This window comes from Pseudomonas sp. W3I7, assembly GCF_030816095.1.
Classification (GTDB): domain Bacteria; phylum Pseudomonadota; class Gammaproteobacteria; order Pseudomonadales; family Pseudomonadaceae; genus Aquipseudomonas; species Aquipseudomonas salomonii.
Genome location: NZ_JAUSXP010000001.1, coordinates 2,579,524 through 2,635,583, shown reverse-complemented (window position 1 = coordinate 2,635,583; position 56,060 = coordinate 2,579,524). Strand labels below are relative to the sequence as shown.

At 60.9% G+C, this 56,060-nt stretch carries 56 protein-coding genes and 1 pseudogene (2 of these 57 only partly in view); 36 read left to right on the top strand and 21 right to left on the bottom strand.

The window, feature by feature from the left end:
• The 5 genes from QF043_RS12120 to QF043_RS12100 form a co-directional block, all read left to right on the top strand.
• Positions 1–716 carry the 3' portion of a PIG-L deacetylase family protein gene (locus QF043_RS12120; protein WP_307418652.1) on the top strand. Its footprint begins 46 nt before the window's first position, so only the last 716 of its 762 coding nucleotides appear in the window; its start codon lies off the left edge, out of view; the stop codon is at positions 714–716.
• A 245-nt stretch (positions 717–961) separates the two neighbouring features.
• Positions 962–3,508 carry an autotransporter outer membrane beta-barrel domain-containing protein gene (locus QF043_RS12115; RefSeq protein WP_307418651.1) on the top strand — a complete coding sequence of 849 codons (2,547 nt, stop codon included), beginning with the start codon at positions 962–964 and terminating at the stop codon, positions 3,506–3,508.
• 139 nt (positions 3,509–3,647) lie between these two features.
• Positions 3,648–4,667: an alpha/beta fold hydrolase gene (locus QF043_RS12110; RefSeq protein ID WP_307418650.1), complete on the top strand. Its 1,020-nt coding sequence runs from the start codon at positions 3,648–3,650 to the stop codon at positions 4,665–4,667.
• A gap of 158 nt (positions 4,668–4,825) precedes the next feature.
• Positions 4,826–6,988, top strand: a complete 2,163-nt coding sequence (locus QF043_RS12105) for a TonB-dependent siderophore receptor (protein ID WP_307418649.1) — start codon at positions 4,826–4,828, stop codon at positions 6,986–6,988.
• Positions 6,989–7,171: 183 nt separating this feature from the next.
• A complete protein-coding gene (locus QF043_RS12100; protein ID WP_307418648.1) occupies positions 7,172–8,665 on the top strand; it encodes a methyl-accepting chemotaxis protein in 1,494 nt (497 codons plus the stop codon).
• A 154-nt stretch (positions 8,666–8,819) separates the two neighbouring features.
• Here QF043_RS12100 and QF043_RS12095 read toward each other — a convergent pair whose 3' ends face one another.
• Complete coding sequence (locus QF043_RS12095) at positions 8,820–9,308, bottom strand: DUF2867 domain-containing protein (protein WP_307418647.1); 489 nt, start codon at positions 9,306–9,308, stop codon at positions 8,820–8,822.
• A gap of 250 nt (positions 9,309–9,558) precedes the next feature.
• On the opposite strand from QF043_RS12095, the gene QF043_RS12090 reads away from it, so the two are divergent.
• The 7 genes from QF043_RS12090 (at position 9,559) to QF043_RS12060 (ending at position 15,758) form a co-directional block, all read left to right on the top strand.
• On the top strand, positions 9,559–10,179 hold the full coding sequence (locus QF043_RS12090; protein ID WP_307418646.1) for a LysE family translocator: 621 nt from the start codon (positions 9,559–9,561) through the stop codon (positions 10,177–10,179).
• A 30-nt stretch (positions 10,180–10,209) separates the two neighbouring features.
• A complete protein-coding gene (locus QF043_RS12085; RefSeq protein WP_307418645.1) occupies positions 10,210–10,929 on the top strand; it encodes an SDR family oxidoreductase in 720 nt (239 codons plus the stop codon).
• 16 nt (positions 10,930–10,945) lie between these two features.
• A complete protein-coding gene (locus QF043_RS12080; protein ID WP_307418644.1) occupies positions 10,946–11,347 on the top strand; it encodes an ester cyclase in 402 nt (133 codons plus the stop codon).
• Between the two features lie 50 nt (positions 11,348–11,397).
• Positions 11,398–11,877, top strand: a complete 480-nt coding sequence (locus tag QF043_RS12075) for a VOC family protein (RefSeq protein WP_307418643.1) — start codon at positions 11,398–11,400, stop codon at positions 11,875–11,877.
• A gap of 194 nt (positions 11,878–12,071) precedes the next feature.
• Complete coding sequence (locus tag QF043_RS12070) at positions 12,072–13,046, top strand: alpha/beta hydrolase (RefSeq protein ID WP_307418642.1); 975 nt, start codon at positions 12,072–12,074, stop codon at positions 13,044–13,046.
• Between the two features lie 172 nt (positions 13,047–13,218).
• Positions 13,219–14,595 (top strand): cystathionine beta-synthase, encoded by a 1,377-nt coding sequence (locus QF043_RS12065; RefSeq protein ID WP_307418641.1) that lies wholly within the window; start codon positions 13,219–13,221, stop codon positions 14,593–14,595.
• Positions 14,592–15,758, top strand: coding sequence for a cystathionine gamma-synthase (locus tag QF043_RS12060; protein ID WP_058420436.1), 1,167 nt, complete (start codon positions 14,592–14,594; stop codon positions 15,756–15,758). The genes QF043_RS12065 and QF043_RS12060 overlap by 4 nt, the downstream gene beginning before the upstream one ends.
• A gap of 120 nt (positions 15,759–15,878) precedes the next feature.
• On the opposite strand, the gene QF043_RS12055 is transcribed toward QF043_RS12060, so the two are convergent.
• Both QF043_RS12055 and QF043_RS12050 read right to left on the bottom strand, forming a co-directional pair.
• Positions 15,879–18,077: an OsmC domain/YcaO domain-containing protein gene (locus tag QF043_RS12055; protein WP_307418640.1), complete on the bottom strand. Its 2,199-nt coding sequence runs from the start codon at positions 18,075–18,077 to the stop codon at positions 15,879–15,881.
• Between the two features lie 103 nt (positions 18,078–18,180).
• On the bottom strand, positions 18,181–18,837 hold the full coding sequence (locus QF043_RS12050) for an O-methyltransferase (protein ID WP_307421368.1): 657 nt from the start codon (positions 18,835–18,837) through the stop codon (positions 18,181–18,183).
• A gap of 120 nt (positions 18,838–18,957) precedes the next feature.
• Here QF043_RS12050 and QF043_RS12045 point away from each other — a divergent pair, with 120 nt between their 5' ends.
• Together QF043_RS12045 and QF043_RS12040 are read left to right on the top strand one after the other, a co-directional pair.
• The gene (locus QF043_RS12045) at positions 18,958–19,590 is read left to right on the top strand and encodes a TetR family transcriptional regulator (RefSeq protein ID WP_307418639.1); all 633 of its coding nucleotides are present in this window, start codon (positions 18,958–18,960) and stop codon (positions 19,588–19,590) included.
• Positions 19,591–19,837: 247 nt separating this feature from the next.
• On the top strand, positions 19,838–20,398 hold the full coding sequence (locus QF043_RS12040) for a cysteine hydrolase family protein (protein ID WP_307418638.1): 561 nt from the start codon (positions 19,838–19,840) through the stop codon (positions 20,396–20,398).
• Here QF043_RS12040 and QF043_RS12035 read toward each other — a convergent pair.
• The 3 genes from QF043_RS12035 to QF043_RS12025 are packed head-to-tail and all read right to left on the bottom strand — an operon-like array spanning position 20,395 to position 21,711.
• On the bottom strand, positions 20,395–20,844 hold the full coding sequence (locus tag QF043_RS12035) for an NUDIX hydrolase (RefSeq protein WP_307418637.1): 450 nt from the start codon (positions 20,842–20,844) through the stop codon (positions 20,395–20,397). The two genes, QF043_RS12040 and QF043_RS12035, sit on opposite strands and share 4 nt — an antisense overlap.
• A complete protein-coding gene (locus QF043_RS12030; RefSeq protein WP_307418636.1) occupies positions 20,837–21,268 on the bottom strand; it encodes a VOC family protein in 432 nt (143 codons plus the stop codon). The genes QF043_RS12035 and QF043_RS12030 overlap by 8 nt, the downstream gene beginning before the upstream one ends.
• Positions 21,265–21,711, bottom strand: coding sequence for an HIT family protein (locus QF043_RS12025; RefSeq protein ID WP_307418635.1), 447 nt, complete (start codon positions 21,709–21,711; stop codon positions 21,265–21,267). The genes QF043_RS12030 and QF043_RS12025 overlap by 4 nt, the downstream gene beginning before the upstream one ends.
• A gap of 86 nt (positions 21,712–21,797) precedes the next feature.
• Here QF043_RS12025 and QF043_RS12020 point away from each other — a divergent pair, with 86 nt between their 5' ends.
• From QF043_RS12020 to QF043_RS30760, 3 genes and pseudogenes are all read left to right on the top strand, one after another.
• Positions 21,798–22,442 carry an aspartate/glutamate racemase family protein gene (locus QF043_RS12020; RefSeq protein ID WP_307418634.1) on the top strand — a complete coding sequence of 215 codons (645 nt, stop codon included), beginning with the start codon at positions 21,798–21,800 and terminating at the stop codon, positions 22,440–22,442.
• Positions 22,443–22,570: 128 nt separating this feature from the next.
• Positions 22,571–23,668: pseudogene (locus QF043_RS30765) on the top strand (cache domain-containing protein); the annotation flags it as partial.
• Positions 23,669–23,755: 87 nt separating this feature from the next.
• On the top strand, positions 23,756–24,523 hold the full coding sequence (locus QF043_RS30760) for a methyl-accepting chemotaxis protein (RefSeq protein WP_371919082.1): 768 nt from the start codon (positions 23,756–23,758) through the stop codon (positions 24,521–24,523).
• A 58-nt stretch (positions 24,524–24,581) separates the two neighbouring features.
• Here the strand turns inward: QF043_RS30760 and QF043_RS12010 are convergent, their stop codons facing one another.
• Both QF043_RS12010 and QF043_RS12005 read right to left on the bottom strand, forming a co-directional pair.
• Entirely contained in the window at positions 24,582–25,343 is a 762-nt protein-coding gene (locus QF043_RS12010) for a nucleotidyltransferase domain-containing protein (RefSeq protein ID WP_307418632.1), read from the bottom strand.
• Positions 25,340–25,819: an ATP-binding protein gene (locus QF043_RS12005; RefSeq protein ID WP_307418631.1), complete on the bottom strand. Its 480-nt coding sequence runs from the start codon at positions 25,817–25,819 to the stop codon at positions 25,340–25,342. Before QF043_RS12005 ends, QF043_RS12010 begins: the two co-directional genes overlap by 4 nt.
• A 123-nt stretch (positions 25,820–25,942) precedes the next feature.
• On the opposite strand from QF043_RS12005, the gene QF043_RS12000 reads away from it, so the two are divergent.
• The 3 genes from QF043_RS12000 (at position 25,943) to QF043_RS11990 (ending at position 28,296) form a co-directional block, all read left to right on the top strand.
• A complete protein-coding gene (locus tag QF043_RS12000; protein WP_307418630.1) occupies positions 25,943–26,455 on the top strand; it encodes a GNAT family N-acetyltransferase in 513 nt (170 codons plus the stop codon).
• A gap of 126 nt (positions 26,456–26,581) precedes the next feature.
• Positions 26,582–27,007 (top strand): DUF2231 domain-containing protein, encoded by a 426-nt coding sequence (locus QF043_RS11995; protein WP_058420446.1) that lies wholly within the window; start codon positions 26,582–26,584, stop codon positions 27,005–27,007.
• A complete protein-coding gene (locus QF043_RS11990; protein WP_307418629.1) occupies positions 27,004–28,296 on the top strand; it encodes a sorbosone dehydrogenase family protein in 1,293 nt (430 codons plus the stop codon). The genes QF043_RS11995 and QF043_RS11990 overlap by 4 nt, the downstream gene beginning before the upstream one ends.
• Before the next feature lie 137 nt (positions 28,297–28,433).
• Here QF043_RS11990 and QF043_RS11985 read toward each other — a convergent pair whose 3' ends face one another.
• Together QF043_RS11985 and QF043_RS11980 are read right to left on the bottom strand one after the other, a co-directional pair.
• Positions 28,434–29,837 (bottom strand): MFS transporter, encoded by a 1,404-nt coding sequence (locus tag QF043_RS11985; protein ID WP_305453698.1) that lies wholly within the window; start codon positions 29,835–29,837, stop codon positions 28,434–28,436.
• A 143-nt stretch (positions 29,838–29,980) separates the two neighbouring features.
• Entirely contained in the window at positions 29,981–30,511 is a 531-nt protein-coding gene (locus tag QF043_RS11980) for a GNAT family N-acetyltransferase (RefSeq protein WP_307418628.1), read from the bottom strand.
• Positions 30,512–30,664: 153 nt separating this feature from the next.
• On the opposite strand from QF043_RS11980, the gene proP reads away from it, so the two are divergent.
• Both proP and QF043_RS11970 read left to right on the top strand, forming a co-directional pair.
• Positions 30,665–32,167: a glycine betaine/L-proline transporter ProP gene (gene proP, locus QF043_RS11975; protein ID WP_307418627.1), complete on the top strand. Its 1,503-nt coding sequence runs from the start codon at positions 30,665–30,667 to the stop codon at positions 32,165–32,167.
• Positions 32,168–32,219: 52 nt separating this feature from the next.
• Positions 32,220–32,726 (top strand): GAF domain-containing protein, encoded by a 507-nt coding sequence (locus tag QF043_RS11970; protein WP_017138954.1) that lies wholly within the window; start codon positions 32,220–32,222, stop codon positions 32,724–32,726.
• On the opposite strand, the gene QF043_RS11965 is transcribed toward QF043_RS11970, so the two are convergent.
• The gene (locus tag QF043_RS11965) at positions 32,701–33,618 is read right to left on the bottom strand and encodes an AraC family transcriptional regulator (protein WP_307418626.1); all 918 of its coding nucleotides are present in this window, start codon (positions 33,616–33,618) and stop codon (positions 32,701–32,703) included. The genes QF043_RS11970 and QF043_RS11965 overlap by 26 nt on opposite strands.
• Before the next feature lie 166 nt (positions 33,619–33,784).
• On the opposite strand from QF043_RS11965, the gene QF043_RS11960 reads away from it, so the two are divergent.
• Positions 33,785–34,807: an alpha/beta hydrolase gene (locus QF043_RS11960; protein ID WP_307418625.1), complete on the top strand. Its 1,023-nt coding sequence runs from the start codon at positions 33,785–33,787 to the stop codon at positions 34,805–34,807.
• On the top strand, positions 34,807–35,994 hold the full coding sequence (locus QF043_RS11955; protein WP_307418624.1) for an MFS transporter: 1,188 nt from the start codon (positions 34,807–34,809) through the stop codon (positions 35,992–35,994). The genes QF043_RS11960 and QF043_RS11955 overlap by 1 nt, the downstream gene beginning before the upstream one ends.
• Here the strand turns inward: QF043_RS11955 and QF043_RS11950 are convergent.
• On the bottom strand, positions 35,987–36,808 hold the full coding sequence (locus QF043_RS11950; protein ID WP_307418623.1) for a helix-turn-helix domain-containing protein: 822 nt from the start codon (positions 36,806–36,808) through the stop codon (positions 35,987–35,989). The two genes, QF043_RS11955 and QF043_RS11950, sit on opposite strands and share 8 nt — an antisense overlap.
• A 97-nt stretch (positions 36,809–36,905) precedes the next feature.
• On the opposite strand from QF043_RS11950, the gene QF043_RS11945 reads away from it, so the two are divergent.
• Positions 36,906–38,117, top strand: coding sequence for an MFS transporter (locus QF043_RS11945; protein WP_017138958.1), 1,212 nt, complete (start codon positions 36,906–36,908; stop codon positions 38,115–38,117).
• A gap of 161 nt (positions 38,118–38,278) precedes the next feature.
• A complete protein-coding gene (locus tag QF043_RS11940) occupies positions 38,279–39,055 on the top strand; it encodes a M12 family metallopeptidase (protein ID WP_307418622.1) in 777 nt (258 codons plus the stop codon).
• A 129-nt stretch (positions 39,056–39,184) separates the two neighbouring features.
• On the opposite strand, the gene iolG is transcribed toward QF043_RS11940, so the two are convergent.
• Entirely contained in the window at positions 39,185–40,189 is a 1,005-nt protein-coding gene (gene iolG / locus QF043_RS11935) for an inositol 2-dehydrogenase (RefSeq protein ID WP_307418621.1), read from the bottom strand.
• Positions 40,190–40,222: 33 nt separating this feature from the next.
• Positions 40,223–41,248 (bottom strand): LacI family DNA-binding transcriptional regulator, encoded by a 1,026-nt coding sequence (locus QF043_RS11930; RefSeq protein ID WP_307418620.1) that lies wholly within the window; start codon positions 41,246–41,248, stop codon positions 40,223–40,225.
• Positions 41,249–41,370: 122 nt separating this feature from the next.
• On the opposite strand from QF043_RS11930, the gene QF043_RS11925 reads away from it, so the two are divergent.
• Genes QF043_RS11925 through QF043_RS11915 form a run of 3 tightly spaced genes read left to right on the top strand, consistent with a single transcriptional unit; the run spans position 41,371 to position 44,306 of the window.
• Positions 41,371–42,216, top strand: a complete 846-nt coding sequence (locus tag QF043_RS11925) for an SDR family oxidoreductase (RefSeq protein ID WP_307418619.1) — start codon at positions 41,371–41,373, stop codon at positions 42,214–42,216.
• A complete protein-coding gene (locus QF043_RS11920; protein ID WP_307418618.1) occupies positions 42,216–43,340 on the top strand; it encodes a phytanoyl-CoA dioxygenase family protein in 1,125 nt (374 codons plus the stop codon). The genes QF043_RS11925 and QF043_RS11920 overlap by 1 nt, the downstream gene beginning before the upstream one ends.
• Positions 43,341–43,382: 42 nt before the next feature.
• Positions 43,383–44,306: a sugar ABC transporter substrate-binding protein gene (locus QF043_RS11915; protein WP_056860194.1), complete on the top strand. Its 924-nt coding sequence runs from the start codon at positions 43,383–43,385 to the stop codon at positions 44,304–44,306.
• A gap of 245 nt (positions 44,307–44,551) precedes the next feature.
• Here QF043_RS11915 and QF043_RS11910 read toward each other — a convergent pair whose 3' ends face one another.
• The gene (locus QF043_RS11910) at positions 44,552–44,857 is read right to left on the bottom strand and encodes a DUF2834 domain-containing protein (protein ID WP_307418617.1); all 306 of its coding nucleotides are present in this window, start codon (positions 44,855–44,857) and stop codon (positions 44,552–44,554) included.
• 83 nt (positions 44,858–44,940) lie between these two features.
• Here QF043_RS11910 and QF043_RS11905 point away from each other — a divergent pair, with 83 nt between their 5' ends.
• On the top strand, positions 44,941–45,723 hold the full coding sequence (locus QF043_RS11905) for a helix-turn-helix domain-containing protein (protein ID WP_307418616.1): 783 nt from the start codon (positions 44,941–44,943) through the stop codon (positions 45,721–45,723).
• Between the two features lie 55 nt (positions 45,724–45,778).
• On the top strand, positions 45,779–47,479 hold the full coding sequence (locus tag QF043_RS11900; protein ID WP_307418615.1) for an amidase: 1,701 nt from the start codon (positions 45,779–45,781) through the stop codon (positions 47,477–47,479).
• Positions 47,480–48,634: 1,155 nt separating this feature from the next.
• Here the strand turns inward: QF043_RS11900 and QF043_RS11895 are convergent.
• Genes QF043_RS11895 through QF043_RS11885 form a run of 3 tightly spaced genes read right to left on the bottom strand, consistent with a single transcriptional unit; the run spans position 48,635 to position 50,065 of the window.
• Entirely contained in the window at positions 48,635–49,372 is a 738-nt protein-coding gene (locus QF043_RS11895) for a CPBP family intramembrane glutamic endopeptidase (protein ID WP_307421366.1), read from the bottom strand.
• Between the two features lie 7 nt (positions 49,373–49,379).
• Positions 49,380–49,850: a RidA family protein gene (locus tag QF043_RS11890; protein WP_307418614.1), complete on the bottom strand. Its 471-nt coding sequence runs from the start codon at positions 49,848–49,850 to the stop codon at positions 49,380–49,382.
• A complete protein-coding gene (locus QF043_RS11885; protein ID WP_305453713.1) occupies positions 49,847–50,065 on the bottom strand; it encodes a DUF6434 domain-containing protein in 219 nt (72 codons plus the stop codon). Before QF043_RS11885 ends, QF043_RS11890 begins: the two co-directional genes overlap by 4 nt.
• A 258-nt stretch (positions 50,066–50,323) precedes the next feature.
• On the opposite strand from QF043_RS11885, the gene QF043_RS11880 reads away from it, so the two are divergent.
• A complete protein-coding gene (locus tag QF043_RS11880) occupies positions 50,324–50,755 on the top strand; it encodes a nuclear transport factor 2 family protein (RefSeq protein WP_017138971.1) in 432 nt (143 codons plus the stop codon).
• 16 nt (positions 50,756–50,771) lie between these two features.
• Here the strand turns inward: QF043_RS11880 and QF043_RS11875 are convergent, their stop codons facing one another.
• Positions 50,772–52,097 carry a PLP-dependent aminotransferase family protein gene (locus QF043_RS11875; RefSeq protein ID WP_307418613.1) on the bottom strand — a complete coding sequence of 442 codons (1,326 nt, stop codon included), beginning with the start codon at positions 52,095–52,097 and terminating at the stop codon, positions 50,772–50,774.
• Between the two features lie 88 nt (positions 52,098–52,185).
• On the opposite strand from QF043_RS11875, the gene QF043_RS11870 reads away from it, so the two are divergent.
• Positions 52,186–53,076: a DMT family transporter gene (locus tag QF043_RS11870; RefSeq protein WP_307418612.1), complete on the top strand. Its 891-nt coding sequence runs from the start codon at positions 52,186–52,188 to the stop codon at positions 53,074–53,076.
• Here the strand turns inward: QF043_RS11870 and QF043_RS11865 are convergent.
• Positions 53,073–53,642 carry a YceI family protein gene (locus QF043_RS11865; protein ID WP_099488961.1) on the bottom strand — a complete coding sequence of 190 codons (570 nt, stop codon included), beginning with the start codon at positions 53,640–53,642 and terminating at the stop codon, positions 53,073–53,075. The genes QF043_RS11870 and QF043_RS11865 overlap by 4 nt on opposite strands.
• 124 nt (positions 53,643–53,766) lie before the next feature.
• Here QF043_RS11865 and QF043_RS11860 point away from each other — a divergent pair, with 124 nt between their 5' ends.
• From QF043_RS11860 to QF043_RS11850, 3 genes are all read left to right on the top strand, one after another.
• Positions 53,767–54,261 carry a PaaI family thioesterase gene (locus tag QF043_RS11860; RefSeq protein WP_305453719.1) on the top strand — a complete coding sequence of 165 codons (495 nt, stop codon included), beginning with the start codon at positions 53,767–53,769 and terminating at the stop codon, positions 54,259–54,261.
• Positions 54,262–54,305: 44 nt separating this feature from the next.
• Positions 54,306–55,193, top strand: a complete 888-nt coding sequence (yghX, locus tag QF043_RS11855) for a YghX family hydrolase (RefSeq protein WP_307418611.1) — start codon at positions 54,306–54,308, stop codon at positions 55,191–55,193.
• A gap of 378 nt (positions 55,194–55,571) precedes the next feature.
• On the top strand, positions 55,572–55,865 hold the full coding sequence (locus tag QF043_RS11850; RefSeq protein ID WP_307418610.1) for a DUF6124 family protein: 294 nt from the start codon (positions 55,572–55,574) through the stop codon (positions 55,863–55,865).
• A 187-nt stretch (positions 55,866–56,052) separates the two neighbouring features.
• Here the strand turns inward: QF043_RS11850 and QF043_RS11845 are convergent, their stop codons facing one another.
• Positions 56,053–56,060, bottom strand: partial view of a DUF2252 family protein gene (locus tag QF043_RS11845; RefSeq protein WP_307418609.1) — the final stretch only. It continues 1,177 nt past the right edge of the window; the window shows 8 of its 1,185 coding nt (coding positions 1,178–1,185); its start codon lies beyond the right edge, outside the window; it ends in the stop codon at positions 56,053–56,055.

Sequence of the window (56,060 nt, the reverse complement as noted above, 5' to 3'; positions counted from 1 at the left end):
TATGGAACAGTGCGCCGCAATTGGCGCACATCCCCTTTATCAAGCCCTCCTCCCTGGTGCCACGCGGTGCGCGCGTGGTGGTCATCGCGCCTCATCCCGGCGACGAGGTGTTGGCCTGTGGCGGTTTATTGCAACTGCTCAGCACCCTCAACCACCCGCTGCAGTTGATTTCGATCACCGACGGCAGCGCCAGCCACCCTGGCTCAAACGCCTGGCCGGCAAGCCGCCTGAGTGTGATCCGGCCGCAGGAAAGCGCCGAGGCGTTGCGGCGCCTGGGCATGCCGCTGCACAGCCTGAAGTGGATTCGTGGCGGGTTTTGTGACAACGCCCTCGCCGCCCGCGAGCAACCCATGAGCCAGTTCATTGCGCGCTACCTGCAACCGGGTGACGTGGTGTTCACCACCTGGCGCCACGACGGCAATGACGACCATGACGCCGTCGGCCGCGCCAGCGCCAAAGCTTGCATGCTCACCGGCGCGCGCCTGTATGAGCTGCCGATATGGGCCTGGCACTGGCCGCTGCGCGAAGGCTCGGTGATCCCCTGGCAACGCGCGCGCAAAGTGCGCCTGGACAGTTGGAGCGTTGCGCGCAAACTTCACGCCGCCCACGCGTATGCCAGCCAATTGGTCGGCGACCCGGAGATCGGCCTGGCGCCGATGCTTGCCCAGGAATTGCTGGAGCGCATGCGTGAGCCCTATGAGATCGTGTTCGCCTAGGGCAGCGCTCGTCTGTACCTGTTAATTCTCACAGTAGCGGCCGGCGCAATGTGCGACTAGGGTGCAAAAAGTCCTGCACGGGTTGACGTGCAGTCGAGAAAGCCATGCCAACCCCTTGCATTCGCCGGTGTTTTCGCCGAACAGGTAACCTGTAGTCCCTGCTCCGTATCGCGCACTTCCTTGCCATGGCTATAAGTGCACCTGATTGTCCAGGTGCAGGAACTGCCATCGGACAAGGAGCAGTCATGCGCACACTGCCAGTTTCTCTCACGTATTTGGCTATCACGTTGATGGCTGCTTGGCCACTGCCGTCGCCAGGCGCCTGCACGATCAACACCACCGCCGGTGATGACACCTCGACCTGCGACAGCGGCACCGCACCGGGCTTTACCGACACCGGCGGCAGCAACACGCTGAACATCAGCGGCAGCGGCACTGTCAACGGCACTGTCACCTTCGGTGCCGGCAACGACCAGGTAGACATCAACGGTGCGACCGCGGCAATCAATGGGGCGTTGGACCAGGGCGACGGCGCGAACACCTTTCGCCTGACGTTGGGCACCGTCGGGGCCGTCACCCAAAGGGATGGCGCGGACCTGGTACAGATTAGCGGCGGGCAGGCCGGGGCGATCATCCAGGGCGCGGGCATCGACAGTTTTGTAATGCGCGGTGGCACTGTCGAGTCTCTGGCCCAGGGTGACGGCCATGACATATTCGACATGAGTGGTGGCACCATCACCGGCGCGTTTGAAGACGGCGATCAAGCGGTGATGACGGGCGGGCAAATCGGACGCGTCGATATGAAACTGGATAACAACGTCTTCGATATGCGCGGCGGGACCATCGTCGGCAACCTTGTCACAGGGCTTGGCAGGGACACCATTCTGGTGTCGGGGACCAGCATCATCGGCGGCAATATCAGTACCAGCGCCGGCGTGGATCTGATTCGGTTCAGTGGTGGCAGGGTCAACGGCCAAATCCTCACCAGCTTCGGCGCCGATCAGTTCATCTGGATCGACGGGGGAATCATCATTGGGGCAATCCTCCTGGGTGCCGATGATGATACTGCTCTGCTGAAAAACCTCAGCGAGACCTTGCTGGCCTCCAACCCCCAACTGGACGGCGGCCCGGGTAACGACACGCTGACCTTTGACGCCACACAAACCAATGCCCCGAGCCGCTATACCGGCTGGGAACGGGTGTTTTTAGTCAATGGCTCAGCCCTGACACTGGGCGGCGTATTCGTGTTGGGAGGCAGTGATACCGGGACTGGCGCGATGAGCATCGATGCAACGAGCCGATTGAGCGTTACCACCGGCACCCTCTCACCCTTCACGGCCGGGCAATTGGCGAGTTTGAACAACGCCGGCCTGATCGACATGACCAGCGACAGTTCCAGCGCCACCGACAGTTTGACAATCAACGGCAATTACCTGGGCACGGGTGGCCGACTTGCACTGCAAACGGTGCTGGGCGCGGATAACTCAGCCAGCGACAAACTGGTGGTCAGCCAAGGCACACTGCAGGGCACCACGGCGATCAGCATTACCAACCTGGGCGGTGCCGGGGCATTGACCGTGCAGGATGGCATTGCGGTGGTGCAGGCAACCCAGGGCGCCACCAGCAGCGTCGGTGCCTTCTCGCTGGCAGGCCCCGTATCTGCCGGCGCGTTTGACTATCACTTGTTTAAAGGCGGCGTAACTGCCGGTACTGAGCAAAATTATTACCTGCGCTCCACCGTGCCTGCCCTCCCCGCACCCGGTGCGGTGATAGCGGCGCCCGCCCCTGCGCCTGGCACACCGGCACTGCCACCCAGCTCGGGCAGCGCCGCCATCCCCCTCTACCGCGCTGAAGTGCCGGTTTACTCGGTGCTCTTTGAGGCCGCCGAACACATCGTCCACGGCATGCTGGGCACATACCATGAACGCCAGGGCGATCAGGGTCGGCAGCAACCGACCGGAGTGTTTCCAACCGGCTGGGCCCGCGTGTTCGGCGGCAACAGTCGCCAGAGCTTTGCCGGGACGGTCAGCCCGACGCTGGACAGCTCAGTGTCGGCGTTCCAGGTGGGCAGTGACCTGTACGCCACCACCACGGACAACGGCAAGACTCACCGATTCGGCTTTTTTGTCGGCCACAGCCGCTTGCAAGGCGACGTCAAGGGGTTCAACGCGGGTTTCCAGAACAAGCACGCGGGCAGCCTCACCTTGCGCGGCGACAGCCTGGGCGCGTACTGGACAATGATCGGCGCCAACCGCGCCTATCTGGACCTAGTGGTAATGGGCACCCGCTTCTCCGGCAACAACGAGTCCGACCGAGGCATCAAGATGACAACCAAAGGCAGCAATGCATTGGCGTCCGCCGAAGTGGGCTGGCCGTTTACCGTGAGCGCACACTGGGAACTGGAGCCACAAGCCCAGCTCATCGTCGACCGCACCCGACTGGACAGCCAGCACGACCGAATCTCCGCCGTTGCCTACGACGCCGATACCCACGTCACCAGCCGTCTCGGTGCCCGCCTGCGCGGCAGTTATGAGCTGCATGGCATGCCGCTGCAGCCGTATCTGCGCGCCAACATCTGGCATGCCCGAGCCGGCACCAACACGGTGCGCTTCGATGAAGCTACCGACATCGACACTGAGCAAAAGTCGACCACGCTGGACCTCAACCTCGGCGCCAACCTGACCATTGCCAAAGGCATCAGTCTGTACAGCCAACTGGGCTACAACCGCAACCTGGACAGCAACGCGCTCAACGGTCGCCACGCCACACTGGGGCTCAGCATGGATTTCTAAACCGCATGTTTGTATCACTCTGTGTACAGGAGGCGTCGCGATACACAACGTTTAACCCATAGCGTTTGCTGAAACACAGCCGATACAGCGCGACGTTCAACTGAGCACCCGGCACCCATCAAGCCCAAGGAGGCTCGCCATGCACGCTCAGTTGAAACGCCACCCACTGTTCCTGGCCTTTGCCCTGTTGCCCTTCGCTGCCGTGGGCATGGCCCATGCCGAGATGCCCGAGCCGCAACCCGCGGCAGCGCAGCACCAAGCCGGTTTCGGCACGCTTAAGCACGTCAAGGCCGGCCTGCTGGAGGTGGCCTACGCCGAGGTCGGCCCGGCCAATGGCCAAGTGGTGATTCTGCTGCATGGCTGGCCCTACGATATCGACAGCTACGCCAACGTCGCGCCGCTGTTGGCCGCCAAGGGCTATCGCGTGTTGATCCCGTATGCGCGAGGGTATGGCGACACGCGTTTTCTGTCGGATAAGACCCTGCGCGACGGTGAGCCGGCAGCGTTGGCCCAGGATGTGATCGACTTCATGGACGCGCTGAAGATCCAGCAAGCGGTGCTCGGCGGTTATGACTGGGGGGCACGTTCGGCGGATATTGTTTCGGCGCTGTGGCCCGAACGCGTGAAGGCGTTGGTGTCCGTCAGTGGCTACCTGATCGGTAACCAGGCCGCCGGCAAAAACCCGCTGCCACCGAAAGCGGAATTGCAGTGGTGGTACCAGTTCTACTTCGCCACCGAACGCGGCGCCGCCGGTTACCAGAAAAACACCCACGAGTTCGCCAAGCTGATCTGGCAGACCGCCTCGCCGAAGTGGGCCTTTGACGACGCCACCTTCGAGCGCAGCGCCAAAGGCCTGGACAACCCCGATCACGTGGCCATCACCGTATTCAACTACCGCTGGCGCCTCGGCCTGGTGCAGGGCGAAGCGCAATACGCGGCCCTGGAGCAAACACTGGCGCAGTCGCCGAGCATTAGCGTGCCGACCATCACCCTTGAAGGCGACGCCAACGGTGCGCCGCACCCGCTACCCGAGGACTACGCCAAACGTTTTACCGGCAAGTACCAGTTCCGTCTGGTCAGCGGCGGCATCGGCCATAACCTGCCGCAAGAAGCGCCGGCGGCGTTTGCCAAGGCCGTCATAGACGCCGAACAGCTGTGACGGTTCTAGCCATATGCCACACCAGAAAATGTGAAATTTTTGTTAACTATGTCTCCCCAAAGGCTTTTTTGCTTCGGCCCGATCTGCCACACTAATGCGAATAATTATCAACAGATTTATTATTCGCTAGGGACGGCGTTCAGGGGAGACTCCGTTTCATGTCTGTGCAACTTCATGGTGGCAAAGCTTTTACACCCAGTTTGATGGCGTTGGCGGTTTGTCTTGCCACCTCACCCGCGGCCTTCGCCGCCGACGCGCAACAGCCGCCAGAGGTGGTTGAGCTGGGTGCGACGCAGATCAACACTGAGCAAGTCCTCGGTGCGACGACCGAAGGCAGCCAGTCCTACACCACCGGCTCGATGGCAACCGCGACCAAACTGCCGCTTACCCTGCGTGAAACCCCGCAAGCGGTCACGGTCATTACCCGTCAGCGGATGGACGACCAGGCGATGACCAGCATCAACGACGTGGTAAAAGCCACGCCAGGTCTGTTCCTGAATTTCTCCAGTGGACCTGGCCGAGAAGCCTATACCTCACGTGGTTTCGACATCGACAACCTTATGTATGACGGCATCCCCACCGGCTATAACGGCGTTTCAGTCGGCGCCCAGCCGAACCTGGCAATGTTCGACCGCGTCGAGATCGTGCGCGGTGCCACCGGTTTGGTGACTGGCGCCGGCAACCCTTCGGCGGCCATCAACCTGATACGCAAGCGACCACTGGACGAGCAGAAAGTCACCCTCACCGGCGCCGCCGGCAGCTGGGACGACTACCGTGGCGAACTGGATGCCTCCAGCCCACTCAATGACAGCGGCACTTGGCGCGGCCGGGTTGTGACCTCTTACCGTGACGCCAATGGGTTTATCGATAAAGCCAAGGAAGACCATGGCTTGTTCTATGCCGTCACCGAGGCAGACCTCAGCGAAGACACCACCCTCACCCTCGGTTTCTCGAACCAGAAGGACAAGACCAATTACTTCTGGGGATCTTCGATGGTCGGCCAGGACGGTCATCACTTGAACCTGCCGCGCTCCTACAACCCAGGGACCACTTGGGAGAACAAGGACCAGGAAATCAACACGGTGTTTGCCGAACTGCGTCAGCGCCTGGCCAACGACTGGAAACTGCAGATCAACGCCAACTACGCTGAGCAGGACGCGTTGTTTTCGGGCTCCTACCAGTCGCGCTGGGTCAACAACACCCTGGCGCGCACGGTTTACCAGGCCTCTTACGATGAAAACCAGGCCGGCGTCGACGCCTTCGCCAGCGGCCCCTTCCAGGCCTTCGGGCGTACCCATGAATTGGTGGTCGGCGCCAGCCGCCGCATCTATGACATGACCACCCACAACTACAGCCCGTACAACTTGAACTGGCCGCTGACGGCGGGCAAACCGGACTTCGTCCACACGACCAACGACCGCGACGTCACCACTCAGGACGGTGTCTACCTCACCACACGTCTGAGCCTGGCCGACCCATTGAAGCTGATCCTCGGCGCCCGTCTGGACTGGTATGACTACGATGCCCATGGCAGCAACGATGGCGATTACCATGTAACGCGCAACCTCACCCGCTACGCCGGACTTATCTACGACCTGGACGACCACCACTCGGTGTATGTCAGCTACAGCGACATCTTTACCCCGCAGAGTGACAAGGACAGCACCGGCACACCGCTCAAACCGATTGTCGGCAAGAACTATGAGGTCGGTATCAAGGGCGAATACTTGGGCGGCGCACTGAATGCGAGCGTCGCACTGTTTCGTGTAGACCAGGAAAACCGTGCCGTGGCGGTGGTGGTGCCGAACTGCCCGCAGGCATCCTGCGCGGTAGCTTCAGGCGAGATTCGCAGCCAGGGTATCGACATGGAGCTGCAGGGCGCATTGACCCCCAATTGGCAGGTTGGCGGCGGCTACACTTATGCGCGCACCCACACCATCAAGGATGACGCCAACCCGCAAAATGTTAACAAACAGTTCGACACCGACGTCCCGGAACACTTGTTCAAACTGACCACCAACTACCACTTCCAGGGCGCTCTGGAAAAGCTCCGTGTGGGCGGCAACATCTCCTGGCAGAGCCGCCTGTATAACGACTTGCAAGTCGCCGACGGCAGCACCTACCGCCTCAAGCAGGGCGCCTATGCCGTGACCGACCTGATGGCCGGCTACAAGGTCAACCAGCATCTGGATTTGCAGCTCAATGCCAACAACATCTTTGATCGCACGTATTACAAGTCCATCTCCAACTCCGTGAGCTACGGCGGTGATTCCTACGGCGCCCCGCGCAATATGATGGTGACCGCCAAATATAGCTTCTGATCCTGTTTATATTTTCGGTCGCCCGCTCGGGCGACCGTTCTTAAGTCTCCCTATTCACTGCCGATAACGATTTGCTACAGCTGATCCGGCAAAAAACCTGATACCTGCTTTGCTTTTTACCGGCGGCCCATCGTGGCACGCCGCATGCTTTGTTCCTGGCTCGACCACATGGAGTAAGAGTGAATGCCCGAACGCGCCCGCTTCCTGGAGCACTACCGCAAAGCCGACCGCATCATGCTGGCGTTGATCTGGCTGATGTTTCTATTCTCCCTGGGCCTGGCCTTCTGGCACGACACCTGGCTGCAAGCCGTGATCGTCGGCGGCGGCGCCAGCGTGGTGCTTACGCTGCTGTATCGCGCCCTCGGTGGCACCCGATTGATGCGCTGTTTGCTGGGCGCCGGCCTGATGGTCATGGCCGCGCTGCAGATCAACCAGTCCGAGGGCTTGATCGAATCGCACTTCGGGATCTTCGCGCTGCTGGCGGTGTTGACGTTTTACCGCGACTGGCTGCCGATCCTGGTGGCCGCAGTGACCATCGCCGTTCACCACGTGGTGTTTCACGCGTTGCAGCACCAGGGTTTCCCGGTGTTTGTGATGGACCATCATGGCGGCTGGGACATGGTGTTCGTGCACGCCTTCTACGTCGTGATGGAAACGGTCGCCCTGCTCTACCTCGCCATTCATAGCCAGGCCGAGGCTGTCGAAAGCCAGGAAATGCTGGAAAAAATGCTCGCTGTGACCTCCCAGCTCACGGTAGAAACCGCCCAAGGTGAAGGCAAGGCGCATGTGTCCCTGGCCAAGCGTTTCGACCACTTCCTGCAACAGATCACCCACCTGATCGATGGCGTGACCCGCGACTCCCACGGTCTCGGCCAACTCGGCCAGGCGTTGGCCAGCGCCAGCGGCACCCTGGAAACCGGCGCGCGCCATCAGTTGGCGGAAATCAACCAAATGACCGGCTCCATGCAGCGCATGGAAGACGCCACCGCCCACATCACCCAACACGTCGAACACGCGGTGGAGCACGCAGGTCAAGCCCGCGAACAGATCGTGCGCGGCCAGCAAAGCGTCGGCCGGGCCCAACATGAAATCACCCAGCTGGCCTCACGTATCGACGGCACCAACGAAACCGTACAGGGCCTGGCCACCCAGGCCGAACAGATTGGCTCGGTGCTTGAAGTGATCAGCAGCATCGCCAACCAGACCAACCTGCTGGCGCTCAACGCCGCCATCGAAGCCGCCCGCGCCGGCGAGCAAGGCCGAGGCTTTGCGGTGGTCGCCGACGAGGTCCGCAGCCTCGCGCAACGCACCGCCGTCTCCACCCAGGAAATCAAACAGATCATCGAGGGCCTGCAACACGGCAGCCGCCAAGCCGTTGAGGCGATGCACGACAGCCAGGCCGGCGTGGCGCGCTGTGTGCAGGACAGCCAACTGGCGGTGGACATGTTGCAGGCCGTGGGCGCCGACATCGCGCATATCGACGAGCTGAACGGGCGAATCGTGACGACCACCCGCGAACAGACCTCGGCCAACCTGGAGATTGTCGGGCGCTTGCAGTCCGTGCAGAACATTGCACAAAGCACCGCGGATGATGTGGAAACCCTGGCGCGCAGCAGTGAGCGGTTGCCTCCGATTGCAGTGCGGCTGGATGCGTTGGGGAGGCGGTTTCATCCGTGAAGACAGCGTCAGCGTGAAGATGGCTCAGCCTGGCAGAATCGCTGATTTTCTTGCCCGCATCCGCGCCAAGGCATACACCGTGCGGGTGCGCCAGCCACTGACACAAGCGTGCCTCTGAGTACCAGGCTCTTCAGGTACGCAGCTTGGCCACAGGTTACTGTTCCAGTGCATCCAGCGTGCGTTTCAGTCGCCTCAGGTTGCTGTTGACGATCAACTTATGCGCCGGCCCCACCGGCAACATGTACAGACGCCCAAAGGTGTTATGGGTGACCACCGATGAGGTGATCGTAAACACCCGCTCACTGATCGACAGGCAAATCATCACATCCAGGTGCCGGTCGCGCTCGGTCAGCACCAGCACATCCGGGGCGCTGTGTTCTACCAGGAAAAAATCCAGCCGCTCGCCCGCCTGCACAGTGATTCGCCGCGAGCCCGAGAACCCACCGATGCGTTTCACACCGAACAACGAAGAAATCCGGTCGCGGATTCGGAAGGCCAACCGCATGAACATCCCAGGTTCGGCGGTCATGATGTTCCACGCCTCCAGTGCAGTGATATCAGCGGGCAACACGACCGACCTTCGGTCGTAGTAATCAAGCGCTGTCGGTGCACCCAGCGTGTGAACAATATTCGGGGTAACCAACTGATTTTCTCCCTGAAAAACGCGGTTTGTGATGAAACAGGTCAGTGCCTGCAGGGCGCAGGTTATTTTGCACGGCGGCTCAAGTAAAGCGCGGGACAGGCTGGGTGTCTTGGTAAGCCAAGATAAGCCTGACCTCACGGGCGGCCTTCTTGATTGTGACCCACGCGCGTTGGGGTTCACGTGTTAATTGCTCAAGCGCCTCAACTGCATTTATCCTCAGCGCTCCCATCCGCCCCAACCCGGAGCCGCCATGGACCTCGCCACCCTCGCCCTCTTCGTCCCCGCCTGCTTCGCCCTGAACATGGCGCCCGGCCCCAATAACCTGCTGTCCGTGAGTAACTCCACGCGTTATGGCTATCGCACGTCTTGCCTTGCCGGTATTGGCCGTTTGCTGGCCTTTGCCGGCATGATCGCCCTCGCCTCTGCCGGCTTGGCGGTGGTGCTGCAAACCTCGGAGCTGCTGTTCTACGGGATCAAGCTTCTCGGCGCGGCGTATCTGTTTTATCTGGCGTTCCAGTTGTGGCGGGCTAATCCGCAAAAAGAAGCCGAATCAGCGACGCACCAGGTGGGATTGTGGGCCTTGGCGCGTCAGGAGTTTCTGGTGGCGGCCGGCAACCCAAAAGCCATCCTGATCTTCACCGCGTTCCTCCCGCAATTCGTGGTGCCAGGCCAACCGATCACCCCACAATTCGCACTGCTGGGTGCGATGTTCCTGGGCCTGGAATGGGTCGCCATCAGCGCCTACGCGTACATGGGCCTGCACATGCGCCGCTGGTTTGCCGAACCCAGCGGCAAGCGGCTGTTCAATCGTTGCTGCGCCGGGTTGTTATCGGCGGCGGCGACGGTGTTGTTGATGGCGCGCAGGACTTAATTATCACTCCACAAGACAAGGAAGAAGTCGATGAAAACCCTGATAGTCGGTGCAAGCAAAGGCCTGGGCAAAGCCTTGATCGAAGGCCTTGGCGAGCACGGCGACACGCTGATCGGCGTATCCCGCAGCCGTCCTGAAACCCTCGCGCCGCTTGCCGGTGTGCACCTGCATTGGGTCGAGGCCAACCTGGCCGCGCCTGCCAAGGCTGCGCAGGTCATCGTCGACGCAGTCGCAGAGCAAGGGTTGGACACGTTGATCTACAACCTCGGCATCTGGGAAGCGTTAGCCTTCGACCCGGCCTACCTGTTCACCGCCGACAGCGACGACCAGCTGGAAGCCATTGTCAGTTGCAACATCACTTCAACCATCCTGCTGATCAAACGCCTGCTGCCGGTGCTACTCAAGAGCGCCAACCCGAGGATTATCCTCACCGGCTCCACCTCCGGCCTGCCGCAAAGTGGCCGCCCGGAAGTCGCCTTTGGTGCCTCCAAATTCGCCCTGCGCGGAATCGCCGATGCCTTGCGCGAAGGCTACCGGCAACAGCGCCTGGCGGTGACATGCCTGAACCTGGGCTACCTGAACACCGAAGACCCGCTGAGCACACCTCGCGCCCAGGCCGCGCAACGCGATGAAGGCCACTCGATTCCCGTGCACGATGTGGTGCAGGTGGTGCGTATGACCTTGAGTTTGTCTTCGGCCAGTTTCGTCAAGGACATCACCTTGCCCGCCATCCTTGACGAGCGCTTTTGAACCAGGAGAACGCAGCATGACCCGAACCCAGCTCGCCGACTTTTACCAAGGCTACATCGACTGCCTCAACCGCCAGGACTGGAAGCACCTAGGCCACTTCGTCCACCCGCAGGTGACCTACAACGCCACCGCTGTCGGCCTGGCAGGCTACCGCGCGATGCTGGAACGCGACTTTCGTGAGATCCCCGACCTCGTGTTTCGCATCCAACTGCTGGTAGCCGACCCGCCTACCGTCGCCAGCCGGTTGAATTTCACCGTGAGCCCCAGAGGTGAATTCTTCGGGCTGCCGATCAATGGCAGGACCGTGACCTTCGATGAAAACGTGTTCTACGAGTGCCGCGACGGCAAAATTGCGCAGGTCTGGTCAGTCATCGACAAAGCCGCGATAGCACAACAACTGACACCCAATAAGCCTTGATCGACTGTCGTCTAGACTCTCTACACCCGACCACCCCGTGGAGACTCGCGATGAACAAAAACACCCTCTGCCTCTGGTACAACGGCACCGCCCTGGAAGCGGCCACTTTCTACGCCAAGACCTTCCCGGACAGCATTGTGAAGGCCGTGCATCACGCCCCCGGCGACTTTCCGGCGGGCAAGCAAGGCGATGTGTTGACCGTCGAGTTCAGCGTGCTGGGCATTCCCTGCCTGGGCCTGAATGGTGGCCCGGCGTTCCCCCACACCGAAGCGTTTTCGTTCCAGGTGGCCACGGGCGACCAGGCCGAAACCGACCGCTATTGGAACGCCATTATCGACAACGGCGGTCAGGCCAGCGCCTGCGGCTGGTGCAAGGACAAGTGGGGCGTGTCCTGGCAGATCACCCCGCGCGTCTTGTCTGAGGCGGTGACTCACGCCGACCCGGACATCGCCAAGCGTGCGTTCGATGCGATGATGACCATGACCAAGATCGACGTGGCCGCCATCGAAGCTGCGGTAGCTGGGCGTTGAACGCAACACAGACCTAAAGTGGGAGCGGGCTTGCTCGCGAAAGCGGTGGGTCAGTCAATTTAATGGTCACTGATACACCGTATTCGCGAGCAAGCCCGCTCCCACAGTTGAACGAGTCAGGCTTGCCGGCTCCCGCACCCGCCCGCACTCTGGCATCCTTGCGGCCTCAGTCGTCGAACACGAGTCTCAGGCCCATGAACCATGGCGTAAAACTTGAACCGCGCACCCTCCCGGTCCCAAGCTCGATCAGCGCTCCAGCCCAGGCGACACTCCAGCGCCTGGTCGGGGCTGATGGCGTGCCGCTGAACGCACTGCACAGCATGCCCGCGTCGCACGACCACGATGGCTGGCGCCAGCTTCAGGCCGTCGTCGCCCAGAACTACGCCAGCGCCAATGCAGGGCAAGCGGATGCCCTGCGCGCCAACCTGCACACCATCACGGTAGAAAGCGCCACCGTGCACGTGGCCACACCGCAAGGCCCCACGCCCTTTGCCTACATTGATCTGCACGGCGGCGCACTGGTGTTCGGTGGCGGCGAAAACTGCCGTATTGCCGCCGGCAAGCAGGCCGACCAGCACAACGTGATGTGCTATGGCATCGACTACCGCATGCCGCCCGACCACCCGTACCCGGCGGCGCTGGATGACTGTTTGGCCAGCTACCGTCATGTACTCAAGCACCATGCGCCTGAACATATCGTGATTGGCGGCCGTTCGGCAGGCGGCAACCTGGCGGCGGCAATGGTCTTGCGCGCCCGTGACGAAGGGTTGCCGATGCCGGCGGCGCTGGTGCTGCTCTCGCCGGAGGTCGACCTGACCGAATCCGGCGACAGTTTCCAAGTCAACCGAGGCGTCGACGTGGTTCTGCCCATGCCGCTGATGAGCACCAACTTGCTGTATGCCAACGGCGCGGAGTTGTCCCACCCGTACCTGTCGCCACTGTTTGGTGATTTGACTGGCTTCCCGCCGACCTTTCTGCAAAGCGGCACACGGGATCTGTTCCTGTCCAACACCGTGCGCATGCACCGTGCCTTGCGCCAGGCGCAGGTGCCGGCGGTGCTGCATGTGTTCGAGGCCATGCCCCATGGTGGCTTCATGGGGGCACCGGAAGATGCGGAGCTGGCAGCCGAGGTCGCCGCATTTGTGCGTGAACACCTGCGGCGGGGTTGACACATTAAGCAGGCGTTGGGCGAGCTGCTGTAAACGCCCTGTCGGGTTCATGCGCCAAAAAAAGACATCCAACGGACCGCCCGGTTGCGAGCGGTGCGATCCCGGCCTATGTTCCAAGGCACGCGTTTACTTTGCTGCTCCACCTCTGTCTGCTCGCAACCAAGGTGAATTCATGCCCAGCCTCCCACGTCCCGCCGTGCTCGAACTGATCGGCAACACGCCGCTGGTCAAGGTCAGCCGTTTCGATACTGGCCCTTGCACGCTGTTTCTCAAACTTGAATCACAGAACCCCGGAGGTTCGATCAAGGACCGCATCGGCCTGGCGATGATCGACGCCGCCGAACGCGACGGCCGCCTGCAACCGGGCGGCACCATCATCGAAGCCACCGCCGGCAACACCGGCCTGGGCCTGGCGCTGGTCGGCCGGGCCAAAGGCTACCGTGTGGTGCTGGTGGTGCCCGACAAGATGTCGACTGAAAAGGTCTTGCACCTCAAGGCCATGGGCGCCGAGGTGCATATCACGCGCTCCGACGTGGGCAAGGGCCATCCCGAGTATTACCAGGACGTGGCCGCGCGCCTGGCCAAGGACATTCCCGGTTCATTTTTCGCCGACCAGTTCAACAACCCCGCCAACCCGCTGGCCCACGAAACCAGCACCGCCCCGGAAATCTGGGCGCAAACCCAGCATGATCTGGACGCGATTGTGGTCGGTGTCGGTTCGGCCGGCACCCTCACCGGGCTTACGCGCTTCTTCAAACGCGTGCAGCCCGAGCTGGAAATGGTGCTGGCCGACCCGGCGGGCTCGGTGATGGCCGAATACAGCCGCAGCGGCAAAATGCAAACGCCCGGCTCCTGGGCCGTGGAAGGCATCGGCGAAGACTTTATCCCCTCGATTGCCGACCTCTCCAGCGTGCGCCATGCCTACTCCATCAGCGATGAAGAAAGCTTCGACCACGCCCGCCAGTTGCTCAAGGCCGAAGGCATTCTCGGCGGCTCATCCACCGGCACCCTGCTTGCCGCCGCACTGCGTTATTGCCGCGAACAAACCGAGCCCAAGCGCGTGGTCACCTTCGTCTGCGACACCGGTACGCGCTACTTGTCCAAGGTCTACAACGACCAATGGATGAACGACGCAGGCCTGTTGCAATACAAACACTACGGCGACCTGCGCGACCTGATCGCGCGGCGCTTTGAAGACGGCCGGGTGATCAGCGTCAGCCCCGACGACAGCTTGCTCACCGCCTTCCAGCGCATGCGCCTGGCGGATGTCTCGCAACTGCCGGTGCTGGTGGATGGGCGTGAATTGGTCGGCGTCATCGACGAATCCGACATCCTGCTGGGCCTGCATCAGGACGCCACACATTTTTCCATGGTGGTGGCAGACGCCATGAGCAAAACCTTGCAAACCCTGGCCCCCAGCGCCAGCCTGGCCGAACTGCAGGCGGAACTGGATCGCGGCCTGGTCGCCATTATTGCCGACACATCCGGCTTCCATGGCCTGATCACCCGTGTCGACCTGCTTAACCACCTACGGAGATCCCTTGCATGAGCCTGCCCGATAAAAGCGCGTTTGCCACCCGTGTGATCCACGCCGGGCAATCCCCCGACCCGACCACGGGCGCGCTGATGCCGCCGATCTACGCCAACTCCACCTACTTGCAAGACAGCCCCGGCGTGCACAAGGGTTTTGATTACGGGCGCTCCCACAACCCCACGCGGTTTGCCCTGGAGCGCTGCGTGGCCGACTTGGAGGGCGGCAGCGCTGCGTTTGCATTTGCTTCCGGGCTGGCGGCGATTTCCACTGTGCTGGAGCTGCTGGATGCTGGCGCGCATATTGTCTCCGGCAACGATCTGTATGGCGGCACCTTCCGCCTGTTCGACAAAGTGCGCCAACGCAGCGCCGGGCACCGCTTCAGCTTTGTCGACCTCAGCGACCTGTCGGCCTTTGAAGCCTCGCTGCAGAGCGACACGCGCATGGTCTGGGTCGAGACCCCGAGCAACCCGCTGCTGAGCCTCACCGACCTCAGCGCCATTGCGCGCCTCTGCCGCGATCGCGGCATCATCTGCGTGGCCGACAACACTTTCGCCAGCCCATGGATCCAGCGCCCACTGGAGCTGGGCTTCGACATCGTGGTGCACTCCACCACCAAATACCTCAACGGCCACTCCGACGTGATCGGCGGCATCGCCATCGTCGGCCACAACCCGGACCTCGCCGAGCGCCTGGGCTTTTTGCAAAACTCGGTCGGCGCAATTGCTGGCCCGTTCGACGCCTTCCTGACCCTGCGCGGGGTAAAAACCCTGGCACTGCGCATGGAGCGCCATTGCAGCAACGCCCTGGACCTGGCCACCTGGCTGGAGCAGCAGCCGCAGGTCTCACGGGTGTACTACCCAGGCCTGGCCTCGCACCCGCAGCACGCACTGGCGCGCCAGCAGATGCGCGGGTTTGGCGGGATGATTTCGGTGGATTTGAACAGTGATCTGGCGGGTGCCACACGTTTTCTGGAAAACGTGAAGATTTTCGCCCTGGCCGAAAGCCTCGGCGGCGTGGAAAGCCTGATCGAACACCCGGCGATCATGACCCATGCGAGCATTCCAGCGGCGACGCGGGCGCAGTTGGGGATTGGCGATGGGTTGGTGCGGTTGTCAGTGGGGGTTGAGGATGTGGAAGATTTGAGAGCCGACCTGGCCCAGGCGCTGGCCCTCATCTAGACGCCTGTGGGAGCGGGCTTGCCTGCGATACAGACACCTCGGTGTATCAGTTGCACCGCGGTGATGCTATCGCAGGAAAGCCAGCTCCGACACAAGCCAGCTTTCACAAGGGGGATTGTGTCAGGCTGAAGTGACGTTGGCCCGCGCCGAGTGCAGTTTTTTATAGCTCTCGATCAAGCGCAAATGCCGATCCAGGCCTTCCAGCTTCATGCTGGTCGGGGTCAAGCCATAAAACCGCACACTGCCGTCCACCGAACCCATCACCGCATCCATCCGCTCGTGACCGAACATCCGGCGGAAGTTGACCTCGTAATCGGCGAGGTCCAGGTCATCGTCCAACTGCATCTCCAACACCGCATTCATCGCCTGGTAGAACAGGCCGCGTTCAGCAGTGTTGTCGTTGTATTGCAGGAACATCTCCACGCACTCCTTGGCCTCCTCATATTGCTGCAGGGCCAGGAAGATCAGCAGTTTCAACTCCAGGATGGTCAACTGGCCCCAGGCGGTGTTGTCGTCGAACTCAATGCCGATCAAGGTGGTGATGTCGGTGTAATCGTCCAGCTCGCTTTCGATCAGACGCTCGACCAACGCCTGCAGCGCCTCCTCGTCAAGGCTGTGCAGGTTGAGGATATCGGCACGGAAAAACAGCGCCTTGTTGGTGTTGTCCCAGATCAGGTCGTCCACCGGGTAGATTTCCGAGTAGTCCGGCACCAGGATCCGGCAAGCCGTAGCGCCCAGATGTTCGTACACCGCCATGTAGGACTCTTTGCCCATGCCTTCGAGAATGCCGAACAGAGTGGCGGCCTCTTCGGCGTTGGAGTTTTCACCTTCGCCCGAGAAGTCCCACTCGACAAACTCATAGTCCGACTGTGCACTGAAGAAGCGCCACGACACCACACCGCTCGAATCGATAAAGTGCTCGACGAAGTTGTTTGGCTCGGTCACCGCCTGGCCTTCAAAGGTCGGCTGTGGCAGGTCATTCAAGCCTTCAAAACTGCGGCCCTGGAGCAGTTCGGTGAGGCTGCGCTCCAGCGCCACTTCCATGCTCGGGTGCGCGCCGAACGAGGCGAATACGCCGCCGGTGCGCGGGTTCATCAGGGTGACGCACATCACCGGGAACTCGCCGCCCAGGGACGCGTCCTTGACCAGCACCGGGAAACCCTGGGCTTCCAGGCCTTCGATCCCCGCGACAATGCCGGGGTACTTGGCCAACACGGCTGCGGGCACATCCGGCAAGGCGAACTCGCCTTCGATGATTTCGCGCTTCACCGCACGCTCGAAAATCTCCGACAGGCACTGCACCTGGGCTTCAGCCAAGGTGTTGCCCGCGCTCATGCCGTTGCTGAGGTAAAGGTTTTCGATCAGGTTGGACGGGAAATACACCACTTCGCCGTCGGACTGGCGCACGAACGGCAGCGCAACAATCCCGCGTTCTTCATTGCCCGAGTTGGTGTCGAACAGGTGTGAACCGCGCAGCTCGCCCTCGCGGTTGTAGACCTTCAGGCAGTAGGCGTCGAGGATTTCACTCGGCAGTTCATCCTTGGGCCCGGGCTGGAACCAGCGCTCGTCCGGGTAATGCACGAACGGCGCGTTGGCCAGTTCCTCACCCCAGAACTGGTCGTTGTAGAAGAAGTTGCAATTGAGTCGCTCGATAAACTCGCCCAACGCCGACGCCAGTGCGCCTTCCTTGGTCGCGCCCTTGCCGTTGGTGAAACACATCGGCGAGTGTGCATCGCGGATATGCAGCGACCACACGTTGGGCACGATATTGCGCCACGAGGCGATTTCAATCTTCATGCCCAGGCCGGCGAGAATGCCGGACATGTTGGCGATGGTCTGCTCCAGCGGCAGGTCCTTGCCGGCGATGTAGGTGCCCGCCTCGGAAGTGGAATGGGGCATCAACAATGCCTGGGCATCCGCGTCGAGGTTTTCCACTTCTTCGATGACAAATTCCGGCCCGGCCTGCACGACTTTCTTTACGGTGCAGCGGTCGATGGAGCGCAGGATGCCCTGGCGGTCCTTATCGGAAATGTCCGCCGGCAACTCGACCTGGATCTTGAAGATCTGGTTGTAGCGGTTTTCCGGGTCAACGATGTTGTTCTGCGACAGGCGAATATTCTCGGTTGGAATATTGCGTGTTGCGCAGTACAGCTTCACAAAGTACGCCGCGCACAACGCCGACGAAGCCAGGAAGTAATCGAACGGACCCGGGGCCGAACCGTCGCCTTTGTAGCGAATCGGCTGGTCGGCAATCACCGTGAAGTCATCGAACTTGGCTTCAAGCCGAAGGTTGTCGAGAAAGTTGACCTTAATTTCCATGCGGGCACACCAGAATAACGAGCTAAACAAATTGGCCGCCATTATGAAGATTTTCACCGGGAAGTCTCAGGGTTTTGCGAATCGGCTGCCGATCGGTGCCCGTTCAGCCGAGGCGGATCGACAGTTCGATGTCATCGGCAAACGGCACCGACAGGTAGCCATTCCCAGGTTCGCGCACATGCGCCAGGTATTCAGGGCAGTAGTTGGTGTTGTCAGCCACCACCAATGCGCCCGGCCGCAGGTGCTTCTCTACCAGCTTCAGCACGTCGCCATACAGCGACTTGGCACCATCGAGCAGCAGCAGGTCGACCGTTTGCGGCAGGTTTGCAGCCAGTGAAACCAGCGCATCACCTTCACGCACTTCGATCAGGTCGCTGACGCCGCCTTGGATGAAATGCTCACGGGCCAGGGCGATCTTTGACGGTTCGAATTCGCTGCCGATCAACACACCGCCGCCGTTGTCACGCAGTGCGGCAGCCAGGAACAAGGTGGACAACCCAAACGAGGTGCCGAACTCGACAATGGCTTTTGCACGGCTGCTGCGGGCCAGCATGTAGAGCAGGTTGCCGGTGTCACGCGAGACGGGCAGCCACAGGTCCTTGAGCATCGTATAAAGCTCCAGGTATTCGGTTTTGCTGTGCATCAGGCGGTTGCGTTCTTGCGGCGACACCGTGTCGATGAGCGGGCTGGTCGCCGCATTGGCTTGGGTGTAGAGGCGTTCGATCAAGGCGGCAAGAGGCGCGGTGGTCAGGGTGCTCAGGGTGGTCATGATTGATTTCCGTCGAAGGGGGACTAAGATGCGACTGATTCGTCGCATTAAAAGTATGCGAGTGATTCATCGCCTTCGCTATTCGCGTTCGCCCAGCGCTCGGAGCCCGAAATGCCGCCCCGCCAAACTGCCCGTATTGCCTCGCGCAAACAGCCGCAACAGGCACGCTCCACCGAGCTGGTGGCGGCGATTCTCGAAGCCGCTATTCAGGTTTTGGCCAAGGAAGGCGCCACGCGTTTCACCACCGCGCGGGTCGCGGAAAAAGCCGGCGTGAGTGTCGGCTCGGTGTATCAATATTTCCCCAACAAGGCTGCGATCCTGTTTCGATTGCAGAGCGATGAATGGCAGCAGACCACCCAAATGCTGCGCGACATCCTCGAAAAAACCGAAGTAGCACCGCTGACGCGCCTGCGTACCCTGGTGCATGCATTTATCCATTCCGAGTGCGAAGAGGCGCTGATGCGTGGTGCGCTGCACGACGCAGCGCCGCTGTACCGCGATGCGCCGCAAGCCGTGCAAGTGCGCGCAGCCGGCCGACAGGCCTTCGAGACCTTCATGCTCGAGTTGCTGCCCGAGGTGCCCGACGCAACCCGCGCACTGGCGTGCGACCTGATCCGCAGCACGCTGGGTTGCGTGGGCAAGGACTTTTCCTTCAGCCCGCGCACCGCTGCCGAGATCGAGGTGTACGCCGATGGCATGGCCGCCATGTTCAGCGCTTATGTGAATGCACTCAATCGGAGCTGATTGCTTAACAACGCCGTAGCAGAAGGTTCACACGCTGATTGAAGGCACCGACGACCGTGGGAGCTGGCTTGCCTGCGATGGCGTTGGGTCAGTCACCGATGTATGCACTGATAGACCGCTATCGCAGGCAAGCCAGCTCCCACTTTGGATCGATGTGCATCATGCAAATGAGCTTCGAACAACAGCCCTGTTTAAGCACGCCCAATCGCTGCTATGTTTCGCCCCTGACCAAGCCAAGGAATGTGCCATGGAACCGTTAGCCACAAACGCTGCATTGGTGATCATCGACATGCAGCAAGGCATGAATGACCCCACGCTGGGGCGCCGCAATAACCCCGACGCCGAGGTGCAGATACAACACCTGCTGCGTGCCTGGCGGCAATCCAGTCGCCCTGTGGTGCATGTGCGGCATATGTCCCGCAGCCAGGGCTCGGTGTTTTGGCCGGGCCAACCGGGCTGCGAGTTCCAGCCGGCACTGGCGCCGCTCAAGCATGAGCATGTGGTGGAAAAAAACGTCCCGGATGCATTCGCCGCCACCGGCCTGGAGCGCTGGCTGCATGGGCGTGGGATCCGGCAATTGGTGATCGTTGGGGTGATCACCAACAACTCTGTCGAGTCTACGGCGCGCTCCGGCGGCAACCTGGGTTTTGAGGTCACCGTGGCGGCGGATGCCTGCTACACCTTTGATCAAACCGATTTGTCGGGTCGCCTCTGGCCTGCCGAGGATGTACATGCCCTGTCGCTGAGCAACCTGGCGATGGATTACGCCAGGGTCACAGGCACCGCCAATATCCTGGGCATGCTTTAGAAAACGCCGGCCTGGGCGAGCATGTCGACAAGCCCTTCTGGCCATACCGTGTCTGCCGTCGATCGCAGTTCCTGAATCGACCACCAATGATGATCCGCCATGACCTGGACTTCCTGCGCCGTCCATTCGTCTCGCGAAAGGTGCTCGTTTTGCGCCTTAACAACAAAGTACTGTTCAATGGCCAACACTGTTTCGCCACTGGGCAGCATCAGCTCAAATCGGCGGTCTGCTACCGGCGCTTGCACGCCACTGACCACAATGCCGGTCTCTTCGCGCAGCTCACGGATCGCCGCCGTGTGGAAGCTCTCCCCGGCTTCGACGCCGCCGCCGGGTGTCGCCCAGTAATTCCTGCCGGCCAGCGCTCCTTTCTTGTGCACAAACCGGAACAGCAGCACTTTTCGCGCAGGGCTGATCACCAGCAGCCGCGCGGCTTGACGTTCACGCATGGGCAACAACCCTTTCGCCCAGACGCTCCACCAGCCTGACCAGATAACCATCCGGGTCCTGCACCAGAAACTCGCGCTGCCCGACCTCGACTTCGCCTGCCCGGTACCACACGTCTTTGCTGGCCTTGAACACCGGGTGTGCCGCCCTCTCCAGCCGTTGAATAACCGGATGCACCGCCACGACATCAATCTGCAGGTTCATGCCGCGCCCAAACGGGCGTTCCAACGCGCCCGTGAGCCATTGATTGGCGTGTGGGTCGACTTGCTCAAGCATCACCTGAGCGCCGTCCAGATCGAGATACGCGAAGCCGTCTTCCAGGCGCTGATAAGCCACCGTGAACCCCAGACAACCGACCCAGAACTCAAGGCTGCGGCTCAGGTTGGTCACCATCAATTCCGGGACCAGATTATTTCTATGCATCATCCAGCTTCCATGGTGGATTTGAGTAACTGCGCGATCGTGTCGCGCAACTCACCGTGTTGATCTTCAGCGTAAGGTGGCGCGGTTTTCCAGTCGTAGAACCACACCGGCATCTTGCGTTTGTCCTCCGGCTCCGAGGCGTAGCGCGGGAAGATATGGCAATGCAACTCCGGTTCCGAGTTGCCCAGAATCTCGTAGTTCATGCGCAGTGCACCGGTAGCCGCCAGCACGGCATCGCCAAGGCGCGCCATATCGAGCAGGTAGATTGCACGCGCCTCGGCGTCCAGATCATTGAGGCTGGCAACCACCGGGTCGGGCAACAACAAACAATAACCCGGCAAGAACTGCACATCGCCCATCACCGCCCAGCCTGAGGCCATGCGGCAGATGACTTTATCGTTGGCGCCATTGCGGGCCTGTTCTACACGTTCCGTGATCAGTGGCATGCATTGTCCTTAATGAGAAGATATCGACGGCATCTTAACTGTGATAACACTGTGGGGCTAAGCACTTCCAATCTGGCGACCCCCCTATGCGAATCACCTGCCTTCATACCGCAGCCAGCAACATTGCCGTCTTCGACGCAGCCGCACAAGCACTGGGAATCGCACCCGCCAATTTGCAACATGAAGTACGTGCGGACCTACTGGCCGCGGCGGAAAAAATGGGCGGGCTAACGCCTGAAATTGCGGCTTCAACCGCCAACGCATTGCTTTCACTCGCTCAGCACGCCGACGTCGTAGTGCTCACCTGCTCGACGTTGGGGCCATCGGTAGATGAGATTGACGAGCGCATCCCGTCATTGATTCTCAGGGCGGACCAAGCCCTCGCCCTTACAGCCGTTCAAGCAGGCGGCAAGGTCGTGGTGTTATGCGCCGTCGAAACCACCCTCGCCCCCACCTCGAGCCTGTTCTACCGCGCAGCGTTGCAGTCAGACGCAACCGTTGACGTGCGGCTGGTTCCAGGCGCATGGGCACTGTTCAAGGCGGGCAATATTGAGGGTTATTTGTCGACCATCGCCAAGGCGGCCGATCAGGCCTATATCGATGGCGCATCCGTGGTTGCGCTGGCCCAAGCCTCCATGGGCGGGGCCGCTGCCCTCGTGACGGCAGGGCCGACGCCGCTGACCAGCGCGACCGCCGGCCTGAAGGCTGCCTTGAAGGCAATCAAGGGTTAATCCAAGTGCGCCTTCCGGCAGGTTAATTTCTCAGGACAAAATCAATTGTTGTTGTACACAAAATAAAGCTAAAGCTTTATAACCCTCGGGCCGAAACAGTCAGTGATATCAAATCGCCTCTTCGCCCGATGGTCGTCTCGATGAAAATAAAAAACAAGCTCGTGCTCGCGTTCGTCTCTGTCGCCTTTATTCCGGTCAGCCTGGTTGCAGTCATCTCCGTCATGAACACGCGGACTCAAGCGGTCGATCAGTTTATTGATGGCAGCACCCGAGAAATACGTCAGATCGATGGCAATATTCGGCAATTCTTCGACGGCACCTTGCAGAACGTCGATCAAATGTCTGCTGATCCTGTATACACTTCCGTGAACACTCTAAAGGATTATCAACCTGCAAACGCCGCGAGTCAGCCAATGCCCGCCCAGGCGCAGCAGGTAATCGAGCAGTTTGCCCGTTTCGGCGCCACTCACCCTTCCGCTGCGATTCTGTCCATCGGCCTTGAGGACGGCACCTACGCCAAATGGCCCGATGACCCACAGCTGGCCAAGTACGACCCGCGCACCCGCCCCTGGTACAAGGCCGCCATGGCCAGTCCCAACAAGACCGTGCGCACGCCGGCTTACTACTACGACAAGGATGATGTGGCGTTGGTGGGCACCGCACGTGCGCTGCTCGACAGCAGCGGCAAGGCCAAGGGTGTGTTCGTGGTCAGCGTGTCGCTGAAGAACCTCACCGAATTGCTCAAGAGCATCAAGCTGGGTCAAAGCGGCTACGTGATGTTGATCGAGGACGGCGTGGTGCTGGTCGACCCGCGCAACGCCGCACACAACTTCAAGCCGCTCAAGGACCTCGGCGCGCCGTATGCGCACCTGGCCGAGACGCCCCAGGGCTCAACCGAGGTGGTCATCGACGGCGTGCGCTACATGGCCAACGTGTGGACCTCGCCGGGCCTGGGCTGGCGGTATGTGGGGCTGATCGAATACGACGAAGTCATGGCGGCGGCGACGCGCATGACCTACCTGACCACGGTAATTGTGGCCGTGCTGGTGCTGATCTTCGGGCTGATCGCCGCGGCGTTTTCCAAGGTGATCGTCAAACCGATCGGCCAGGTCAGCACCGGCTTGCAGTCCATCGCCCAGGGTGAAGGCGATTTGCGTCATGAGCTGCAAGTACAGGGCAAGGATGAAACCGCCGAGCTGGCGGGCTGGTTCAATAAATTCCTCGCCGCAATCCGTCAGCTGATTCAGCATATTGGCGCGGCCTCCACCAATCTTCAGGACGCGTCACGGGTCAACAGCGAAGTGGCGCACAACATGAACGAAGCCGCCGGGCGCCAGCGTGAGGCGGTGGAATTGGTGTCTACCGCGTTCAATGAAATGGTCGCCACCGCCAACGAGGTCGCGCGTTCGTGCAGTGGCGCGGCGGAATCGGCCGAGAACGGCCATCGCCGTGTGGCCGAAGGTAAACAGCAGATCGAAGTCACCACCGATAACGTCAACCGCCTGGGCCGCCGCCTGACCGAGTCATCCCAGGCCATGGTCGAGCTGGAAGCCGGCAGCCGCAGTATCAACCAGATCCTTGGCACCATTCGCGCCATCGCCGAACAGACCAACCTGCTGGCCCTCAACGCCGCCATTGAAGCCGCCCGCGCCGGCGATCAGGGTCGTGGTTTTGCCGTGGTGGCCGACGAAGTACGCGCACTGGCCAAGCGCACCTCCGACTCCACCGGCGAGATCGAGCAACTGCTCGGCACCCTCGGCAGCAAGACCGAAGAAGTCACCCAGAAGATGAGCAGTTGCCTGGACCTGTCCCGCGCCAGCGTGTCGTCCATCGAAAACGCGCGGGACAGTTTCGAGGGCATCCAGTTGTCGGTGAACGAGATCCGCGACCAGAACCTGCAGATTTCCGCCGCCGCCGAGGAACAACACAGCGTGGCCGAAGAGATCAACCGGCATATCCAGCAAATCTATGACGAGGCAAGGTTGGTGGAGAGCCTGGCCAATGCTGCGCAGGATGATTCGGGGCGGTTATCGAGCCTGTCGCAGGAGCTGAATGGCTTGGTGGGGCGCTTTAAATCCTGATGTGCGCAGCGTAGGTAAAGTGAGCCTGAGTGCCAAAATGCCTATCTGTGCCTGCTGTCTATACCTGCTGTGAAACCATCCACGCGATAAAGGTTTGCAGTCGTACGCTGAAGGGCTCGCCCTCGGCACTTGGGTTGCGCGCCTCGAACAGGAAATACGCGATCTGGATGCGCATCGTGGGGTGATGCTGTACGAACAAGGCAACGTGCTCTTCGAGGGTGTACGGCCAGGGCGCGTCGGGGGCGCGCAATGTGTTGGTCACTCGAATCAGTTTGCGAGCCGCTTCGCGTTGCAGCCGCAGGCGCTCGGTTGAGGTATCGGCCTGATGGATGAGGTTGAGATAGCCGCTCAACACGGATTCAAAATCACCATTCAACGCCAGGGCGATTTCGCGCGAAGGCTGGAAGCGTTCAAAGCGCAGCGAAAGATCCTCGCCCCACACACAACGGCAATGATGCTTGAGCCAGAAACCCCATTTATTTGCGTTTTCGGGCGCCAGCACTTCGGCGCGGTGGCCGATATCGAAGTCGATCTTGGTGACCTCCGGGTGGCGTTGCTCCAGGCTCTGGCGCAGCGCTTCCAGGTGTGCCAATACCGATGCATGCGGCGGTTCGAGCAGAATCAGGCTAAGGTCCAGGTCCGATTCGCCAGGGCTTGCTTCGCCCCTGGCGACACTGCCATACACATAAATGCCGTCCAGCCCAGATTGGAAGAGGCTGGCGATGACATCCGCCAGCAGCGGCTCAAACTCAGGCTGGAAGGCGGCGTTGTCCAGCGTCAGCACACAGCCTTGGGCATCCACACCGGTCACCGTACTCATGGGTGATGCACCTCAATCACCAGGCCTTCGGCCTCACTCGGTACGCAGAAATGGCGAGTGATCAGGTCAAACTCGGCGTCGGTGGCGGCGAAATCATGCTCGCCCTGGGCATTGCGCGCATGTAAACGGCTGCGGCAGGTGGCGTCATCCAGCTCCAAATAGTGCAAGCAGTGCGGCGCTTGCGCAGCCTGGGCCACACTCAGCAGCCACTCGCGATTAGCCAGCGTATTGGCCGGGAAGTCCAACACCACGCTGATGCCCGATTGCAACACGTTGATCACCAACGGCCCAAGCACACCCCGAATACGCTGGGCGCAGCCCACGTAATCGGCAATCGAGAGGACTTCGCCGGGGTAAAGTGTGGCGAGCCAATGGTCTTCGCTCAACAGGATGGCGGCGTGTTCAACGGCCAAAGTGTTGGCCAGGGTGGATTTACCGGAGGCGATCTTGCCGCACAGCAGGTGCAGGGTTGGCATGGACAGGGTTCCTTTTGTCAGGCCCTGAAGCATGCCAGTTTTCAGGGCTCTGCATAATGAGAACCGATTCTGTAACAGTGAATGGGCACCCTGGTTTCGATAAATTAACGACAAGAGATGGTTATGATTCGTGATGCATTGCCCAAGGACGCCAAGCACATCGCTCAGGTGCATGTGCGCAGTTGGCAACAGGCTTATGTAGACCTGATGCCGGCGGATTTTCTAGCCTCGCTGACCACAACATTGCCGCAGAAGGAGGCTCACTGGGCGCGTTCAATTGAAAGCCGGGACGCGGATACTTTAGTCGCCGAAGTGGATGGCAACGTTATCGGCTGGCTGTCGCTGGGCCGCTGCCGTGATGCGGACACGCCCGAGACGACATCGGGAGAGGTCATGGCTATCTACGTGTTGGCCGACTATTGGGGCCAGGGTATCGGCGCGCAATTGTGGCAGGCAGGTTTCCAGCGTTTGGTTGGCCAGGGTTACAAGCGCATTTCTTTATGGGTGTTAGCCGCAAACCAAAGAGCCGTTCGTTTCTATACAAGCCTTGGCGGCACTGAAGAACCCGGCAGCCGTCGCACGCTGGTGCGCGGTGGCGTAACGCTGGAAGAGGTGCGCTATGTATGGACCCGTTAAGCCCCGGTCAAACCCTCAAATAATATTTCGACACGAATTACGCTGAACTATCCGACAGGCTCTACGCTCCTTCCCTATGCGCTGCCCCGCCCCGGGGCGTTGGATAAAACAAGGAGCCGCGACCCCATGACCACCCTTCCCGCCTACCCACTCGTCAGGCCTGGCCCGCTGCATTCGACCCTGTTGGCCGGCACCGTGCCGTTGTTTCTGGGCGCGTTGCTCAGTGACATCGCCTACGGCCAGACCTATCAGATCCAATGGGCCAACTTCGCCTCCTGGCTGATCGCCGGAGCCTTGGTGTTTTGTGGCTTTGCATTGTTGTTCGCGCTGGTCAACCTGGTGCGTGCCGAGCATAAAGGCGGACGCCCCGCCGCGTACTTCCTGCTGTTGCTGATCACCTGGGTACTCGGGCTGGTCAACGCGTTCCAGCATGCCAAGGACGCCTACGCCATGATGCCTGTGGGCCTGGTGCTGTCAGTGATCGTGACGGTTCTGGCGATCGTTGCCACGTGGATCGGCCTGACCAACCTGCGCTCGGGAGCTGCCAAATGAACCCACTCAATACGCTGACCTTACTGAGCGCGGCCCTGCTGCTGAGCGCCTGTGGCGACGCCGGCGACAAGACCCAGGCACGCGGCCCCGACCCCAAATTGCCTGCGCAACAAAGCAGCCTGCTGCCAAGCATGAAGATTGCCGAGCCGACACCGTGGGGCGAGCAAAAACCCACAGTGCCCCAGGGCTACAGCATCACCGCTATCGCCACCGACCTGGCCATTCCACGGCAAACCCTGGTGCTGCCCAACGGCGATATCCTCGTCGCCGAAGGCCGTGGCGGCAGTGCGGCCAAGCTCAAGCCCAAAGACGTGATCGCCAGCGTGATCAAGGCCCAGGGCAACACCAAGGTCAAGAGCGGTAACCGCATCACGTTGCTGCGCGATGCCGACGGTGACGGCAACTACGAGCTCAAAACCGTGTTTGCCGACAACCTCAACGCGCCCTATGGCCTGGCTTTCGCCGACGGCAAGCTGTACGTGGCCAACCAGGATGCCCTGGTGCGCTTCGACTATACCGAAGGCCAGACCAAGGCCAGCGGCGCGCCGACCAAAATCACCGACCTGCCGGCGCAGATCAACCATCACTGGACCAAAGCCCTGGCGGTCAGCGAAGACGGGCGCCAGCTCTATGTGGGCATCGGCTCCAACAGCAACATCACCGAGCGCGGCATGGAAGTGGAGATCGACCGCGCCATGGTCTGGCAGATCGACGCGGCCACCGGCGCACACAAGCCCTACGCCACCGGCCTGCGCAACCCGACCGCACTGACCATTCAGCCGGGCTCGGGGCAATTGTGGACGGTGGTCAACGAACGCGATGAACTCGGCCCCGACCTGGTGCCGGACTACCTCACCTCGGTACGCGAAGGCGCCTTTTACGGCTGGCCCTACAGCTACTGGGGCCAGAACGTCGACCCGCGCGCGCAACCGCAGAACCCGATGAAAGTCGCGGCCGCGATCAAGCCGGACTACAGCCTGGGCTCCCACGTTGCCGCACTCGGCGTGGACTTTTCGATCCCGGCCATGGGTGAACAATTTGCCGACGGCGTGTTTGTCGGCGAACACGGCAGCTGGAACCGCGACAACCCGGTGGGCTACAAGGTGATCTTCGTACCGTTCAGCAACGGCAAGCCGGCTGGCGAACCGATTGATTTCGCCACCGGCTTTCGCGGCGATGACGGCAAGACCCGTGGCCGCCCGGTGGGCGTGACGGTGGACCCCAAAGGTGCGCTGATCATTGCCGATGACCTGGCCAACACCGTTTGGCGGGTGACGCGCAATAAATAACCGCCATTTAATCTTTTCACTGTGGCGAGGGAGCTTGCTCCCGCTGGGCTGCGAAGCGGCCCCTGCTCTTTTTTTCAAGAGCATGGGACTGCTTCGCAGTCCAACGGGAGCAAGCTCCCTCGCCACAGGGGACGGGTTTACAGGTCAGTGATTTCCTTATGGCGCGGCACCAGGGCTTTCATCACGCTCCACGCCACCAGGTACGCCAGGGCACAGATCGCAAACATGATCATGTAGCCGGTGTGAATGTCGTTGATGGACTTGTAGTAATCGAACACCCAGCCACCGATCTTGGTCATCACCACACCGCCCAGGCCACCCGCCATCCCGCCGATGCCAACCACCGACGCCACGGTTTTTTGCGGGAACATATCCGACACGGTGGTGAAGATGTTGCACGACCACGCCTGATGCGCCGAGGCGCCCACGCCGATCAGTAACACCGGCACCCAGAAGCTGAGGTAACCGAAGGGTTGCGCCAGCAACACCACCAGCGGGAACAGCGCGATCACCAGCATGGCTTTCATGCGGCCGTCATACGGGGCATCACCCCGCGCCATGAAGTAGCTGGGGAACCAGCCGCCGCCGATACTGCCGACCATGGTCATGCTGTACAGCACGGCCAACGGCATCACGATATCCGCGCCTTTCATGTTGTATTGCGCCGACAGGTACGTGGGCAGCCAGAACAGGAAAAACCACCACACGCCGTCGGTCATGAATTTGCCGAAGGCGAAGGCCCAGGTCTGGCGGTAGGTTAGCAACTTGAACCACGAGACTTTTTTTGGCGTCGCCCCTACAGGCTCAGGTGTGAAAGGCTGTACGGTCTGGTCACTGCGAATGTAGGCCAGTTCTTCGGCGGACAAACGCTTTTGCTGCTCCGGTTTTTCATAGAGCATCGACCACACCGCCACCCACACAAACCCGAGCATGCCGATCACGATAAACGCGGCTTCCCAGCCCCACATTCCGGCAATCAGCGGCACACAGATCGGCGCCAGGATCGCCCCCACGTTGGCGCCGGAGTTGAAGATGCCGGTGGCCAGGGAGCGTTCTTTCTTTGGGAAATATTCGGCGGTGGCCTTGATCGCAATCGGGAAGTTGCCCGCCTCGCCAATCGCCAGCACCGCGCGCGAGAGCATAAAGCCGGCAATCGATACCGGGATCACCGCCAGGCCGATGGCGGCGCTGAGCGAGGCAATCCCCGCCCCCATCGGCACCGAGAACGCATGCATGATCGCGCCGGTGGACCAGATGGCGATGGCCACCACATAGGCAGCCTTGGTGCCGATCTTGTCGACAAACCGCCCGGCAAACAGCATGGAAATCGCATAAACGAACTGGAACACCGCCGCGATGTTGGCGTAGTCGGTGTTGCTCCAGCCAAATTGCGTCGACAGTTGCGGCGCCAAGAGGCTCAGCACCTGGCGGTCGAGGTAGTTGACGGTGGTGGCAAAGAACAACATCGCGCAGATGGTCCAGCGATAGTTGCCGACGGCCTGGCCGACCCGGTGGGCGTTGATGGGCTCATTCAAATTCATGGCATCACTTTTTATTTTTGTTAGATAGGACATATGTAACGTCATATGTCGTCGTACAACTTCGACTTTTATAGCCGGGCGCCTTGGCGGTGTCAATCTGAAAGATTGGCGTTTATTCAGGTATTACACGGGCGTGCAAACAATCAGCGCAAAGCAGTTGTAGGATGACGAATGCTAAACACCCGGCTAGGTGCCTTGCCCGGTACATCGTCGAGCAGGCCGTAGGGCTGCATGCCGAGCTTTTCCAATACACGGATCGAAGCCGCGTGATCGGGTCGCACCAGGCCGAAAACCTCCGGCAGATTCAGTGTCTGGAACGCCAGCGCCAGCGCATCCCGACCCAGCTCGGTGGCGTAGCCCTGCCCCCACGCCTCCACGGCGAAGCGATAACCCAGGTTGATGCGCCGCTCGGTCAGGTAATTAAGCGGTGCTATACCGCCAAAACCGATGAGGTGTGCGGGCTGTTCCTTGCGGGCAATCGCCCACCAGCCATAACCCTGGGTGGCCCATTGTTCCCGCCAGTGGTTGAGCACGCGCCGGGCGTGCTCCAGGCTGGCCATCGGCCCGGCAGGATTGAACTGGTTTGTCCGCGGGTCACCGAAGATCGCGAATAATCGCTGCACATCGTTGGCTTCTGGCTTGCGATAGATCAGCCGTGAGGAGGTGTCGGGCATGTGCACAATTCCGTCTTGAAGCCATAAAGTTCAACCCATCTGCAAAAAAACGCAAATAGTGGTGAATTATTTGGTGTCGGCTTGTATCTGAAGTGACAGAGCGGTGCCATCGCAACGATGGCACCTCCCCTGTTCAGTTTTAGAGTGACCCGCATGAAATTACGTAAGAAAAGCGTCAAACCCATCGGTTTGAAAGACATCACCATCGTCGACGATACCAAGGTGCGCAAGGCGATTACCGCTGCCGCACTGGGTAATGCCATGGAATGGTTCGACTTTGGTGTCTACGGGTTCGTCGCCTACGTGCTTGGCAAGGTGTTCTTCCCCGACGCCTCGCCCAGCGTACAAATGATCGCTGCCTTGGGTACCTTCTCCGTGCCCTTCCTGATTCGCCCGCTGGGCGGCCTGTTCTTCGGTGCCCTGGGCGACAAATACGGGCGGCAGAAAGTGTTGGCCGCCACCATCGTGATCATGTCCCTGAGCACCTTCGCCATCGGCCTGATCCCCGGCTACGCCTCGATAGGCATCTGGGCGCCGATCCTGCTGCTGTTGTGCAAAATGGCCCAGGGCTTCTCGGTGGGTGGTGAATACACCGGCGCCTCGATCTTTGTTGCCGAATACGCGCCGGACCGTAAACGCGGGTTCCTCGGCAGCTGGCTGGACTTCGGCTCTATCGCCGGATTCGTGCTCGGTGCCGGCGTCGTGGTGCTGATCTCGACGATCCTCGGTGAGGCCGACTTCGAGGCCTGGGGCTGGCGCCTGCCGTTCTTCCTGGCCCTGCCGCTGGGCATCATCGGCCTCTACCTGCGTCACGCGCTGGAAGAAACCCCGGCCTTCCAGCAGCACATGGACAAGCTCGAACAAGGCGACCGCCAAGGCCTGACCCACGGCCCCAAAGTCTCCTTCAAGGAAGTCGCCACCCAGCACTGGCGCAGCCTGCTGACCTGCATCGGTATCGTCGCAGCCACTAACGTGACGTACTACATGCTGCTCACCTATATGCCCAGCTACCTGTCGCATAACCTGCATTACAAAGAAAACAGCGGTGTACTGATCATCATCGCGATCATGGTCGGCATGCTGTTTGTGCAACCGTTCATTGGTTTTGTGAGTGACAAGATCGGCCGCAAGCCCTTCATCATCGCCGGCAGCGTGGGCCTGCTGTTCCTGTCCATTCCGGCGTTCATGCTGATCACCAGCGGCAAGATCGGCCTGATCTTCGCCGGCCTGTTGATCCTGGCGGTGGTCCTCAACTTCTTCATCGGCGTAATGGCCTCGACCCTGCCGGCGATGTTCCCCACGCACCTGCGCTACAGCGCACTGGCCAGTGCCTTCAACGTCTCGGTACTGATCGCCGGTGTCACCCCCACCGCAGTGGCCTGGCTGGTGGAAAGCACCAACAACCTGTACATGCCCGCCTACTACCTGATGGTGTTTGCCGTGGTTGGCCTGATCACCGGCTTGACCATGAAGGAAACCGCCAACAAGCCACTGCGCGGCGCCGCGCCTGCGGCCTCGGACATGGCCGAAGCCAAGGAAATACTGCAAGAACACCACGACAATATCGAGCAGAAGATCGAAGACATCGACACTCAGATTGCCGAACTGGAAGCCAAGCGCCAGAACCTGGTGCAGCAGCACCCACGCATCAACTGACTACTGACCTGGTGTGGCGGCCCCTGCCGCCATGCCTTTGGAGTGCCTAAGCATGGTTCCAAGCGTCACCGCAGCACATTCGCTACTCAGCGCCGACGAACGCGCTGCCATCGCCGAAATAGAAGCCACTACCAGCATCCTGCAACTGGTTACCCGCCTGACCGGCATGCGCTTTGCCGGCATCGCCAAGTTCACCGACCTTGAGTGGGTCGTCTGTTCGGTGCATGACACGGCCGACATGGGCATTCATGTCGACGACGTGCTCGACCTCGAGACCACGCTGTGCAGTGAGTTCTGCATTAACCCGCAGACCCTGTTCATCCCGCAGATCAGCCACAACGGCCGCTTCGCCGCGCGCCCGGTGGTCAAACAGTTCGCCATCGAAAGCTACGCCGGTGCACCGATCTTCCTGCCCGATGGACGCCTGTTCGGCGCATTGTGCGCACTGGATTCGCGCGCGATGCTGTTTGAAGACCCCAATCTGCCGGAAACCCTGAGCCTGTTTGCGCGGCTGATCGGCTGCATTTTCTTCGCTAACTTGAGCTCGGTTGATCAGTGAGCTTGCCGCGCAAGGCGGCCATATCGCGCTTGGGTGGCACACCGAACAGCCGGCTGTATTCGCGACTGAACTGTGACGGGCTTTCATAGCCCACCTTGAACGCGGCACTGGACACGTCTTGATGTTCATTGAGCATCAAGCGCCGCGCCTCATTCAAGCGCAGCCATTTCTGATACTGCAGAGGGCTCATCGCCGTCAGGTGGCGAAAGTGATGGTGAAAGGTGGCTGCGCTCATCTGCACCCGCGCGGCCAACTCCTCCACCCGCAGCGGCGCAGTGTAATTGAGCTTCAGCCAATCGATCGCCTTGGCGATCCGATAACCCTGCCCGTCAACGGCGCAGATCCGGCGCAGGCGCCCGGCCTGGTCGGTCTTTAACAGCCGGTAGTGGATTTCACGCTGAATCAACGGCGCGAGTACCGGTATTGCCTCGGGCTCGTCCAGCAAAGCGACCAAGCGCGCGAACGCCGCCAGCATGCCTTCGGTGACCGTGCCGATGCCCACCCCTTTCATCACCGCCCGCTCCCGAGTGGGCGGCAACTCACTCTGGGCGATCAGCTCGGCGAGGATGCGCAGGTCCAGTTTGTAGGTCAGGCCCAGGCAGGGCCGGGTCGGGCTGGCGACCAGCACTTCGGAGTTGGCCGGGATATCCAGGGACGTCAGCAGAAACCGCGTCGGGTCATAGGGGTAGCCTTCACCGCCGACCCACAGTTGTTTTTCACCCTGGACCACCAGCACAACACACGGCTCGACCATGCACACCACCGGCGCTGCCGGCTGCTCACGCCGATAAAAGCCCAGGCCCGGGACTGGCATGGGGTAGTCGCCGGGCGCCGCGACCTGCGCGTTGATCGCTTGGATCAAGGTGTTCAGGGGCAATTGATTAATCGTCATAAAAGGCTCTTTTAACGCGTGACCGAACTGTACCGCGCACCACAGGCAAGTGTCGCCGACAACCCACAAGACTCAGAGGATCAGGCAAGTAATCCACTGGAACGCACTACAGAACGCCGGCCCATGCCGGGAAAATGCGCGGACCGACCTCATCTGGGATCACGCCATGAAAAGCCTTTTGCTCGCCCTGAGCGTGCTGCTGACGTCTTTTTCTTCATTGGGAGCCGATATGTCCAACGGTGCTGACAACTTCTACAAAAGCGACAACGTGACGGTGCAAAACGTCACCTTCAACAACCAATACGGCATGGCGGTCGCGGGCCATTTGTTCATGCCGAAAAACCTCGCCCCCGGCGCAAAAAACGCAGCCCTGGTGGTTGGGCACCCGATGGGCGCCGTCAAAGAGCAAAGCGCAGACCTCTACGCCACCAAAATGGCCGAACAAGGCTTCGTCACCTTGTCTCTGGACTTGTCATTCTGGGGCGACAGCGCAGGCTCACCACGCAATGCGGTGCTGCCCGACCTCTACGTCGAGGACTTCAGCGCCGCCGTGGATTTCCTCGGCACCCGCCCGCAGGTCGATCGCGAGCGCATCGGTGTGATCGGTATTTGCGGCAGCGGCAGCTTCGCCATCGCCGCCGCGAAGATCGACCCACGCTTGAAGGCCATCGCAACCGTGAGCATGTACGACATGGGTGCGGCCAACCGCAATGGCCTCAAACATAGCGTGACGCTGGCGCAACGTCAGCAACTGCTGCGCCAGGCCGCCAACCAGCGCTATGTGGAATTCCAGGGCGGCGAGACCGTCTACACCGGCGGCACGCCAGCCACGCTTACCGGCGATGCGGTGGGTGATGAGTTCTACGATTTCTACCGTACGGCGCGCGGCGAATTCACACCCGTCGGCGGCTCACCGCAAACCACCACGCGGCCGACCCTGACCAGTAATGTGAAGTTCCTGAACTTCTACCCTTTCAACGATATCGAGACGCTCTCCCCTCGCCCGCTGTTATTGATCGCCGGCGCCGACGCGCACTCACGTGAGTTCAGTGAAGACGCCTACCAACGGGCGGCCGAGCCCAAGGAACTGCTGATCATCCCGGGCGCAGGCCATGTCGATCTTTACGACCGGGTCGATCTGATCCCTTTCGACAAACTCGCCACCTTCTTCAAAGGCCACTTGAAATAATGTCCGATAAACCACACATGCATAGCTGGGCTGCAGTGTTTGCGATGTCGCTGGCGGCGTTCGCACTGGTGGCCTCCGAGTTCATGCCGGTCAGCCTGCTGACGCCGTTGGCCACCGACCTGCAGATTACCGAAGGCCAGGCCGGCCAAGGCATCTCGGTGTCCGGGCTGTTCGCCCTGCTCACCAGCCTGGTCATCGCGGCCGTCGCTGCGCGGGTTGAGCGCAAGCGTCTGCTGTTGGCGTTGACCGTCCTGATGATCCTGTCTGGAACCGTGGTGGCGCTGGCGCCGAACTACCTGACGTTCATGCTCGGTCGCGCGCTGATCGGCGTGGCCATTGGCGGCTTCTGGTCGTTGTCGGCGGCGACCGCCATGCGCCTGGTGCCCACCGACCAAGTACCGCGCGCGTTGGCGATCGTGAATGGCGGCAACGCACTGGCGACGGTGATCGCGGCGCCCTTGGGCAGCTTTCTCGGCGCACTGATCGGTTGGCGTGGCGCATTTTTCTGCGTCGTGCCGGTGGCGGTAGCGGCGGGCCTATGGCTGCTGTTCAGCTTGCCCGCGATCAAGGTGCAAGGCCAAGCCAGGACTGGCAATGTGCTGCGCTTGTTCAAACAGACGCCTGTGGCCCTGGGCATGCTCGCCATCAGCGGCTTTTTCATGGGCCAGTTCATGCTGTTCACTTACCTGCGCCCGTTTCTGGAAAGCGTCACCCACGTCAGTACCGCCACACTCTCGTTGCTGCTGTTGGTGCTCGGCCTGGCCGGGCTGGCGGGCACTGTGCTGATAGAGCGCGTGCTGAAAAACCGCCTGTACCCTGTGCTGATCGCCATTCCATTGATCATGGCGGGGATTGCCGTGGCCCTGGTGACCTTCGGCGGCTCGCCGATCACCACCGCCGTGTTGCTCGGTTGCTGGGGCTTCGTAGCGACCGCCGCGCCGGTGGGTTGGTGGACTTGGCTGGCGCGCGTGTTGCCGGACGATGCCGAGGCCGGCGGTGGATTGATGGTGGCGATCATTCAATTGGCGATTACGGCCGGTGCCACTGTCGGTGGCCTGGCGTTCGACCACAGCGGATATCAGGCGACCTTTGAACTCAGCGCAGCCACGTTGGGGCTGGCTGCGCTGCTGGCAGGCCTGGCTGCGCGGCACTCAGCGCCGGGGTTGCTGGCCAGTCGCCCTACCTGAAAAACTGACTCGGCGTCTTGCCAAACTGCTTCTTGAACATACTGGTAAAGGCGCTCGGGCTCTCGTAACCCAATTCGATGGCGACATCGATAATCTTCTGCCCCACCGCAATGCGCTCCAGCGCCAGCAGCAACCGCGCTTGCTGGCGCCATTGGCCGAAGGTCAAGCCGGTTTCCTTGCGAAACAGACGCTGGATGGTTTTCTGGTCCAGCTCAAGCCGCCCACTCCAATCCTCCACCGTCGACGCATCCCCAGGGTCCTGCTGCAGCGCCAGGCAAATCCGGTTGATACGCGGGTCGCCCGGTTGTGGCAGCGACAGCGGCAACGCCGGCAGAATCGCCAGTTCATCAAGGATCAGGTGCATGATCCGCGCATCGCGTGAGTCCTCGGCATACGGCGGCTTCAAACTCACCGACGCCTTGATCAGCTCACTCAGTAACGGTGAAACGCTCACCGCCTTGGCCTCGGTCGGCAGGTTCGGGAATGCATCGGGGCGCACAAACACACTGCGCATTTTCAGCGGGCCCACACAACGCAACGAGTGGACCTGCCCGCACGGCATCCAGAAGCCACGATTGGACGGCACCGTCCACTGGTTGTGCGCCGAGTGCACCACCATCACGCCCTCGATGGCGTAGAGTAGCTGGTGCTTTTCGTGGCTATGCTCGGGGATCACCCAGTTTTCGGGGTAATCGGTGGCGGAACTGATCACAGCCCAGTCGCCTGCGTCGATTTCCTGCAAAAATTCATTCAGTGGTTTGATCATTTCGCCCTTTTTGCGACAGTTGCCTCCCGAATTTCGTGAGACAGGCATTGGCACCGAATTTAGCATAACCGCTGAAACAATTAGAAATGGGTGGCGGGCTCAAGTACTCGCCACCTCAGTTTGCTGCCCTGTATGGAATGCCTGCATGACGACCGTCACCGCGTCACCCGCCGCTGCAACCACTACACCCCAAGTGAGCCCCTTGGTCATGCGCGTCCTCGGCGCCTGCGCCCTGGCCCACCTGATCAATGACCTGATCCAGGCCGTGCTGCCCTCGATCTACCCGATGCTCAAGGCCAACTACGGGCTGAGCTTCACCCAGGTGGGCCTGATCACCCTGACCTTCCAACTGACCGCCTCGCTGCTGCAACCCTGGATCGGCTACCACACCGACCGCCATCCCAAGCCCTGGCTGCTGCCGGCCGGCATGGTGTGCACCTTGATCGGCATTCTGATGCTGGCGTTTGTCGGCACCTTCCCGGCGATTTTGCTGGCGGCAGCCCTGGTGGGCGTCGGCTCGTCGACTTTCCACCCGGAAACCTCGCGCGTCGCGCGCCTGGCTTCCGGGGGGCGTTATGGCCTGGCGCAATCGACCTTCCAGGTTGGCGGCAACACCGGCAGCGCCTTCGGCCCATTGCTGGCGGCGGCGATCATCATTCCTTACGGCCAAAGCCATATCGCCTGGTTCGGGCTGTTCGCCGTGTTTGCGATTCTGGTGCTCTATGGCCTGAGCCGCTGGTACCGCAACCACCTCAACCTGTTCAAGCTCAAGCAAGGTGGCAAGGCGACTCACGGCCTGTCCAAAGGCCGCGTGACCTTTGCCCTGGTGGTGCTGGCGCTGCTGGTGTTCTCCAAGTACTTCTACATGACCAGCCTGACCAGCTACTTCACCTTCTACCTGATCGAGAAGTTCCAGCTGTCGGTGGCCAGTTCGCAGATGTACCTGTTCCTGTTCCTTGGCGCGGTGGCCGTGGGCACCTTCGCCGGTGGCCCGATTGGCGACAAGATCGGGCGCAAGAAAGTCATTTGGTTCTCGATCCTCGGCGCGGCGCCCTTCACCCTGGCCCTGCCCTACGTCGACCTGTTCTGGACCGCCGTACTCAGCGTGGTCATCGGCTTTATCATCGCCTCGGCCTTCTCGGCCATCGTGGTCTTCGCCCAGGAACTGGTGCCGGGCAATGTGGGGATGATCGCCGGTATCTTCTTTGGCCTGATGTTCGGTTTCAGCGGGATTGGCGCCGCATTGCTGGGCTTGCTCGCTGACAACCATGGCATTGAGTACGTCTACAAGATCTGTTCGTTCCTGCCACTGGCGGGCATCCTCACGATATTGCTGCCCTCGACCAAAGGCGTTTAAAACGTATCGATTAGCCGCCTTGAGCCTACAAAGCCCAGGCGGCTTTTTACATGAGAATACAGAACCGTCCTACCTGCAATTGGAACTCAATCATCGCTAAAGCCACTGACTTAACGAAACTGGGTAGTGCCTGTTTTCTTTAAGTCTGACGAGGATAACGAATGATTATTTCCACACCTGCGATACATCACGCCCTCTACTCGACTAATTCGAATACCCCCCCAGCGAACAATGAAGTGGCTGACGCGCCGATTGCCATCAGAACTAAACGCGGGATCGCTGACAAATATCGTCTATGGCCACAAAACTCGACCATTACTATCGCCTTCATGGACACTCCTCCCACCCATAGAGCGCTCATACAAAAGCATATTGAGAAAAATTACGCACATCTGATTAATTTGAAACTCAACTTCGTCGAGGGTACCCAAGGCGATATTCGCATTTCGACCAGCGCAGATATAGCGGGTGACTGGTCCGTCGTTGGGACGGATGCGTTAACCGTGCCCGCCAATGAGCCGACGATGCATTTGGACCCTCATACTACCGAAGACATATTTAAAATGAATATTCTTCATGAATTCGGTCACGCGTTGGGATTGCGTCACGAACACAAACATCCGGACAGAACGCTGGACTTCAACTTGCCCAAGATGTACGAACTTTATAAGAAACAATTTAACCTTGATAAAATAGACGTTTATGAGCAAATCCTTGAAAAGCTGAACCCTGCGGACATCATAGCCTCAGGTTACGATCCGAAGTCGATCATGCATTACAACCTGAGCAGGCTGATACTCTGGCAGCAGCCGTCAACTGGCTACAACTTCACTCTTTCTAAAGAAGATGAAGCCAATCTACAATCCATTTACCCACACCCCAAACCTGGGTCTGTGCCTGTGCGGCCACTGCGAAGAGGTATAAGGCACGCCGATTGACTGGCTGACACCTTCATCGAAACCTACAGCAGCCTCACTTCTGAGGGACCGAATTTCTCGCGTAAAACTCAAGCATTGCGGGCGTCGCGGCACTCGCCAGACGCGTTGTACCGACGCCCGCTCGTACCCCTAAAGGTCGTAATTAACCGCCACACTCCTACCGGTTTTCACCGACGCCAACGCGCAATCCGCCAGATGCAACGCATACAAGCCATCACGCACACTGGTGGGTAACTCGCGGCCAGCATTCAGCGCATCAATAAACTGCGCCAGCTCATTGCGATAAGCATCCGCGTATCGCTCCAGGAAAAAGTGCTGCAACGGCTCCAGCGCTTCGGTGTGGTCGGCACTCCAATGGCGCAATGTGCTGGGCCGATGGTTGTCGGTGAGCAGCACGCCCGTGGCGCCGGACACTTCTACGCGCTGGTCATAGCCATACACCGCCTGGCGGCAGCAGTTGATGTGGCATTGTTTGCCGGAGGCGGTACGTAGCAACACCATCACGCTGTCGTAGTCGTCGATGTCTGCCAGGCTCGGGTCCACCAGGCGGCTGGCGAAAGCACTGACCTCCACCGGCTCCTCGCCGAGCAGGTGGCGGGCGGTGTCGAAGTCATGGATGGTCATGTCGCGCAGGATGCCACCGGAGTGTTCCAGGTAGTCACGCGGTGCCAGGCCGGGGTCGCGGCTGGTGATAATCACCTGGCGCACGGCGCCGATCTGGCCGGCGTCCAGCGCCTGGCGCAGGCGCAGCATGTCGGGGTCAAAACGCCGGTTGAAACCGAGCATCACCTTGCCGCCCAGACGTTCGACGGCCTGGGCGGCGCTGCGGGCCTTGGCGATGTCCAGGTCGATCGGCTTTTCGCACAGCACCGCCTTGCCAGCGGCCACCGCCGCCAGCAGCAGGTCGATATGGGTGTCGGTGGGCGTGCCGATCACCACGGCATCTATGTCTTGACGGGCAAGCACGGCGGCGCAGTCATAGGCCGCTTCGCAACCCAATTGCGTGCTGAGCGCGTCGACACCTTCGCGCCAGGGGTCGGCCACCAGCACCAGCGTGGCGTTGGGGTGAGCGGCGACGTTGGCGGCGTGGATCCTGGCGATGCGCCCGGCACCTAAAACGGCAATACGTAGCATGGTCGAACTCCTGGAATTGTTGTTGAGGGAGCTTCAGTCCGGCAGGTTGAACGGTGTAACGATCTGCACCTGTGACGGCGCAATCGGCCCGGCTTTCCATAGCCGGTGGTGTTGCAGAATGTGCAAAAACACGCTGCGGGCATCGATTTGCAGGTTGTGGTCGATGATCGCGGCGACTTTTTCTTCCAGCAGCAACTGGCGGTTCTCTTCGTCCAGGTCATGGCCGATAAACACCTCCAGCGGGCGCTCGAGGGCGGCGAAGGCGTCGACAATCGCGCGGTTACCGCCGCCGACGCTGTACACCGCCTTGAGTTCGGGGTGTTGCTTGAGGGCCTGGGTGACGCGCTCAAAGGTGCGGTCGTACACGCCGTAGCCGCCGCTGATATCCAGCACCCGCAGGTGCGCGGCACGCCCACGCAGCCAGGCGCGAAAACCCATCTCGCGCTCTTCTTCGCCACGGAACAGTTCGCTGCCGATCACCACCGCCACGTCCTGGGGCTGCGCCGGCAGCCAGCGCGACATCAGGTAGGCCGCGGTCTGGCCGGCGGTGCGGTTGTCCATGCCCACATAGCCGATGCGCTCGCTGTGCGGCAGGTCAGTGACCAGGGTCACCACGGGGATGCCGGCCGCGATCAGCTGCTTGACGGCCTGATTCACCGCCGGCTCATCCGCCGCCTTGAGCACCACGCCCTGGCTGCCGGTGTCGAGGCAGCGCAGCAGCTGGTCGTGCATGGCCTGGGGTTCGATTTCTTCAAACAGGTGAAAACGCGGTGCGATGCGAAACGGCGCCAGGCTGCCCAATTGCGCGGTGATTGCCGCCTGCACCGCCGCGCTGAAGCGCTGGGGCGTGTGCATGATCACATCGACGTGAAACGTGCGCCCCACCGCCAGGCCGTTTTTTTCCTGGGCCTCCAACTCATCCAGCGCCTGCTCGATGCGCCGAGAGGTCTGTGCATGCACGCTGCCACGCTGGTGCAACACGCGGTCAACCGTGGCTTTGCTCACGCCGGCCTGGGTCGCGAGTTGCTTGATGGAGAAGTGTTTTGCGCGTTCGAGCATGCGATTCGCCTGAGGTGTTTTTGAGGTCTTTTTTGGGCGTTATTGAGGTTTTTCAATGCTAGTCTCAGTTTTGCCCGGTGTCGAGCCAGGCCGACAAAACAACAAAAATTCAGGAGAAGCGCATGCCTCAGACCGATCTCGCCAGCTCATTCAACGGCCAATATTTTGTCGTCACCGGCAGCACCCAGGGTTTGGGCGCTGCCGTGGCGCATACCCTGGCGCAGCGTGGCGCTGCCGGGCTGATCATCTGCGGGCGCCGCCGCGCCGAGGGCGAAGAACAGGTCCGGCAACTGGCACAACTCGATTGCCAGGCATTTTTTGTCGAGGCCGACCTGGAAAACGTCGAGGATTGCCGCGCGATCATCGACGCGGCCCGCACCCACTTCGGCACCCTGCACGGGCTGGTGAACTGCGCCGGCATGTCGGATCGCGGCACCATCCTCGACACCTCGCCCGAGCTGTTTGATCGGCTGTTTGCGGTGAACGTGCGGGCGCCGTTTTTTCTGATGCAGGAAGCACTCAAGCTGATGATCAGTACCGGCGTGGAAGGCGCGGTGGTGAATATCCAGAGTGTCACCGGGCATGGCGGGCAATCGTTTTTGAGCGCCTATGCGGCGTCCAAGGGCGCGCTGGCGATATTGACCAAGAACGTGGCGTTCAGCGCATTGCGTAATCGCATCCGCGTGAATGGCCTGAATATCGGCTGGATGGACACGCCTCACGAGGACCAGATCCAGCGCCAATACCACGGCGCGCAAGACGGTTGGCTGGCCGAGGCCGAGCGCGCGCAGCCGTTCGGGCGGCTGCTCAAGCCCGAAGAAGTGGCGCAAAGCGTGGCGTTTTTGCTCTCGCGTGAAGCCGGGATGATGACCGGCTCGGTGATCGACCTGGAGCAAGGCGTGGTCGGCTGCACCGACAGCGGCAGCCCGCAACCGCACCAGGCGCTGAGCCTGCCGGGAGGTGTGTAATGTCGGCATTCGTGACCGGAGCGGCGGTGCGCCTGGCGGATTTCAGCCGTATTTGCGCCCAACGGACCAGCGCCGAGGACTACCCGCTGTGCGCCGAAGTGGTGAGCAATGTGCCGATCTATCAGGCCGGCACTTTACGCAACAGCGAGCGCCTGCGCGTCATGAATGAGCTGCATCACCTGTTCCGCGACGGGCCTGGAGTCATGGTGGTGCGTCAGGCCTATGAAGACCTGGCGGTGGTCGACCGCCATAGCCAGGTGTTCGAGGCGATCTTTGCCCACGAGGCAGCGCAAGGCGTGGCCGCCGACCATTTTGCCAAAGCCGGCAGCAACGGGCGCATCTGGAATTCATTGCAGAAAGCCGCACTGCAGTCGCCGGAATCGTTTGCCGAGTACTACGCCAACCCACTGCTCGGTTTGATCGCTGAAGCGTGGCTGGGGCCGAGCTTTCAGATGACCGCGCAAGTGAACGTGGTCCATCCCGGCGGGCAGGCGCAACAGCCGCACCGTGACTATCACCTGGGCTTTCAGACCACTGAGGTGGTTGAACGCTTTCCGCTGCCGCTGCATCTGTTGTCGCAATACCTGACGCTGCAAGGCGCGGTGGCCCATTCGGATATGCCGCTGGAAAGCGGGCCGACCCAACTGCTGCCCTTCTCCCAGCAATACCCGCTGGGTTACCTGGCCTGGCGCCGCGCGGAGTTTATCGACTACTTCCAGCAGCACGCCGTGCAATTGCCGCTGAACAAGGGCGACCTGCTGTTCTTCAACCCGGCGCTGTTCCACGCGGCGGGCACCAACCGCACGACCCACCACCGGCGCATGGCCAACCTGCTGCAAATCTCTTCGGCGTTCGGCACGCCCATGGAAGCCCTCGACCGTGACCGCATGATGCTGGCGGTGTACCCGGTGCTGCTGGCCAACCCTGCGTTGAATGCCGAAGCGGTGATCGCCTGTACGGCCGACGGTTATTCCTTCCCCACCAACCTCGACACCGACCCGCCCTTGCACGGGCTCGCCCCGCAAACCGGACAGCAATTAATGCAACACGCCCTCAATGAACGCTGGCCCTATTCGGACTTCGCCGCTGCCGTGGCGCAACTGCGGGCCAAGCGCCAGGCGTGAATCGCACTGCTTTTACAACAACAAAAAGAACGGAGCATAACCATGAAGAAGCAACTTCTCGCAGCACTGCTGACCCTCGCTGTTACCCCCTGGGCCTGGGCGGATATTCGTATCGGCGTGAGCATCGCCCAGGTCGATGATGTGTTCCTGGCGCAAATGCGTGACTACATGGCGGCCCACGCCAAGGAGCTACCCGGCGTGACCTTGCAATTCGAAGACGCCCAGGGCGATGTGGTGCGCCAACTCAACCAGGTGCAGAACTTTACCGCGCAGGGCATGGACGCGATTATCGTCAACGCGGTGGACACGGCGGCCACGCAGAAAATGACCGTTAATGCTCAGCAGGCCAAGATCCCGCTGGTGTACGTCAACCGCCGCCCGGAATTCAAGGACGTGCCGCCGGGCGTGGGTTATGTCGGCTCGGATGAGATCAAGGCCGGGGAAATCCAGATGCGCTACCTGGCAGAGAAAATGGGTGGCAAGGGCAACCTTGCGATCATGCTCGGGCTGCTGTCCAACAACGCCACCCACAACCGCACGCTGGGGGTGAAGACGGTGCTCAAGGATTACCCGGACATCAAGATTGTCGAGGAGCAAAGCGCCGAATGGCAGCGCGGCAAGGCGATTGACCTGATGAGCAACTGGATTGTGTCCGGGCGCAAAATCGATGCCGTGGCGGCGAATGCCGATGAAATGGCGATTGGCGCCGCCATGGCGATCAGCCAGGCGGGCATGCAACCGGGCAAGGATATCCTGGTGGCCGGCAGCGATGGCGGCGCAGCGGGGCTGGACGCGGTGAAGAAGGGCCAATTGCTGGTGACGGTGTATCAGGACAACAAAGGCCAGGCCGTCGGCTCGATTGATCTGGCGGTGAAGATGGTCAAGAAGGAACCTTATGTGGCTGAGCTGACCATTCCTTATCAGCAGATCACCAAAGACAATTACCAGGCGTTTCTGAACCCTTGAGCCATTGCCTATAGCCAGGTTTTTTTGTGGCGAGCGGGCTTGTTGTGGCGAGCGGGCTTGCCCCGCGTTGGGCTGCGAAGCGGCCCTGAAACCCTACGCCGCGTACTGACTGGAGAACGCGGTGGCTCTACCGGGGCCGCTTCGCGCCCCAACGCGGGGCAAGCCCGCTCGCCACAGTAAGCCCGCTCGCCACAGTAAGCTCGCTCAGCCAGGGGAGCACGCAGCCTGCGTAGATAACCAACAGGTCATTCATCGCGCAGCCCATTGACGACGATATAGAGCAACGGCCCCACAGAAACAAACACCGCTGTCAGCAAGAAATACGGCAACACTGAGACCAGCGACCGCCCGCGACCGCGCGCATCCCGATACATCCACACACACGCCAGCACCGCCATCAGGTACAGGTCGATCACCACCTGTGCGGTGTCCGGCCGCGACATCAACTGCCGCCCGAAAGCCAGCAGTGATTGCTCGGCGGTGAGCATCGTCGCCAGCGTGTAGAGTGAAAATCCAACTAACCCGACCAGGGCAATAGAGGGTCTGTGCATGGTCTCGTCCTTGAAGTGAATGAAGCTCACGATAGTGATAAGGTCTTAGCCCTCGCAATGACCTCACAGGTTATGAACCCGCCATGGACACTACTGCCGGCGACCAGCTGCGCCAACTGCGCCGCCATGCCAAGCTCAGCCAGCTGGACCTGGCCCTGATCACCGGGGTTTCGCAACGCCACCTCAGTTACATCGAAACCGGCCGCGCCAAGCCGAGCCCGGGCACGTTGCACAATTTATTGACCGCGCTGGATGTGCCGCTTGAGCAGTGCAATCGCGTGTTCCTCGCCGCCGGTTACGCGCCACGCTACACCGCCACCCCGCTCGTCTCACCGACCATGGGCGCGATTCGCGAAGCCGTCAGCCATGTGTTGCACGCCAACAACCCGGCCCCGGCGATACTGCTGGACAGCCAGTGGCAAGTGCTGGCGGCGAATGCCAGTACCGGCGTTCTGTTTGAACGGGTGGGGCTTGAACCGGATGCGGCAGACGGGCTGAACCTGCTGACCACGCTGTTGCAAACCGGCGGCTTGGGCGACCACCTGATCAACGCCGAAGAGATCCGCACGCTTGCCTGGCAACGCGCCAGCCGTGAGGCGCTGGGCAATCCTGAATTGGCGGTTTTATTAGCGAGTCTGCCGACGCCCACCCACACCGAACCGCCCGAACACATGCCGCCCTTGGTGCTGACGCGCATCCGCTCACCCCAGGGCGAACTGAGCTTTCTGTCGACCTTCACCACGTTCGGCATGCCCCAGGACATCACCCTCACGTCGCTGCGTATCGAGCATCTGATTCCGGCTGACGAGCCGACGTGGCAAGTGATGCGCGCCGCCTACGCGAAGCATGCCGCGCTGGTTTTGTGAAATATCTGTCCGTAGACTGCCGCCATACCTCCCACTTGAAGGCGGCGAAAAAAACGTGATGCAAGTTACCGAAGTCTCCATTGCCCAACTGCGCGCGGCGCTTGAAACCGGCCAGACCACTGCCGTTGAACTGGTAAACGCCTACCTGGCGCGGATTGACGCCTATGACGGCCCGCAGACCGCCACCGCGTTGAACGCCGTGGTGGTGCGTAACCCCGAAGCGCTTAAAGAGGCCGAGGCGTCCGACGCACGCCGGGCCAGGGGCGAAACGTTGGGGCCATTGGACGGCATTCCCTATACCGCCAAGGACAGCTACCTGGTCAAGGGCCTCACGGCCGCATCCGGCAGCCCGGCCTTTGCCAAGCTGGTTGCGCAGCGCGACGCCTTCACCATCGAACGCCTGCGAGCGGGCGGTGCGATCTGCCTGGGCAAGACCAATATGCCGCCAATGGCCAATGGCGGGATGCAGCGGGGTGTGTATGGCCGCGCCGAAAGCCCTTACAACGCCGACTACCTGACTGCACCGTTTGCCTCCGGTTCGTCCAACGGCGCGGGCACCGCCACGGCGGCAAGCTTCGCCGCGTTCGGTGTGGCTGAAGAAACCTGGTCGAGCGGGCGCGGCCCGGCGTCCAACAATGGCTTGTGCGCCTACACGCCGTCCCGTGGCGTGATTTCGGTGCGCGGCAACTGGCCGCTCACGCCGACCATGGACGTGGTGGTGCCCTATGCACGCACGATGGCCGACCTGCTGGAAGTGCTGGATGTGGTGGTCGCCGAAGACCCCGACACCCGTGGCGACCTGTGGCGCCTGCAGCCCTGGGTGCCGATCCCGAGCGTGGCGTCGGTGCGCCCCGCGTCTTACGCCGACCTGGCTGTGGGCCGCGAAGCCCTCGCCGGTAAACGTTTCGGCGTGCCGCGCATGTACATCAATGCCGATCCCGAGGCGGGCACCAGCGAAAAACCCGGCATTGGCGGGCCGACCGGGCAGAAGATCAACACCCGCGCCAGCGTGATCGACCTGTGGGCAGCTGCACGCCAGGCGCTGCAAGCTGCCGGCGCTGAAGTGATCGAGGTGGATTTCCCGCTGGTGTCGAACTGCGAAGGCGATCGCCCTGGCGCGCCAACCGTGTTTACCCGTGGGCTGGTCTCCAAAGAGTTTCTGCACGACGAATTGTGGGAATTGTCGGCCTGGGCTTTTGATGACTTCCTGCGCGCGAACAACGACCCGGCGCTCAACCGTTTGGCGGATGTCGACGGGCCGAAGATTTTCCCGCACGACCCAGGCACCCTGCCCAACCGTGAAGATGACCTGGCCGCCGGCATGGACGAATACGTGCGCATGGCCAAGCGCGGCATCACGCCGTGGAACGAGATCAGCACAGTGCCGGACGGCTTGCGCGGCCTGGAGCAAACCCGGCGCATCGACCTGGAAGACTGGATGGACAGGCTTGGGCTCGATGCCGTGTTGTTCCCGACTGTGGCTGATGTAGGCCCGGCAGATGCCGACGTGAATGAAGCCAGTGCCGACATCGCCTGGAGCAATGGCGTGTGGGTCGCCAACGGCAACCTCGCCATCCGCCACCTCGGCGTGCCCACCGTCACCGTGCCGATGGGCGTGATGGCCGACATCGGCATGCCGGTCGGCCTGACCTTTGCCGGCCGGGCGTACGATGACTCGGCGCTGCTGAGCTTTGCCAGCGCGTATGAAGCCACCGGCAGCAAACGCCTGATCCCACCGCGCACACCGCCGCTGTAAAAATCGTGGGAGGGGGCTTGCTCGCGAAAGCGGCGTGTCAGGTGATCCATCAGGTGACTGATACACCGTCTTCGCGAGCAAGCCCGCTCCCACATTTTTACTGCATTTCAAGTCAAACGATGTAGAGCCACAACTGTTTAAACGCGATCAACCTGTGGGAACTGGCTTGCCTGCGATGGCAGCTTTCCAGTGACAACTATGCTGGCTGACCCGACGCTATCGCAGGCAAGCCAGCTCCCACAGTTTTGGTTGTGTTTCAAGTCAAGCAATGTAAAGCCACAACGGCCTGAACGCGGTCAACCCGGTGGAGCGGGCTTGCTCGCGAAAGCGGCGTGTCAAGTGATGCATCAGGTGACTGATACACCGTCTTCGCGAGCAAGCCCGCTCCCACATTTTGACTGTATTTCAAGTCAAGCCATGTAGAGCCACAACTGCTTAAACGCGATCAACCTGTGGGAGCTGGCTTGCCTGCGATGGCGGCTTTCCAGTGACAACTATGCTGGCTGACCCGACGCTATCGCAGGCAAGCCAGCTCCCACAGTTTTGGTTGTGTTTCAAGTCAAGCCAGGTAGAGCCACAACGGCCTGAACGCGGTCAACCTGTGGGAGCGGGCTTGCTCGCGAAAGCGGCGTGTCAGGTGATGCATCAGGTGACTGACACACCGTCTTCGCGAGCAAGCCCGCTCCCACATTTTGACTGTATTTCAAGTCAAACCATGTAGAGCCACAACGGCCTGAATGCGATCAACCTGTGGGAGCGGGCTTGCCTGCGATGGCGGCTTTCCAGTCACAACTATGCTGGCTGACCCGACGCTATCGCAGGCAAGCCAGCTCCCACAGTTTTGGTTGTGTTTCAAGTCAAGCCAGGTAGAGCCACGACGACCTGAACGCGGTCAACCTGTGGGAGCGGGCTTGCTCGCGAAAGCGGCGTGTCAGGTGATGCATCAGGTGACTGATACACCGTCTTCGCGAGCAAGCCCGCTCCCACATTTTGACTGTATTTCAAGTCAAACCATGTAGAGCCACAACTGCTTAGACGCGATCAACCTGTGGGAGCTGGCTTGCCTGCGATGGCGGCTTTCCAGTGACAACTATGCTGGCTGACCCGACGCTATCGCAGGCAAGCCAGCTCCCACAGTTTTGGTTGTGCTTCAGATCAGGCCATGTAGGGCACGGCGATCAGCAGGATGGCGGTGCCGTGGGCCAGTGCTGCGGGCAGTACGCCGTAACGCATGCGCACCAGCGCACAGGCCAACCCTTCAAGCAGGGTGAACAGCAACACGGGCCAGCCCAGTTGGGTAACGCTTAAGGCCAGGAACCCATGGCAGGCTGCAAAGGCCACGCCGCTGATCAATGCGGCGCGCAGGGGTGAGACCTGTTGTTCCAGGTAGCCCTGCAAAAAACCACGAAACAGCACCTCCTCCAACGCATTGGCGCCATAGGCCAATACCACCATGCCCGGCAGCCACACCCAGTAGCCGTGGAGCTCAGACACCTCGATGCCTTGATAAACCCGCAGCGGCACGCCGATCAAACAGCCGACCACAATACCTGCCGCCATGCCAACCAACGGGTTGCCAAGGGTCCAACGCATCAACCGCCACAACTCCGGTGCCAGGCGTGAGAGCAGTATGATCAGCAGCACCGACAGCCCGCCAAGCACCGCCAGCACGAAGGCATTGCCACTGAACGCGATCTGCACATCGCGGCTCACCGCCCACATGCCCAGCGGCGTCATCACATCGCGCATCAGCACAAACGCCGCCAGCAGAATCAGGATGCGCATCACCACCTGCGCCCTTGGCGTCAACGCGAACCACGCACCAAACAGCAGCAGACCCGGCGCCAAGTGCACGGCGTAGTCGATCAGTACCTCAAGCCCTTGGGTGATCATCGCCGGTTCAATCGTGAGCAACAGCGATCATGTCGATCTCGACGGCCGCCGATTTGGGCAACTGCATCACCCCCACCGACGTACGCGTATGCACACCGGCAGCGCCAAGGATTTCGTGGAACAGGTCCGACGCAGCGTTGGCCACTTCACTCTGCTGATCAAAGTCTTCGGCGCTGCGCACATACACGGTGATACGCGCGAGGGTCTTGACCTGATCCAGCGAACCCAGCGCCTGCTTGAGCAACCCCAGGCAACGCAACGCGCTGATACTGGCGGCGATTTGCGCCTGGGCCAGGGTCAGGCTTTCACCGACCTTGCCCGGCAGCATAAGGGTGTCGCCGACACGCGGAATCTGGCCGCTGATGTACAGGTGGTTGCCATCGCGCACCAACGGCGTGTAGTTGCCGCCGACTTTGAATTCTTCCAGCCGGTAGCCAATGCGCTCCTGCGCAGCCCGGTATTTTTCGTCGCGGGTCATGGGCGTGTGTCCTCGTTGCGGCGTTGCCACTCATCCACCACATCGCCCAGGGTTTTGGGCAAGTCGTTGCGGATCCAGGCCATGAACGGTCGGTCGAACTTGAACGTCGGGCCACAGTGTTCAAGCATGAAACGGCGAACGTTCTGGGTATTTTTATAGTGTGGAGTCACGGGAGTGGCGCGGGTGATGACGTCGCTGTGCCAGTCAAATTCCATGTTGTCTCTCGGGCGGCTTGTTATTTGCGCAGTAGCATAGCGACCGGCTTGTTGGGCTGGAAGCGACAAGGCAGGTCGCCCGCACTTATTTGATGTGTTGGGACGTCGTACAAGAACTCAAGTTCTTTATAACGTCACAAAGCCTAATCCTTTCAAGATATTTCAAAATTTCACTTTCCTTCTTCCTCGGAAATATTGCATGGTTGTACGACGACTTAAGTCGTCATGTTCACCCCCAACAACAATAAGGAAACACCCATGCCAAACGTCAAAGTGCTGATCGGTTTTCTGTGCCTGTTCACCGGCTACGTCGCAGCTGCGCCTGCCCCGGCCGAAAAGGACGTGGCCCAAGCGGTCGACCAACTGACCCAAGCCATGCTGCACCTGGACCTCAAGGCGCTGCACGCCCTGACTTCCGACAAGCTCACCTATGGCCACTCCAGCGGCAAGGTGCAGAACAAAGCGCAATTTATCGCTGACCTGGAAACCCACACCAGCGCGTTCAAAACCCTCGAAATGCAAAACCAGACCATCACTCTGGACGGCGACACCGCGCTGGTACGCAACCACTTTCACGCCCTGGCCGTGAACAGCGGCGTCGAAGTGCCGACCGATATCGACAACTTCCAGGTCTGGCAGAAGCAAAAAGGCAAATGGCTGCTGATCGGGCGTCAGGCTTACAAATACTGACGCCAAGCGGTGCGGCTCACCACCGCACCGCTTCCCGGACCTTCAGCAGCGCCTCGCCCAGCGCGGCCATGCTCACCGAACCCAGTGCCAGGCGCAGCGCGTGCGGCACTGTGGCCGAGACGGCAAACGGCTCGGCGGTGGACACGGAAATCTCCTCGCGCTGCAAGGCCATGGCCACCTGATCGGCCCGTGCCTCGTCCCCCAGCGGCAACCATAAAAAATACGAAGACGGATGGCTGATGTAAGGCACGCCTTTGAGCACCTGCGCAGCCAAGGCTTGGCGTGCCCGTGCATCCTGACGCTTTTGTGCTTCGAGTTTCGCGACGGTGCCGTCCTCGATCCAGCCCACCGCAATCGCGCTCATCACACCGGGCACGTTCCAGGTGGTGGCCATGATCGTGCGCTCCAGCTTTTTTACCCAGGCTGGCGGCGCGGCGATAAACCCGATGCGCAAACCCGTGGCGACACTTTTGGAAAGCCCGCCCACATACACCGTGCACTCAGGCGCCAACGTGGCCAGCGGCGGTGGCGCGTCTTCAGCCAGAAACGCGTAGGCCGCATCTTCAATTAGCATCAGATGGTGCTCACGCGCGATGGCGATCAGTTGCTCGCGTTGCGCAAGGCTCATCACCCACCCCAACGGGTTATGCAGGGTTGGAATGCTGTACACCGCACGCACCGGGCGCTTGCGGCACAGCGCGTGCAGGAACGCCAGATCCGGGCCGCTGGCGGTCACCGGAATGGCGACGATTTCCAGGTGCAGGGTTTCGGCCAGCACCTTGAAGCCTGAATAAGTCAGCGCATCCACGGCAATCACATCCCCAGGCTTGAGCAACGCCATCATCGTCACCGCCAGGCCGTGCTGGGCGCCGCTGACCATCAGCACCTGCTCCGCCTCAACCGCCAGGCCTCGGTTCAATAGATGCCGTGCCACGGCAGCGCGCTCGTGCAAACGGCCGGCATGGGGCTGATAACGCAGCAACGCTTCCAGGTCGCCCGACAGCGCCAATTGGCGCAGAGCGGTGCGCAGCAGGTCTGCCTGACCGGGCAGCGAGGGGTAATTGAAATTCAGGTCGAGCATGCCGGTGGCCACATTCATCTGCCCACTGCCCTGCCCCGGCGGCAACGCGATTTCCCGCACAAAGGTGCCGCGCCCGGTTTCGCCGCTGACCAGTCCCATGGCCTCAAGCTCGGTGTACACCCGGCTCGCGGTGACCAACGCCAAGCCATGCTCGGCGGCCAATTGCCGATGAGTGGGCAGACGTGTACCGGGCGCCAGTGCGCCGCTGCGGATGTCTTCGGCAAAGGTGTCGACCAGCGACTTGTAGCGGGCGCGCGGCATAGGCGATGTATCCATGACAATTTTTTGATTGTCTTAATCCTGGTCCCTAGGATGGCCTTTACGCAACCACCTATTTCGAGCCCTCACCATGGAACGCACCTCAAGCCTCACCGCAGCAGACGCCAGCACCCAAGGCTGGATCAACGGGTTTATCGGCGTGGTGATCTTCAGCGGTTCACTGCCAGCCACGCGCCTGGCGGTGATGGAGTTCAACCCGGTGTTTCTGACCATGATCCGCGCCGCCATTGCCGCCGTGCTCGGCGTGCTGTTGTTGTGGTTATTCAGGGAAAAACGCCCTGCACGCCACCAATGGGGGCCGCTGGTGATCGTCGCCCTGGGTGTGGTGATCGGTTTTCCACTGCTCACGGCACTCGCGCTGCAATACGTGACGTCTGCGCACTCCATCGTCTTCATCGGCTTGCTGCCGCTGGCCACCGCCGTGTTTGGTGTACTGCGTGGCGGCGAGCGCCCGCGCCCGGTGTTCTGGCTGTTTTCGATCCTCGGCAGTCTGCTGGTGATGGGCTACGCCGTTGCCCAAGGCTTGAGCGCCGCGCCGGCCGGTGACGTGCTGATGTTGTTGGCCGTGCTGGTGTGCGGCCTGGGATACGCCGAAGGCGCCAAGCTGTCGCGCAGTCTGGGCGGTTGGCAGGTGATCTGCTGGGCGCTGGTGGTGGCGCTGCCGGTGGTGGCGCCGTTGAGCGTGATGCTGGCGCCGGCAACCCTCGCGGGCATCAGCCTGCCGGCGTGGCTGAGCCTGGGCTACGTGTCGCTGTTCAGCATGCTGATCGGCTTTGTGTTCTGGTATCGCGGCCTGGCCCAGGGTGGTATCGCTGCGGTCGGCCAGTTGCAGTTGCTGCAACCGTTCTTCGGCCTGGCGCTGGCGGCGGGCCTGTTGCGTGAGCAGGTCAGCCTGGGCATGCTGCTGGTGACGGTTGCGGTGATCGGCTGTGTGGCCGGGGCCAAGCAGTTCGCCCGCTAGCGTTGCGGCGCGACCATCTTGAATTTGATGTTGATGTCATTTGACACCACGCTGTTGCCCGCCCATTCACCTTCACCAATCTTGAAGTCGCCGCGCTTGAGGATGAACGCGCCGTCAAACACGCCGATGCCGCTTTGCTCCTTGAGCACCACATCAATATCCACCGGCCGCGTAATGCCCTTGATCGTCAGGTTGCCGCTGATTTTGTAGCGGTTGTCACCCAGCGCCGTGGCGCCGTTGGACTCATACACGCCCACGGGATAGGTCGCGGTGTCGAACCACGCCGGTTGCTGCAACTGGGTATTGGCGTCCTGGCTGCCGGCGTCGATGCTGGCGAGCTGGATCTTGAGCAACGCATGGGCCGCCTCGGGCTTTTGCGTATCAAAGGTCAGGGTGCCTTCAAAGTCGCTGAAGGTGCCATACACCCGCTGCCCGAATTGCTGGAAGGTAAAACTGATCTGGCTGGCGGTGCGGTTGACATCTTTGTATTCCACGGCCTGCGCGCTGCCGAGAAACACACCAAGGAGCACCGCCAGGCTTACACACAGGGGCATTCGACGCTTCATGCAACACTCCGCAAGACAAATGAACAGATGTGCTGAGCTAACACGCCATGCCATGGTTTTATTCCCTTTCGCAGCGTGCCCTGCTAAACAGAGTAGTCGCCAAAAGAAACAATAAGGACTTTGCATGCACACCCCTTCCCTGCAGGACATCACCGCGCCCGAAGGCATTTGCTACGGTTGTGGCGGCAGCAACCCCCATGGCCTGCACATCAAAAGCCGTTGGGATGCCGATGGTATCCACGTGATCACCGAGCACCTGCCCGAAGCCCACTACAGCGGCTGGCCGGACCTGGTCTACGGCGGCCTGATCGCCATGCTGGTCGACTGCCACTCCAACTGGACGGCCATGGCCTACCACTACCGCAACGAACAGCGCGAGCCCGGCAGCCTGCCGCGTATCGACTGCGTGACCGGTAACCTGGGGATCAAATTCATCAAACCCACGCCCATGGGCGTCACGCTGACCCTGCGTGCGCGGGTTGAAGGCGACGTGGGGCGCAAAAGCCGCGTGGTCTGCGAGGTGTACGCCGGTGACGTGCTCACCGCCCTCGGCGACTCGGTGTTCGTGCGCGTCGATACCCGGCAACTGTCGGATTCCGCCCATGGCCGCGAACGTTGATCCTGGTCTACAGTGATGACCACCGCTAATCGAGGACTGCTCCGATGACTCGTCTCACCGCGAAAGACTTTGCCCCCGAACTGCTGGAACTCTACGACGGCTACGCCCACGGCAAGCTCAACCGCCGCGAATTTCTCGACCGCGCCGCGCTGTTCACCTTCGGCGGCCTCACTGCCTCGGCCCTGTTGGCGGCCCTGAGCCCCAACTACGCGCTGGCCGAACAGGTCAAATTCACCGACCCGGACATCGTCGCCGACTACATCACCTACCCCTCGCCCAAAGGCAACGGCACCGTGCGCGGCTACCTCGTACGCCCGGCCAAGGCCAGCGGCAAACTGCCCGCCGTGGTGGTGGTACACGAAAACCGAGGTTTGAACCCCTACATCGAAGACGTCGCCCGACGCCTGGCCAAAGCCGGCTTCATCGCCCTGGCACCCGACGGCCTAACCTCTGTGGGCGGCTACCCCGGCAACGATGAAAAAGGCGTGGAACTGCAACAAAAAGTTGACCCCACCAAACTCATGAACGACTTCTTCGCCGCCATCGAATGGCTGATGCACCACGACAGCACCACCGGCAAAGTCGGCATCACCGGCTTCTGCTATGGCGGCGGCGTGACCAATGCGGCGGCGGTGGCGTACCCGGAACTCGGCGCGGCGGTGTCGTTCTACGGCAGGCAGCCGGATGCGAAGGACGTGCCACGCATCAAGGCGCCGATCATGCTGCACTATGGCGAGCTGGACACGCGAATCAACGAGGGCTGGCCGGCGTATGAACAGGCGTTGAAGGCCGCAGGCACGACCTATGAGGCGTTTATTTATAAGGGCGCCAATCATGGTTTTCATAATGATTCGACGCCACGGTATGACGAGGCAGCGGCAAATCTGGCGTGGGAAAGAACCCTCGGCTGGTTCCACAAATACCTGGCCTGACCACGATCCGAACTGTGGGAGCTAACTTCTTGTGGCGAGCGGGCTTGCCCCGCGCTGGGGCGCGAAGCGGCCCTGAAACCTCACGACACGATACATCTGGAAAACCGCGTTGAGTCTCCTGGGGCTGCTGCGCAGCCCAACGCGGGGCAAGCCCGCTCGCCACAACACCCCGCCTCTCAGCGTTGATCGGTGTTGCCTGATCGATATGCAGTGTAAAAAGCCAGCAATCCATATCCCTTAACCTTGCAGGAAGCTTCCTAAGCAGCCCTTCGGCCTTGCGCCTGCTCATGCCACTGGCTAGCCTGTGCGCTGTCGCTGCCTATCAGCGAACAGGTGTGGAAACCTGAAACAAGTAGGCCCCTTATCAGGAGCTTATGCATGAGCAATACAACGCGCTTCACCCCCAGCCGCGAAATACTTGAACGCGCCCTGAGCCACTACCTGCAACCCGCCTCACCGCAGTCCTTTACGGTGCATCACGACCTCAGCTTCGAAGACGCCCTCGCCCAACTCTGCGACCTGCTGCGCTGCGCAGCCGCCACCGCGGCCGACACCACCCAAGGCCTGACGGGCGATCAACGCCACATGGCCGGTGCCACCGAACACCTGATCGACATGGCCCAAACCCTGGCCGACCGTGTACTGGAGTGCCTGCAACCCAAAACCTGCTGACACACCACAAACCAACTGTGGGAGCTGGCTTGCCTGCGAAGGCGGTGTGTCAGTGGCGAGTTAATTGGCTGACACACCGTTATCAAATAAAAAAGAATAGAAAAATAGGCGGTGCACCACTTGTAATGCTGAGCTATAGCCGAATCTTCTTAACGCCATAAACAGCCCCACCGTTAATGCGCATCTTCTAGTGTT

Bases quoted from the DNA above. Each gene is read 5' to 3' on its own strand.
- proP (WP_307418627.1), top strand. From the start codon at position 30,665: ATGAAATTACGTAAGAAAAGCGTCAAACCCATCGGTTTGAAAGACATC.
- QF043_RS11960 (WP_307418625.1), top strand. From the start codon at position 33,785: ATGAAAAGCCTTTTGCTCGCCCTGAGCGTGCTGCTGACGTCTTTTTCT.
- QF043_RS12065 (WP_307418641.1), top strand. From the start codon at position 13,219: ATGCCCAGCCTCCCACGTCCCGCCGTGCTCGAACTGATCGGCAACACG.
- QF043_RS12105 (WP_307418649.1), top strand. From the start codon at position 4,826: ATGTCTGTGCAACTTCATGGTGGCAAAGCTTTTACACCCAGTTTGATG.
- QF043_RS11970 (WP_017138954.1), top strand. From the start codon at position 32,220: ATGGTTCCAAGCGTCACCGCAGCACATTCGCTACTCAGCGCCGACGAA.
- QF043_RS11910 (WP_307418617.1), bottom strand. From the start codon at position 44,857: ATGCACAGACCCTCTATTGCCCTGGTCGGGTTAGTTGGATTTTCACTC.
- QF043_RS12030 (WP_307418636.1), bottom strand. From the start codon at position 21,268: ATGATGCATAGAAATAATCTGGTCCCGGAATTGATGGTGACCAACCTG.
- QF043_RS11870 (WP_307418612.1), top strand. From the start codon at position 52,186: ATGGAACGCACCTCAAGCCTCACCGCAGCAGACGCCAGCACCCAAGGC.
- QF043_RS11860 (WP_305453719.1), top strand. From the start codon at position 53,767: ATGCACACCCCTTCCCTGCAGGACATCACCGCGCCCGAAGGCATTTGC.
- QF043_RS11875 (WP_307418613.1), bottom strand. From the start codon at position 52,097: ATGCCGCGCGCCCGCTACAAGTCGCTGGTCGACACCTTTGCCGAAGAC.
- QF043_RS30760 (WP_371919082.1), top strand. From the start codon at position 23,756: ATGAACGAAGCCGCCGGGCGCCAGCGTGAGGCGGTGGAATTGGTGTCT.
- QF043_RS11925 (WP_307418619.1), top strand. From the start codon at position 41,371: ATGCCTCAGACCGATCTCGCCAGCTCATTCAACGGCCAATATTTTGTC.
- QF043_RS12000 (WP_307418630.1), top strand. From the start codon at position 25,943: ATGATTCGTGATGCATTGCCCAAGGACGCCAAGCACATCGCTCAGGTG.
- QF043_RS12045 (WP_307418639.1), top strand. From the start codon at position 18,958: ATGCCGCCCCGCCAAACTGCCCGTATTGCCTCGCGCAAACAGCCGCAA.
- QF043_RS12110 (WP_307418650.1), top strand. From the start codon at position 3,648: ATGCACGCTCAGTTGAAACGCCACCCACTGTTCCTGGCCTTTGCCCTG.
- QF043_RS11950 (WP_307418623.1), bottom strand. From the start codon at position 36,808: ATGCCTGTCTCACGAAATTCGGGAGGCAACTGTCGCAAAAAGGGCGAA.
- QF043_RS12075 (WP_307418643.1), top strand. From the start codon at position 11,398: ATGAACAAAAACACCCTCTGCCTCTGGTACAACGGCACCGCCCTGGAA.
- QF043_RS11905 (WP_307418616.1), top strand. From the start codon at position 44,941: ATGGACACTACTGCCGGCGACCAGCTGCGCCAACTGCGCCGCCATGCC.
- QF043_RS12115 (WP_307418651.1), top strand. From the start codon at position 962: ATGCGCACACTGCCAGTTTCTCTCACGTATTTGGCTATCACGTTGATG.
- QF043_RS11945 (WP_017138958.1), top strand. From the start codon at position 36,906: ATGACGACCGTCACCGCGTCACCCGCCGCTGCAACCACTACACCCCAA.
- QF043_RS11940 (WP_307418622.1), top strand. From the start codon at position 38,279: ATGATTATTTCCACACCTGCGATACATCACGCCCTCTACTCGACTAAT.
- QF043_RS11930 (WP_307418620.1), bottom strand. From the start codon at position 41,248: ATGCTCGAACGCGCAAAACACTTCTCCATCAAGCAACTCGCGACCCAG.
- QF043_RS11895 (WP_307421366.1), bottom strand. From the start codon at position 49,372: ATGATCACCCAAGGGCTTGAGGTACTGATCGACTACGCCGTGCACTTG.
- QF043_RS12055 (WP_307418640.1), bottom strand. From the start codon at position 18,077: ATGGAAATTAAGGTCAACTTTCTCGACAACCTTCGGCTTGAAGCCAAG.
- QF043_RS11865 (WP_099488961.1), bottom strand. From the start codon at position 53,642: ATGAAGCGTCGAATGCCCCTGTGTGTAAGCCTGGCGGTGCTCCTTGGT.
- QF043_RS11990 (WP_307418629.1), top strand. From the start codon at position 27,004: ATGAACCCACTCAATACGCTGACCTTACTGAGCGCGGCCCTGCTGCTG.
- QF043_RS11965 (WP_307418626.1), bottom strand. From the start codon at position 33,618: ATGACGATTAATCAATTGCCCCTGAACACCTTGATCCAAGCGATCAAC.
- QF043_RS12085 (WP_307418645.1), top strand. From the start codon at position 10,210: ATGAAAACCCTGATAGTCGGTGCAAGCAAAGGCCTGGGCAAAGCCTTG.
- QF043_RS12010 (WP_307418632.1), bottom strand. From the start codon at position 25,343: ATGAGTACGGTGACCGGTGTGGATGCCCAAGGCTGTGTGCTGACGCTG.
- QF043_RS11980 (WP_307418628.1), bottom strand. From the start codon at position 30,511: ATGCCCGACACCTCCTCACGGCTGATCTATCGCAAGCCAGAAGCCAAC.
- QF043_RS11850 (WP_307418610.1), top strand. From the start codon at position 55,572: ATGAGCAATACAACGCGCTTCACCCCCAGCCGCGAAATACTTGAACGC.
- QF043_RS11915 (WP_056860194.1), top strand. From the start codon at position 43,383: ATGAAGAAGCAACTTCTCGCAGCACTGCTGACCCTCGCTGTTACCCCC.
- yghX (WP_307418611.1), top strand. From the start codon at position 54,306: ATGACTCGTCTCACCGCGAAAGACTTTGCCCCCGAACTGCTGGAACTC.
- QF043_RS12090 (WP_307418646.1), top strand. From the start codon at position 9,559: ATGGACCTCGCCACCCTCGCCCTCTTCGTCCCCGCCTGCTTCGCCCTG.
- QF043_RS12100 (WP_307418648.1), top strand. From the start codon at position 7,172: ATGCCCGAACGCGCCCGCTTCCTGGAGCACTACCGCAAAGCCGACCGC.
- QF043_RS11985 (WP_305453698.1), bottom strand. From the start codon at position 29,837: ATGAATTTGAATGAGCCCATCAACGCCCACCGGGTCGGCCAGGCCGTC.
- QF043_RS11955 (WP_307418624.1), top strand. From the start codon at position 34,807: ATGTCCGATAAACCACACATGCATAGCTGGGCTGCAGTGTTTGCGATG.
- QF043_RS11890 (WP_307418614.1), bottom strand. From the start codon at position 49,850: ATGACCCGCGACGAAAAATACCGGGCTGCGCAGGAGCGCATTGGCTAC.
- iolG (WP_307418621.1), bottom strand. From the start codon at position 40,189: ATGCTACGTATTGCCGTTTTAGGTGCCGGGCGCATCGCCAGGATCCAC.
- QF043_RS12060 (WP_058420436.1), top strand. From the start codon at position 14,592: ATGAGCCTGCCCGATAAAAGCGCGTTTGCCACCCGTGTGATCCACGCC.
- QF043_RS12080 (WP_307418644.1), top strand. From the start codon at position 10,946: ATGACCCGAACCCAGCTCGCCGACTTTTACCAAGGCTACATCGACTGC.
- QF043_RS12040 (WP_307418638.1), top strand. From the start codon at position 19,838: ATGGAACCGTTAGCCACAAACGCTGCATTGGTGATCATCGACATGCAG.
- QF043_RS11920 (WP_307418618.1), top strand. From the start codon at position 42,216: ATGTCGGCATTCGTGACCGGAGCGGCGGTGCGCCTGGCGGATTTCAGC.
- QF043_RS11880 (WP_017138971.1), top strand. From the start codon at position 50,324: ATGCCAAACGTCAAAGTGCTGATCGGTTTTCTGTGCCTGTTCACCGGC.
- QF043_RS11995 (WP_058420446.1), top strand. From the start codon at position 26,582: ATGACCACCCTTCCCGCCTACCCACTCGTCAGGCCTGGCCCGCTGCAT.
- QF043_RS12020 (WP_307418634.1), top strand. From the start codon at position 21,798: ATGCGAATCACCTGCCTTCATACCGCAGCCAGCAACATTGCCGTCTTC.
- QF043_RS12025 (WP_307418635.1), bottom strand. From the start codon at position 21,711: ATGCCACTGATCACGGAACGTGTAGAACAGGCCCGCAATGGCGCCAAC.
- QF043_RS11885 (WP_305453713.1), bottom strand. From the start codon at position 50,065: ATGGAATTTGACTGGCACAGCGACGTCATCACCCGCGCCACTCCCGTG.
- QF043_RS12070 (WP_307418642.1), top strand. From the start codon at position 12,072: ATGAACCATGGCGTAAAACTTGAACCGCGCACCCTCCCGGTCCCAAGC.
- QF043_RS12035 (WP_307418637.1), bottom strand. From the start codon at position 20,844: ATGCGTGAACGTCAAGCCGCGCGGCTGCTGGTGATCAGCCCTGCGCGA.
- QF043_RS12005 (WP_307418631.1), bottom strand. From the start codon at position 25,819: ATGCCAACCCTGCACCTGCTGTGCGGCAAGATCGCCTCCGGTAAATCC.